The sequence below is a fragment of the Niveispirillum sp. GW835-FHT14G11 genome, from assembly GCF_058793615.1.
Window position 1 is genome coordinate 227787 of sequence record NZ_JBXAFZ010000011.1, and the last position, 57450, is coordinate 285236.

At 65.9% G+C, this 57450-nt stretch carries 50 protein-coding genes and 2 riboswitches (2 of these 52 running past the window's edge); of the genes, 25 read left to right on the forward strand and 25 right to left on the reverse strand.

From position 1 onward, the window contains the following. From AC1Q7F_RS20805 to fucP, 4 genes are all read left to right on the forward strand, one after another. Positions 1–257: the end of a glycosyl hydrolase gene (locus AC1Q7F_RS20805; protein WP_492510420.1), read on the forward strand. Its footprint begins 3133 nt before the window's first position; 257 of the gene's 3390 nt are visible here — the last part of the coding sequence; its start codon lies off the left edge, out of view; the stop codon is at positions 255–257. Between the two features lie 36 nt (positions 258–293). Next, positions 294–1214 carry a LysR family transcriptional regulator gene (locus AC1Q7F_RS20810; protein ID WP_492510422.1) on the forward strand — a complete coding sequence of 307 codons (921 nt, stop codon included), beginning with the start codon at positions 294–296 and terminating at the stop codon, positions 1212–1214. A 326-nt stretch (positions 1215–1540) separates the two neighbouring features. Then, entirely contained in the window at positions 1541–3832 is a 2292-nt protein-coding gene (locus AC1Q7F_RS20815; RefSeq protein ID WP_492510424.1) for a TonB-dependent receptor, read from the forward strand. 405 nt (positions 3833–4237) lie between these two features. Then, positions 4238–5518 (forward strand): L-fucose:H+ symporter permease, encoded by a 1281-nt coding sequence (fucP, locus tag AC1Q7F_RS20820; RefSeq protein WP_492510426.1) that lies wholly within the window; start codon positions 4238–4240, stop codon positions 5516–5518. Between the two features lie 8 nt (positions 5519–5526). Here fucP and AC1Q7F_RS20825 read toward each other — a convergent pair whose 3' ends face one another. The 9 genes from AC1Q7F_RS20825 to AC1Q7F_RS20865 all read right to left on the reverse strand — a co-directional run bounded on the left by AC1Q7F_RS20825 (position 5527) and on the right by AC1Q7F_RS20865 (position 15197). Continuing rightward, entirely contained in the window at positions 5527–6264 is a 738-nt protein-coding gene (locus tag AC1Q7F_RS20825; protein WP_492510428.1) for an SDR family oxidoreductase, read from the reverse strand. A gap of 16 nt (positions 6265–6280) precedes the next feature. Beyond that, on the reverse strand, positions 6281–7477 hold the full coding sequence (locus tag AC1Q7F_RS20830; RefSeq protein ID WP_492510430.1) for a UxaA family hydrolase: 1197 nt from the start codon (positions 7475–7477) through the stop codon (positions 6281–6283). Positions 7478–7483: 6 nt separating this feature from the next. Next, the gene (locus tag AC1Q7F_RS20835; RefSeq protein WP_492510432.1) at positions 7484–7780 is read right to left on the reverse strand and encodes a UxaA family hydrolase; all 297 of its coding nucleotides are present in this window, start codon (positions 7778–7780) and stop codon (positions 7484–7486) included. After that, positions 7777–8613, reverse strand: coding sequence for an amidohydrolase family protein (locus tag AC1Q7F_RS20840; protein ID WP_492510434.1), 837 nt, complete (start codon positions 8611–8613; stop codon positions 7777–7779). Before AC1Q7F_RS20840 ends, AC1Q7F_RS20835 begins: the two co-directional genes overlap by 4 nt. Beyond that, complete coding sequence (locus AC1Q7F_RS20845) at positions 8613–9647, reverse strand: aldo/keto reductase (protein ID WP_492510436.1); 1035 nt, start codon at positions 9645–9647, stop codon at positions 8613–8615. Before AC1Q7F_RS20845 ends, AC1Q7F_RS20840 begins: the two co-directional genes overlap by 1 nt. Further along, the gene (locus tag AC1Q7F_RS20850) at positions 9644–9997 is read right to left on the reverse strand and encodes an L-rhamnose mutarotase (RefSeq protein WP_492510438.1); all 354 of its coding nucleotides are present in this window, start codon (positions 9995–9997) and stop codon (positions 9644–9646) included. The genes AC1Q7F_RS20845 and AC1Q7F_RS20850 overlap by 4 nt, the downstream gene beginning before the upstream one ends. Before the next feature lie 185 nt (positions 9998–10182). After that, the gene (locus AC1Q7F_RS20855) at positions 10183–10962 is read right to left on the reverse strand and encodes an IclR family transcriptional regulator (RefSeq protein ID WP_492510440.1); all 780 of its coding nucleotides are present in this window, start codon (positions 10960–10962) and stop codon (positions 10183–10185) included. Positions 10963–11133: 171 nt separating this feature from the next. Next, positions 11134–12759: a family 43 glycosylhydrolase gene (locus AC1Q7F_RS20860; RefSeq protein ID WP_492510442.1), complete on the reverse strand. Its 1626-nt coding sequence runs from the start codon at positions 12757–12759 to the stop codon at positions 11134–11136. Positions 12760–12833: 74 nt separating this feature from the next. After that, entirely contained in the window at positions 12834–15197 is a 2364-nt protein-coding gene (locus AC1Q7F_RS20865; protein ID WP_492510444.1) for a glycoside hydrolase family 95 protein, read from the reverse strand. Between the two features lie 62 nt (positions 15198–15259). On the opposite strand from AC1Q7F_RS20865, the gene AC1Q7F_RS20870 reads away from it, so the two are divergent. From AC1Q7F_RS20870 to AC1Q7F_RS20900, 7 genes are all read left to right on the forward strand, one after another. Next, positions 15260–15721: a hypothetical protein gene (locus tag AC1Q7F_RS20870; protein WP_492510445.1), complete on the forward strand. Its 462-nt coding sequence runs from the start codon at positions 15260–15262 to the stop codon at positions 15719–15721. Then, positions 15718–16695, forward strand: coding sequence for a fumarylacetoacetate hydrolase family protein (locus AC1Q7F_RS20875; RefSeq protein ID WP_492510447.1), 978 nt, complete (start codon positions 15718–15720; stop codon positions 16693–16695). The genes AC1Q7F_RS20870 and AC1Q7F_RS20875 overlap by 4 nt, the downstream gene beginning before the upstream one ends. Before the next feature lie 195 nt (positions 16696–16890). Then, positions 16891–18012: an FAD-dependent oxidoreductase gene (locus AC1Q7F_RS20880; protein WP_492510449.1), complete on the forward strand. Its 1122-nt coding sequence runs from the start codon at positions 16891–16893 to the stop codon at positions 18010–18012. A gap of 10 nt (positions 18013–18022) precedes the next feature. Continuing rightward, positions 18023–18925 carry a VOC family protein gene (locus AC1Q7F_RS20885; protein WP_492510451.1) on the forward strand — a complete coding sequence of 301 codons (903 nt, stop codon included), beginning with the start codon at positions 18023–18025 and terminating at the stop codon, positions 18923–18925. Positions 18926–18928: 3 nt separating this feature from the next. Further along, entirely contained in the window at positions 18929–20092 is a 1164-nt protein-coding gene (locus tag AC1Q7F_RS20890) for an alpha/beta hydrolase family protein (protein WP_492510453.1), read from the forward strand. 5 nt (positions 20093–20097) lie between these two features. Beyond that, complete coding sequence (locus AC1Q7F_RS20895) at positions 20098–20382, forward strand: 2Fe-2S iron-sulfur cluster-binding protein (protein ID WP_492510522.1); 285 nt, start codon at positions 20098–20100, stop codon at positions 20380–20382. 4 nt (positions 20383–20386) lie between these two features. Next, on the forward strand, positions 20387–21160 hold the full coding sequence (locus tag AC1Q7F_RS20900) for a cyclase family protein (RefSeq protein WP_492510455.1): 774 nt from the start codon (positions 20387–20389) through the stop codon (positions 21158–21160). On the opposite strand, the gene AC1Q7F_RS20905 is transcribed toward AC1Q7F_RS20900, so the two are convergent. After that, a complete protein-coding gene (locus tag AC1Q7F_RS20905) occupies positions 21157–22071 on the reverse strand; it encodes an NAD-dependent epimerase/dehydratase family protein (protein ID WP_492510457.1) in 915 nt (304 codons plus the stop codon). The two genes, AC1Q7F_RS20900 and AC1Q7F_RS20905, sit on opposite strands and share 4 nt — an antisense overlap. 116 nt (positions 22072–22187) lie before the next feature. On the opposite strand from AC1Q7F_RS20905, the gene AC1Q7F_RS20910 reads away from it, so the two are divergent. The 4 genes from AC1Q7F_RS20910 to AC1Q7F_RS20925 all read left to right on the forward strand — a co-directional run bounded on the left by AC1Q7F_RS20910 (position 22188) and on the right by AC1Q7F_RS20925 (position 27249). Beyond that, positions 22188–23102, forward strand: coding sequence for a LysR family transcriptional regulator (locus AC1Q7F_RS20910; RefSeq protein ID WP_492510459.1), 915 nt, complete (start codon positions 22188–22190; stop codon positions 23100–23102). Positions 23103–23357: 255 nt separating this feature from the next. Then, positions 23358–25592: a TonB-dependent receptor gene (locus AC1Q7F_RS20915; RefSeq protein WP_492510461.1), complete on the forward strand. Its 2235-nt coding sequence runs from the start codon at positions 23358–23360 to the stop codon at positions 25590–25592. Further along, positions 25592–26770, forward strand: a complete 1179-nt coding sequence (locus AC1Q7F_RS20920) for an MFS transporter (RefSeq protein WP_492510463.1) — start codon at positions 25592–25594, stop codon at positions 26768–26770. The genes AC1Q7F_RS20915 and AC1Q7F_RS20920 overlap by 1 nt, the downstream gene beginning before the upstream one ends. Next, positions 26767–27249, forward strand: a complete 483-nt coding sequence (locus AC1Q7F_RS20925) for a cupin domain-containing protein (protein WP_492510465.1) — start codon at positions 26767–26769, stop codon at positions 27247–27249. Before AC1Q7F_RS20920 ends, AC1Q7F_RS20925 begins: the two co-directional genes overlap by 4 nt. A gap of 12 nt (positions 27250–27261) precedes the next feature. On the opposite strand, the gene AC1Q7F_RS20930 is transcribed toward AC1Q7F_RS20925, so the two are convergent. Beyond that, entirely contained in the window at positions 27262–27705 is a 444-nt protein-coding gene (locus AC1Q7F_RS20930; protein ID WP_492510467.1) for a DUF4166 domain-containing protein, read from the reverse strand. A gap of 110 nt (positions 27706–27815) precedes the next feature. Here AC1Q7F_RS20930 and AC1Q7F_RS20935 point away from each other — a divergent pair, with 110 nt between their 5' ends. The 5 genes from AC1Q7F_RS20935 to cobN all read left to right on the forward strand — a co-directional run bounded on the left by AC1Q7F_RS20935 (position 27816) and on the right by cobN (position 35729). After that, positions 27816–28883 carry a sensor histidine kinase gene (locus tag AC1Q7F_RS20935; RefSeq protein ID WP_492510469.1) on the forward strand — a complete coding sequence of 356 codons (1068 nt, stop codon included), beginning with the start codon at positions 27816–27818 and terminating at the stop codon, positions 28881–28883. Next, entirely contained in the window at positions 28880–30247 is a 1368-nt protein-coding gene (locus AC1Q7F_RS20940) for a sigma-54-dependent transcriptional regulator (protein ID WP_492510471.1), read from the forward strand. Before AC1Q7F_RS20935 ends, AC1Q7F_RS20940 begins: the two co-directional genes overlap by 4 nt. Then, on the forward strand, positions 30244–30687 hold the full coding sequence (locus AC1Q7F_RS20945; protein ID WP_492510473.1) for a thiol-disulfide oxidoreductase DCC family protein: 444 nt from the start codon (positions 30244–30246) through the stop codon (positions 30685–30687). The genes AC1Q7F_RS20940 and AC1Q7F_RS20945 overlap by 4 nt, the downstream gene beginning before the upstream one ends. A gap of 76 nt (positions 30688–30763) precedes the next feature. After that, positions 30764–30981, forward strand: a riboswitch (cobalamin riboswitch). Positions 30982–31019: 38 nt separating this feature from the next. Continuing rightward, the gene (gene cobW / locus AC1Q7F_RS20950) at positions 31020–32060 is read left to right on the forward strand and encodes a cobalamin biosynthesis protein CobW (RefSeq protein WP_492510475.1); all 1041 of its coding nucleotides are present in this window, start codon (positions 31020–31022) and stop codon (positions 32058–32060) included. 3 nt (positions 32061–32063) lie between these two features. Further along, the gene (gene cobN / locus AC1Q7F_RS20955; RefSeq protein WP_492510477.1) at positions 32064–35729 is read left to right on the forward strand and encodes a cobaltochelatase subunit CobN; all 3666 of its coding nucleotides are present in this window, start codon (positions 32064–32066) and stop codon (positions 35727–35729) included. On the opposite strand, the gene AC1Q7F_RS20960 is transcribed toward cobN, so the two are convergent. Next, positions 35717–36094 (reverse strand): DUF1636 family protein, encoded by a 378-nt coding sequence (locus AC1Q7F_RS20960; RefSeq protein WP_492510478.1) that lies wholly within the window; start codon positions 36092–36094, stop codon positions 35717–35719. The genes cobN and AC1Q7F_RS20960 overlap by 13 nt on opposite strands. A 57-nt stretch (positions 36095–36151) precedes the next feature. Further along, positions 36152–36371: riboswitch (cobalamin riboswitch) on the forward strand. A gap of 35 nt (positions 36372–36406) precedes the next feature. On the opposite strand from AC1Q7F_RS20960, the gene AC1Q7F_RS20965 reads away from it, so the two are divergent. Further along, positions 36407–37012: a HupE/UreJ family protein gene (locus tag AC1Q7F_RS20965; protein WP_492510480.1), complete on the forward strand. Its 606-nt coding sequence runs from the start codon at positions 36407–36409 to the stop codon at positions 37010–37012. 172 nt (positions 37013–37184) lie between these two features. Then, complete coding sequence (locus AC1Q7F_RS20970) at positions 37185–40361, forward strand: glycoside hydrolase family 2 TIM barrel-domain containing protein (RefSeq protein ID WP_492510482.1); 3177 nt, start codon at positions 37185–37187, stop codon at positions 40359–40361. A 4-nt stretch (positions 40362–40365) separates the two neighbouring features. Here AC1Q7F_RS20970 and AC1Q7F_RS20975 read toward each other — a convergent pair whose 3' ends face one another. Genes AC1Q7F_RS20975 through AC1Q7F_RS20985 form a run of 3 tightly spaced genes read right to left on the reverse strand, consistent with a single transcriptional unit; the run spans position 40366 to position 43706 of the window. Continuing rightward, complete coding sequence (locus AC1Q7F_RS20975; protein ID WP_492510483.1) at positions 40366–41445, reverse strand: tartrate dehydrogenase; 1080 nt, start codon at positions 41443–41445, stop codon at positions 40366–40368. Beyond that, positions 41442–42695: a glycerate kinase type-2 family protein gene (locus AC1Q7F_RS20980; protein ID WP_492510484.1), complete on the reverse strand. Its 1254-nt coding sequence runs from the start codon at positions 42693–42695 to the stop codon at positions 41442–41444. The genes AC1Q7F_RS20975 and AC1Q7F_RS20980 overlap by 4 nt, the downstream gene beginning before the upstream one ends. A gap of 6 nt (positions 42696–42701) precedes the next feature. Further along, entirely contained in the window at positions 42702–43706 is a 1005-nt protein-coding gene (locus tag AC1Q7F_RS20985; RefSeq protein ID WP_492510485.1) for a phosphoglycerate dehydrogenase, read from the reverse strand. A gap of 133 nt (positions 43707–43839) precedes the next feature. Between AC1Q7F_RS20985 and AC1Q7F_RS20990 the strand changes: the two genes are divergently transcribed. Continuing rightward, positions 43840–44721 carry a LysR family transcriptional regulator gene (locus tag AC1Q7F_RS20990; protein ID WP_492510487.1) on the forward strand — a complete coding sequence of 294 codons (882 nt, stop codon included), beginning with the start codon at positions 43840–43842 and terminating at the stop codon, positions 44719–44721. Positions 44722–44739: 18 nt separating this feature from the next. Here the strand turns inward: AC1Q7F_RS20990 and AC1Q7F_RS20995 are convergent, their stop codons facing one another. From AC1Q7F_RS20995 to AC1Q7F_RS21035, 9 genes are all read right to left on the reverse strand, one after another. Beyond that, a complete protein-coding gene (locus AC1Q7F_RS20995) occupies positions 44740–45108 on the reverse strand; it encodes a response regulator (RefSeq protein WP_492510488.1) in 369 nt (122 codons plus the stop codon). Positions 45109–45141: 33 nt separating this feature from the next. Beyond that, positions 45142–45537, reverse strand: a complete 396-nt coding sequence (locus tag AC1Q7F_RS21000; protein WP_492510490.1) for a hypothetical protein — start codon at positions 45535–45537, stop codon at positions 45142–45144. 8 nt (positions 45538–45545) lie between these two features. Then, positions 45546–46391: a TIGR02587 family membrane protein gene (locus tag AC1Q7F_RS21005; RefSeq protein WP_492510492.1), complete on the reverse strand. Its 846-nt coding sequence runs from the start codon at positions 46389–46391 to the stop codon at positions 45546–45548. Between the two features lie 156 nt (positions 46392–46547). After that, a complete protein-coding gene (locus tag AC1Q7F_RS21010) occupies positions 46548–47453 on the reverse strand; it encodes a LysR family transcriptional regulator (protein ID WP_492510494.1) in 906 nt (301 codons plus the stop codon). 65 nt (positions 47454–47518) lie between these two features. Continuing rightward, the gene (locus tag AC1Q7F_RS21015; protein WP_492510495.1) at positions 47519–48529 is read right to left on the reverse strand and encodes a LacI family DNA-binding transcriptional regulator; all 1011 of its coding nucleotides are present in this window, start codon (positions 48527–48529) and stop codon (positions 47519–47521) included. A gap of 417 nt (positions 48530–48946) precedes the next feature. Continuing rightward, positions 48947–49417 (reverse strand): MarR family winged helix-turn-helix transcriptional regulator, encoded by a 471-nt coding sequence (locus AC1Q7F_RS21020; RefSeq protein ID WP_492510496.1) that lies wholly within the window; start codon positions 49415–49417, stop codon positions 48947–48949. 51 nt (positions 49418–49468) lie between these two features. Next, positions 49469–51019 carry an AMP-binding protein gene (locus AC1Q7F_RS21025; protein WP_492510497.1) on the reverse strand — a complete coding sequence of 517 codons (1551 nt, stop codon included), beginning with the start codon at positions 51017–51019 and terminating at the stop codon, positions 49469–49471. A gap of 23 nt (positions 51020–51042) precedes the next feature. After that, positions 51043–51855 (reverse strand): p-hydroxycinnamoyl CoA hydratase/lyase, encoded by an 813-nt coding sequence (locus tag AC1Q7F_RS21030; RefSeq protein ID WP_492510498.1) that lies wholly within the window; start codon positions 51853–51855, stop codon positions 51043–51045. A gap of 27 nt (positions 51856–51882) precedes the next feature. Next, positions 51883–53343 carry an aldehyde dehydrogenase gene (locus AC1Q7F_RS21035; protein ID WP_492510499.1) on the reverse strand — a complete coding sequence of 487 codons (1461 nt, stop codon included), beginning with the start codon at positions 53341–53343 and terminating at the stop codon, positions 51883–51885. Between the two features lie 309 nt (positions 53344–53652). Here AC1Q7F_RS21035 and AC1Q7F_RS21040 point away from each other — a divergent pair, with 309 nt between their 5' ends. Then, complete coding sequence (locus tag AC1Q7F_RS21040) at positions 53653–54852, forward strand: MFS transporter (RefSeq protein ID WP_492510500.1); 1200 nt, start codon at positions 53653–53655, stop codon at positions 54850–54852. A 135-nt stretch (positions 54853–54987) separates the two neighbouring features. Here the strand turns inward: AC1Q7F_RS21040 and AC1Q7F_RS21045 are convergent, their stop codons facing one another. Then, positions 54988–55956: a GIN domain-containing protein gene (locus AC1Q7F_RS21045; protein ID WP_492510501.1), complete on the reverse strand. Its 969-nt coding sequence runs from the start codon at positions 55954–55956 to the stop codon at positions 54988–54990. 206 nt (positions 55957–56162) lie between these two features. Here AC1Q7F_RS21045 and AC1Q7F_RS21050 point away from each other — a divergent pair, with 206 nt between their 5' ends. Further along, positions 56163–57450: the 5' portion of a heavy metal translocating P-type ATPase gene (locus AC1Q7F_RS21050; protein ID WP_492510502.1), read on the forward strand. Its footprint extends 1094 nt past the window's final position; 1288 of the gene's 2382 nt are visible here — the first part of the coding sequence; its start codon is at positions 56163–56165; the stop codon falls past the right edge of the window.

The following is a 57450-nucleotide window of genomic DNA, read 5'->3' on the forward strand; positions in this document are numbered from 1 at the left end:
CGGGCATCGCCTGGAAGCCGCCTTATCGCGTGGATGTCGGGCCACTGCTGAAGGCCGGTACCAACATGCTGGAGGTGGCGGTCAGCAATCTCTGGCCCAACCGCATCGTGGGCGATGTGGGTGGCGCGGGGGTGCCCAGTGTCACCACCAACACCCATCCTTTGCTGCATCCTGATCCCAAGGCCCCCTTGCTGCCGTCCGGCCTGGCTGGTCCTGTCCGGTTGGTCCGCATGGCATTGCCGGGCGGGAACGGCTAGGCTGGCGGGAATGACAAGAATGCCCCAGGGTGGAAGATGCGTTTCAACCGGCTTGACCTGAACCTGCTGGTCATCCTCGACAAGCTGCTGGCGGAGGAGAGCGTCAGCAAGGTCGCGCAGCAACTGAACATGACGCAATCTGCCGTCAGCAACGCGCTGCGCCGTCTTCGCGAATATTTTGAAGATGAACTGTTCGTGCAGGTGGGCCGCCGCATGGTGCCCACGCCCTTCGCGGAGATGCTGGGCGCCCAGGTGCGCGATACGTTGGTGGAGCTGGAGCGGATTTCCACCAGCCGTGCCGGCTTCAACCCTGCGACGGAGGAGCGCAACTTTACCGTTATCACCTCGGATTATGCCTTCCTGGTCTTCGTGGCGGAGGTGGTGCGCCGCCTGCGGGAACGCGCACCCGGCATCCGGCTGCGCACCGTGCTGACCACGGAGAACGCGGCGGAGCATCTGCGCCAGGGTGTTGCCGATTTCCTGATCGTGCCGGAGAAGCGCACGGTTGAGGAATATCCGCGCGAGCCACTGTTCCGCGATGATTTCGTCTGTGTCTGCTGGCAGGACAATCCCAAGATCGGCGATACCATCGCGCTGGAGCAATATCTCAATCTGGAACATGTCGGCACCAGCATGGGGCCGACCAAGGTGCCGCATATCGATGATGAGTTGCTGGCCGGCCGCGGCTTCCGGCGCAACATCACCGTCTATGCGCCCAATTTCACCCTGGTGGCCGATGCGGTGGTCGGCACCGACCGCATCGCCACCATGCACCGCCGCTCCGCCAATATCTGGGCCAAACGCTTGGCCCTGCGCCTGCTGGAACTGCCCATCCAGTTGGGCGGCTTCACCCAGATGCTGCAATGGCACAAGCACCGCTCGTCCGATCCCGGCATGGCCTGGATGCGCACCTTCATGCGCGACGTGGCGGCGGGAATGGATCAATCCGGGAAATAGATCCCCCCACCCCATCCATCATTTTGCGAAATACACATGATGTTGAATGAAAATGAACGGTTGGGATGGCCCTCTGCTATTGATGGGATGTGAAAGATTTGGTGGCGGCGACATTTATCGGCTGACCGTCACCGGCAGAAACCCGAAGCAATCGGGCCGTGCAGGGAGAAGAACATGATCCGGTCGTTGGCACCGATCAGGCACGCCTGACGGCTCTCGTCCATCATCTGAAAATCCGGCAAGCCACTCCCCGATCCGCCCGCCCCGCCGGCCGGAAACGGCACAGGCTTGGCCGGCAATCAAAATCAAAAGGGAGGTCTTTGACCATGCGCACGCTTGTCCATTCGCCGCTGCATGCCGGCGCCACCTTCATCGCCCTGCTGGCCGGCCCGGCCCCCCTGGCCGCCGCCCAGGAGGCTATCACACTGGATGAGATCGTCGTCACCGCGTCCCGCCGGCAGGAACGGCTGCAGGAGGTGCCCCTGGCCGTCACCGCCATCGGCGCCGAACAGCTGCTGGAGACCGGCATCAAGGACTTGACCGACATCCAGTACACCACGCCCGGCGTGCAGTTCGGCTCTACCCCCAATGACGCGGGTTTTCGCCTGCGTGGCGTCGGCAATGCCGGCGGCTTCGCCAGCGCGTCGGAAAGTCCCGTCGGCACTGTGGTGGACGGCGTCGTCGTCGGCTTTGGCAATCCGGTGGAAAGTCTGGGCGATATCGAGCGGATTGAGGTGCTGAAGGGCCCGCAGGGCACGCAGTTCGGCAAGAACGCGTCCTCGGGCGTCATCTCCATCACCACCCGCCGGCCCGATGCGACGGCTGTGTCGGGCGACCTGTTCGCCTCCTACGCCTCGTTGGATGAGACGGATATCCATGGCAATCTGAACCTGCCGCTGGCCGACAATCTGGCCATGGCCGTCTATGCTTTCGACCGCAGCCATGACGGCTTCGTCGAGAATGTCGTCCGCAACGAGATGTGGGGGGCCAATAAGCGCACCGGCGGCCGCGCCAAGTTGCTATGGGATGTGAATGACAATTTCAGCGCCTACCTGATCGGCGATTATTCCCGCCGCAGTCAGAAGGGGCCGGGCCAGCTCTGGACCTTGAACAAGGTGCCGGCGGGCGATCCCAAGTTCAATCCGCCGGGCGTCAATCTGGCCAATCTGGGCGTCACCCCGTCCTTCGATAATGAATCGTCGGTGGAAAATGGCGGCGGGTTCGAGAAGGTGGAGAATTTCGGCTCCTCGCTGGAACTGGTCTGGGCGCTGGGCGATTACAGCCTGACCGCCCTGTCCGCCTGGCGCCGCCAGGATGAGAAGCCGGGCATCTATTCCATCGATGCCGGTCCGCTGCCGGTGTTCGAGGCGCGGCGCGTGGGCAATAACCGCTCCCTGATCTCACAGGAGGTGCGGCTGACCTCACCCTCGGGCGAAAGCCTGGAATATGTGACCGGTCTGTACATCTTCCGCCAGAAGGTGACGAATACCGGTGAGAGCGCCCTGCTGCGCCCGGCCCAGCCCTTCGCCCCCGTCACCATCTCCATCACCGCCGGCCTGTCCCAGGGGGAGACGACCACTGAAGGCGCGGCCGCGTTTGCCGACGGCAAGCTGCGTCTTTCGGATGAATTCCGCCTGCTGGGTGGCCTGCGTGTGTCCAAGGATTGGGTGGAGGCCAGCAGTTTCTCTCAGGTCGATACGACCCTGCCGGCCGGTGTCGTACCATACGCCCCGCGTGCCCTGTCGGAGGGCAAGGTGACGGATGCCAGCATGTCCGGCCGGTTTGGCGGCGAATATACGCCGATGCAGGATGTGCTGCTGTTTGCAACCTACGCCCGTGGCTATCTGGGCCCCACCGTCACCTTCTCCGGCCTCAGTGGTACACGGACGGAGGTGAACCCGCAGACGGTGGATGACTTCACCCTGGGTGCCAAGGCCACGCTGTTGGATGGCCGTCTGACCCTGAACGGCAACCTGTTCCACGACAAATACAAGAATTTGCAGACTGCCGTCCTGCGCAACAACGAGTTCGTGACGGAGAATGCCGGCGGTCTGCGCACCAAGGGCTTCGAGATCGAAAGCAATTTGCAGGTAACGCGCGAACTGCGCCTGAATGCGGCGCTGGCCTATGCCGACGCGGTCTTCACGGACTATCTCACCACCTGCCCCAATTATATCCAGCAACAGGGGGCGGTGGCGATTGCCGCACAGTGCAACGCGCCCGGCTCCACCGCCGCTAACCCGCTGTATCAGGCCAAGGGCGACCCGTTGGCCAACGCACCCAAGGTGACCTACAATCTGGGCTTCGCCTATGAACAGGATGTCCTTGCCGATCTGGTGATGGACCTGTCGGCCAACTATGCCTGGCGGTCGAAGACCTTCAATGCCGTGGGCAATCCCGATACCAAACACCCCGCCTATGGCGTCTTCAATGCGACGCTGGGCGTGTCCGACCGTGATGGCGCGTGGCGCGTCAGCCTGTTTGCCCGCAACCTGTTCGATGAGAACTTCAAGGCCGCGATCCTGGCCACGCCGTTCGCCAATGTCGGCAACTACGTAAACTGGAACGTGCGGGAGGGGCGGCGGACGCTGGGCGTTTCCCTGGAAACCCGGTTCTGATGCGGGCAATCATGGCGGCGGCATGAATGTCCAGTGTTCCAGCGATGACCACGGCCCGCCTGGGTCCATGTCGCAATGACCGCACGCCACAGGCTGTCAAACTGAAGATGTTGAAGCGCCGTGTCCTGATGGGCACGCGTTTCTTCATTGCACGTATGATAATTTGATCGCATATATGAGATTAAGCATGTGATGGTTAGGGCATGCGTCGTCTAGGAGCGGCATGTGAAGGCATTCGTCTGTGAGCGGGCCTTGGAACTGACGCTGGTCTCTCGTCCCGACCCGGTGCGACGGCCCGATTGCTGCACCCATATTTAGGCGCAGCAGACCATTGTGCGGTTTTGAACCGGAGGAAACGGTACCAACATTCTTGCCAATCCAGAAAAGAGCCAGGAGACGGCCGATATGTCAGGAGAGGAAACGTCAGGGACGCGCGCACAGAACCCGCCGCCCTTCATCGCTACCGGGTTCCGCTGGGGTTTCGCGCTGATCGCCAGTCTGTTCTTCCTGTGGGCGATTGCCAATAATTTCAACGACATCCTGATCCGCCACTTTCAGAAAGCCCTGGGCCTGGACCGGATGCAGGCGGGTTTCATCCAGTTCGTGTTCTATATCGGCTATTTTGTGATGGCATTGCCGGCGGGGCTGGTCATGCGCCGGCATGGCTACAAGGCGGCGATCATCACCGGGCTGGTGCTCTATGCCACGGGCGCCCTGCTGTTCCTGCCGGCTTCATATGAGCGCACCTATGGGCTGTTCCTGTCGGCGCTGTTCGTCATCGCGGCCGGTGCGGCGTTTCTGGAGACGGCGGCCAATCCCTATATCGCCGCCTTCGGTGATCCGCAGCGCGCGCCGCAGCGCCTGAACCTGGCGCAATCCTTCAACGGTTTCGGGGCCTTCATCGCGCCCATCGTCGGTGGGGTGCTGATCTTCTCCGGCGTCGAACATTCGCCGGACGCGCTGGCCGCCATGTCGGTGACCGACCTGGAAGCCTATCGCACGATGGAGGCGTCGACCGTACGCCTGCCCTATCTGCTGCTGGCCGGGGTCGCCGGGCTGATCGCGCTGGCCGTGATCTGCACCAGACTGCCCAAGGGTGATATCGGGCGGCAGGAAGGGGGCTTGAGCAGCCAGTTCCGGCAGTTGCTGGGCCACCGCACCCTGGTGGCGGCCGTGGTGGCGCAGTTCTTCTATATCGGCGCCCAGGTGGGGATCTGGAGCTTCTTTGTCGATTTCGTGAAGGATGCCACGCCGGAAATGTCGGAACGCCAGGCGGCGTTCCTGCTGTCGGCCAGCCTGGTGCTGTTCATGACCGGCCGCTTCGTGGGCACGGCCCTGATGACCAGGGTGGCGCCCGCCCGATTGTTGGGTATCTATGCCATGATCAACGCCGCCCTGTGCGCGGTGGCCATGGGGGCATCGGGACAGGTGGCGGTGGGGGCGCTGGTCCTGACCAGCTTCTTCATGTCGGTGATGTTCCCCACCATCTTCGCCATGGGCATCGACCGGCTGGGCCCGCTGGCGCCGCTGGGGTCCAGTTGCATCATCATGGCCATCATCGGCGGCGCGCTGTGCCCGCCGCTGATGGGGATGATCGCGGTAGCGACGGGGACCATGCAGTTGGGTTTCGCCTTGCCGCTGGTATGCTTCCTGGTGGTGGGGTTGTACGCGTACCGGAATCGGTAAGGCGGGGTTCAGTTCGTCCAGCCGCCATCGATGACGTGGGCCTGGCCCGTGGTGAAGCTGCTCTCATCTGACGCCAGATACAGTGCCAGGGCGGCGATCTCTTGGGGGGCGCCTACACGGCCCATCGGCTGGCGGGCGGTGAAGGCGGCCCAGGCGCCGTCGTAATCGCCGGTGGCGCGCAGCCTTTCATGCAGGGACGGGGTGTCCACCGTGCCGGGGCAGATGGCGTTGCAGCGGATGCCCTTGGTGACGAAATCGGCGGCTACCGCCTTGGTCAGGCCCAGCACCGCCGCCTTGGACGCGCCATAGACGAAGCGGTTGGGCACACCCTTGATCGAACTGGCCACCGACGACATGTTGATGATCGACCCGCCGCCCGCGTCGATCATGCCGGGCAGGAAGGCGCGGATCATCCGGTACATGGCCGTGACATTGATGTCGAAGGCCAGGGCCCATTCATCCTCCCCGCATTCCAGAATATTGCCGCCAGACACGATGCCGGCGCAATTGAACAGCACGTTGATATGTCCGATCTCCGCCCGTGCCGCTGCGATGTCGGCCGGGTCACGCACATCCAGCCGGCGCGTGCGGCAGCCCGCCATACTTTCCAGAGCCGCTGCGTTGATATCGGTGGCCCAGACGGTCGCCCCTTCGGCGGCGAACAGTTCGGCGGTGGCGCGGCCGATGCCCTGGCCGGCGGCGGTGATCAGGGCGGTCTTTCCCGCCAGTCTTCCCTTATGGCTCATGTGCGCGATGTCCGTTTCAGCGGGGAAAGCAGCCGGGGCCCGACGGCTCGAAGCTTTTATAGGTCAGGATGAATTCGCGGTGGCCCATGGCTTCGGACTTGGTCTCCGCCCCGGCCGCCACTGCCCCCACTAGTGCCAATATCTCTGCCCCCACGCTGTCCAGCGTGGCGGAACCGTCGAAGATGGCACCGGCATTGATGTCCATATCCTCCCCCATGCGGCGCCAGGTCTCCGGATTGCCGGTGACCTTGATGACCGGCGCGATGGCCGACCCGACGACGGACCCGCGCCCTGTGGTGAACAGGGTCAGGTGGGCACCACAGGCCATCATCTCCACAATCTCCGCATTGTCGGAAATGTTGGGAAAGCCGAAGCGCGGTTCCCCGTCGGGCACCACGTCCAGCAGGTAGAGGCCGGGGGCGGTCGGCAGTTCGGCCGGTTTGATAACACCGACGATGGGGCGGCTGCCCGACTTCACATAGGCGCCGGCCGATTTCTCTTCCTGTGAGGACAGGCCGCCTTCGGCATTGCCAGGTGCGAAGCTGCCATAGCCCATGGTGCGGTAATAGGTTTCGGCCTTGGCGATGGCGTCCACGATGGCATCGGCCACCGGCGGGCTGGCCGCCCGCACCGCCATCGGTCCTTCACAGCCGATCATCTCCCCCGTCTCCTCGAAGATGCAGGTCGTACCCGCATCGACCAGCAGGTCGAAGGCGCGGCCCACGGCGGGGTTGGCGGTGATACCACTGGTTCCGTCCGACCCACCGCATATGGTGCCTACCACCAGGTCGCTCAGAGCCATCGGCACCCGCACCGCCTTTGCCGCCATTTCCGCCCGGATGCGCCGTACCGCGGCCAGCCCCTGGCCGATGGCGGCGCGCGTGCCGCCCGCCTGCTGGATCACCACCGTCTCCACCGGTCGGCCATTGGCCAGCGCATGCGCCGCCAGCCCTTCCCGGTCGAAACTTTCACAGCCCAGCGACAACAGCACGACCCCGCCGACATTGGGATGGACGACCAGCGCCTTCATCATCCGCTTGGCGTAATCGTTGGGATAGCAGCCGGGAAAGCCCACCAGATGCACCTGTGCGTCATCGGCCAGATCGACGATGCGCCGCGCCGCATGGTGGGCGCATTCCACCAGATAGACGACGATCAGCACGTCACGGATGCCCTTGCGCCCGTCGGGCCGCAGATAGCCTTGCGCCTTCATGATGCCCTATCCTTTGGCCGCATCGCGCAGATGCGCACTGATATAGTCGCTTTTCATATTGTGCATATGGACCCAGCCGCCTGCCGCCACCGCTGCCGTCATCGACCCGATCGGGGCGCCGTACTTGACCACTTTGGTCCCCGCCGGCAGGTCATGGCGTGCCAGCTTGTGACCCAGCGCCACGGGTTCAGCCGCCACGATATCCACCCCGTCCTGGCTGATATGCTCCCCCGCCGCCACCGTCCGGCAGCAGACAACGACATTGTCATCCCCATGCAGCAGGATCACCGCCGGTGCCATCATGTCCCCTCCAGCCTGTAGATGCGCCGGGCGTTGTCGCCAAGGATGGCTGCCGCATCATCATGCAGTCGCGCCAGGAACCGGCTGGTCAGCCCGTGCCAGCCCCCATAACTGCTGGCCAGTTCCAGCACGGGCCAGTCGCTGCCCCAGATCAGCCGGTGCGGCCCGAACAGGTCCAGCAACTCGCCCATCCGTTCCAGTATCGCCGCGTCATCGCTGCCGGGTGCCGTTTCGGTTACCAGTCCAGACAGTTTGCAGCAGATATTGGGGAACCGCGCCACCGCACGCATATCCGCGCGCCAATCCTCGACAGGGCCGGCACCGATGGGCCCTTTTGCCCCATGATCGATGATGATCCGCAGGTCCGGGTACCTCCGCGCTAACTCGGCCACGCAATGAAGCTGCGGGGGCTTCACCAGCGCATCAAAGGCCAGCCCGGACGCCGCCAACGCTGCCAGCCCGGCGGCGCATGACGGTGACAATATCCAGTTCGGATCGTTCAAATCCTGCAACATGGGTCGGAGTCCGACAAATTTTGCCTGTGCCTGCCGTCTTTTGATCCGGTTGGCGACGTCCGGTGCGTCCAGGTCGATCCAGCCGACGACACCCCTGATCCACGGGTTGGCGTCGGCCAGCGTCAGCAGAAAATCCGTCTCCGCCTCCGTCGCTGCCGCCTGTACCAGAATGGTGCCGGCAATCCCGGCCATGTCCAGCAGCGGGCGCAGATCCCGGGGCAGGAAGGGACGGTGGAGCGTCGGCAGGGCCGGGGTCAGCCAGCCATAGTCGCCCCGCGCGGGGTCCCAGAAATGCTGGTGCGCGTCGATGGCGGTGCTCATCACCATCTCCCCGCCGGCGTGGGGGCATCGACACGCACCAGATCCAGATACCGTAATTCATCCCAGAAATCGGACAGAATCGGCGCTTGGTGGAGCTGTCCTGTCGCCTCGACGCGTTCAGGACTGTCCAGGCCGGGAATAACACTTGCCACCAGTGGATGAGCCAGCGCGAATTGAAGGGCGGCAGCGGGCAGGGACACCCCATGCCGGTCGCATACGTCCTCGATCCGGCGTACATGATCGATCACCGCTGCCGGGGCCGGGCGGTAATCGTAGGGACCGATGCCGGGTCCGCGCGTGCCGGTGGCCAGGATGCCGGAATTGAAGATGCCGCCCAGGGTCAGGCTGATGCCCCGCCGCGCACATGCCGGCATCAGCCCATCCAAGGCTCCCTGTTCCAGCAGCGTATAACGCCCGGCCAGCAGAATGACGTCCAGGTCGGCCCTATCCAGGCAATCCAGGCAGGCCTGCACCTCGTTCACGCCGATGCCGAAGGCGGTGATCGATCCTTCCCTGCGCAGGTTTTCCAGGGCCCGGAAGCCGCCGCCGCGTGTCAACTGCTCGAACATGGTTGCATGGGCATCGCCATGGGTCAGGCGGCCGATATCATGGACATACAGGATATCGATGCGCGCCAGCCCCAGGCGCTGCAACGACGCCTCCCAGGACCGCATCACCCCATCATGGCTATAGTCATAAACCGGCCGGAACGGCTGGGATGACCGGAAGCCATGGCGTTCCCGGTCATCCTGCACCCCGGCATCGGGCACCAGCAGCCGGCCGACCTTGCTGGACAGCACCACATCCCGCCGCCCGCGCACGCCATCGCCCACCCGTCGTTCGGACAGGCCAAACCCGTAATAAGGCGCGGTGTCGATATGGGTCAGCCCGGCATCCAGGGCTGCCGCCAGGGTCCGGGTGGCCCGTTCATCGGACAGGGGGCGATAGAGGTTGCCCAGCGGTGCTGCGCCGAAACCGATTTCCGGCACGCGCAACGCCGTGCGTCCGATCGGGCGGGTCGCCGGCGCGATCACGACGCGTCGTCCGTATGCTGTGACAGGTCGAAGATCGGGTGCATGGGCCGCCATTTCTCCCCCGCCGCTGCCTGCGGCAAGGGCTTCTGGAACCGCCACATCCGTTCTTCCCAGCGGGAGACGGCGGCGTTCAGGGCCGGTGGGGCAGGGCGGGGATAGTCATCCGCCACCTCCGCCACCATCACCATGCGGTCATCCACCCGCCAGATCTGCATCTCCAGAACACCCGTGGCCCTTATATGGGCCAGCACCTCAGGCCAGACGCCACCGGGGGCATGCAGCGCTTCATATTCGGCCATCAGGGCGGCATCGGCCGCCAGGTCAAGGGCCAGGACCCGCCGGTGGCTCATTGCGCGCCCCCGTCCCGCCACCCATCCACAGGCATCGGCTTCTCCCTGGTTGCCCGGTCTATGCCACGGCTTCATGTGGATCAATTATCGCAAATGAAATTAGATTTTCAAATAAGAAAATATAGATGAAGGTGCAGTCACCCCGGCCAGGCGTCCTTCCTGGTGCAGACCGGTTTTGCCTATGGTCAGGGGGCGTGGCCCAGGGCGTTGGAAATCGCCAGGGCCGTCTCACGCAGCTGTTGGCGTGCCTCGTCCGCATCTACCTTCTGCGATCCGTCGACCATTTCCATGAAGGGGATGGTCAGGGCCGCCATGACGTCGCCGTTGAAGCCGAAGATCGGCTGGCTGATGTCGGTGACGCCAAAGGTGACCGGGCTTTTGCGGCTGTCGAAACCCTGAGCCCGCACCTTGTCCAGGGCCTGCATCAGCGCGAGGCGATCAAGCGTCGCGCCATGCACGGCTTCGGCCAGTTCGATCAGGCGCGACGTGCGGGCAGGGGGGGAGAAGGCCAGCAGCACATGGCCCGAACAGCTGTGCAGCAAATCCACGGCGGCCCCCACCTTCAGGGCGAAGCCGCGTGTTCCTGGATTTTCCTGTCGGGCGATCACCAGCCCTTGGCCGCCATTGACCACGACCAGGTGACAGGACTGGCCCACGCGTTCGGCCAGCCGTTCCATGGGGGCCACGGCCATGGTGATGAGGTTCTGCGATGGGGTGGCCCGCAGCGCCACGTCCAGCAGCTTGTAGGCTACCGTATAGCGGTCATTGGCCTGGGATTTCTGCAAATAGCCACGCTGTTCCATCACGATGACGATGCGGAACAGCTCCCCCACCGATCGGCCCAGAATGGCCGACATCTCACTGATCTGCATGCCGGCGGGCTTCTCTGCCAGCAACTCAAGGATCTCGAAGGCCTTTTCCAGCGCCGGGGCGGCATAGGTGCCCTTCAATCCAGGACGGCTCATCAACTCCCCCATTCAGCATGGCGTGGCCAGGGCAGCGATAGCATTGGTAGACAGGGAAAAGAAGCCCCATCCCCTGAGAGATCACGTACCTGGCGGTGGTGTGGGAGCACTGCTAGGGACGTGATCTGGCCGCTTGCGAGGGGGGGCTTGAATGCGGCCCCTCCACCCTGTTCACAGCGCCTTGAACGTGAAGTTGGTGAACCGGGCGGTGCCGGCGCCGGCCGAATAAAGCCCTGGCCGCAGCATCAGGAACCCGCCCCGGACATTATGGTGATAGCCCGATACCTCCATACCGCGGTCGAACCGCGCCCAGGTCTTGCCGCCATCGTTGCTGGTGTCATAGGTGACGATGTGGCGGTTGTTGGTGACGCGCATGCGCAATTTTCGCTCATGCGGATTGGCCGGCCGCCCGCGCTCGATCCCGTACTGGTGGGTCACGAACCGTTTCTCATCGAAGCCTAGCCCGCAATAGAGCTGCTGATCGTAGAACAGGACGAGGCCGGCCACGCCGCCGGCCTCGATCTCGATATCGCATTCGAACTGGTACGCTGTGTCACCCGCCACCAGCAGCAGGGGCGAACTGTCCTTAGGCGCAACTCCACTGGCGGTCAGATGCAAGACCCCGCCGGACACGCTGGCGCGCTTGCCCTCATCCGGGCCGGGCTTAAAGAAATTCCACTTGGTGCCGATGGCCAGGCTCTTGAAATCGTCCGACAGGGCAAGGCCGTGGGGGCCGGGCTTGCCGCCCTTGGGCGCCGGCAGCGGCTGTGACAGGTCCCCGCCCAGCATGCGGAACCAGCCATCTTCGGTCCATTCCACCGGGTCCAGCAGCGTCTGCCGGCCAAGCGTCCAGAACCCGTTCTCATACCCGTGATAAACGGTCCACCAGTCGCCGGCCGGCCCCTCCACCAGGGTGGCATGGCCCCGGCACCACCAATATTCGTCATTGTCAACGGTGCGGACGATGGGATTGTGGGGGCAATCCTCCCACGGGCCATGGATGGATTTGGACCGGGCAGCGATCACCATATGGCCGGTCGGCGGGCCGGCCGTGCCGCCCACGGCGGTGATCATGTAATAATATTCTCCATGCTGCATGACCTTCGGCCCTTCGGGGGAGAAGCCCTCCACCACCCAGTCGGACGGGTAGCGCCACGGATTATAGACCTTCTCCGGTTCCCCAATGGTGGAGAGGCCATCATCGCTCAACCGGATGCGGCTGCCGCCTGACAGGAACAGCCAGCGCGACCCATCCTCTCCCACCGCATGGCCGGGATCGATGAAGCCGGACAGACCGAGATATTTCGGCTCGCTCCACGGCCCTTCGATCTTGTCGGCCCAGATGACATAGGTGCCGGTGGGATTGCCCTTCACGGGGATGTACAGGAAATAGCGGCCATTATGCTTAGTCAGCTCTGGTGCCCAGACGGAACCCAGGTTCCTGGTCAGCGCCGCCGTAACGGGCGTCCAGTTCAACAGGTCGCTTGAATGCCAGATGACAAGGCCGGGATAGCTGTCGAAGGTGGAGAAGGTGATGTAATAATCCCTCCCGTCCTTCAGGATGGTCGGATCGGGATGGTCGCCCGAAAACAGCGGGTTCAAGAACCGCCCGTCGCCCAGATCGGGCTTGCGCTGATTGTCCAGCCCGCGCGCCCATTGTGGACCGCCCCGCTTGCCGGGGGGAAGGCAGGCGGGGGAGGGGGTGGTTGCCGGCGCAGCGGCGACGGGGCCGGCGGCCAAGCCGGCACTGCCCATCAGGGCCAGGCTCAGGGCGTTGCGGCGGGAGATGTCAGTCATTTGGGTATCTCTCTCGTCGATTTTCGTGGCTGGGCTTCACGGGATCAGATTGCATGGTGGCCGGATGGGCCGCATCACAGCGGGGCCACCGACAGCCTGCCCCCGACCCGCGTGACACGCACGGGCTTGCGGGCCTCCAGGTCGATCTCGATCACCTGTCTACCCAGGCGCAGGCGGTGGCGGCCGGGCACGCGCGCCTCCAGCACCGCCTGATCCAGCGTGCCGCCGGACCAGGACAGGTCGACACGCACCGTGCCGCGGGCGCGCAGGCCGGTGACGCTGCCCCGGGGCCAGGCGCCGGGCAGGGCCGGTAACAGGTGTATCTCGTTCTGGCGCGAGCGCAGCACCATCTCCGTGATGCCGGCGGTGCCGCCGAAATTGCCGTCGATCTGGAAGGGCGGGTGGCTGTCGAACAGGTTGGGGTAGGTGCGTGCGGGGCGCAGCAGCATGCGCAGCACCAGATGCGCCCGTTCCGCATCACCCAGCCGCGCCCACAGGTTCAGGCGCCAGCCAATACCCCAACCCGTTGCCTCATCCCCCCGGATTTCCATGGATTTGCGGGCGGCGGCGGCCAGTTCCGGCGTGTCGAACACGTCGATCTGCCCGCTGGGATAGACGGCATAGAGGTGGGAGACATGGCGATGGTGGATTTCCGGGACCTGCATGTCCCAATCCTCCACCCATTCCTGCAACTGCCCGACGCGGCCGATCCTGTCGGGCGCCAGCCGGGCGCGCGTCTTGGCGGCCTGGGCACGGAACTCGGGGTCCAGCCCCAGAATTTCCGCCGCCTTCGCGCAATTATCGAACAGGTCGCGCAGGATCTGCTGATCCATGGCGGGTCCTGCCACTAAGGAGGCGCCATGGGGATGCGGGTTCTCCGGCGATAGCGACGGGCTTGTCATCAGATAGCCGCTCCTGGCGTCTTCCACCAATGTATCCAGGAAGAATTCCACCGCCCCCTTCATCAAAGGATATACAGAGGCCAGGAAATCCCGGTCGCGGCCATAGTCATAATGGTCCCAGAGATGCAGGCACAGCCACGCCCCGCCCACCGGCCACATGCCGTACTTGGCCCCATCGATGGGGGCGGTGGCGCGCCACAGGTCAGTATTGTGATGGGCCATCCAGCCGCGTGCGCCATACATGGTTCTGGCGGTGCGCGCCCCGGTTTCGGCGATGTCGCGGATCAGAGACACCAGCGGTTCGACCAGCTCCGGCAGCGCGGTGGGTTCCGCCGGCCAGTAATTCATCTGCGTATTGATATTGATGGTGTATTTGCTGCCCCAACTGGGCTTCAGACTGTCGTTCCAGATGCCCTGCAGATTGGCGGGCTGCATGCCGGGGCGCGACGAACAGATCAGCAGGTAGCGGCCAAACTGATGATAAAGGGCGGCCAGCGCCGGGTCGTTCAGCGGCTCGCTGTCGCGCATCCGTTCATCGGTGGGCAGGCTGGCGGCGGACGTTGTACCCAGATCGATGGCGACGCGGCGGAACAGAGCGCGGTGAGACGCCAGATGCGCATCCAGCAGGCGGGGGAAAGGCTTGTCCGCCGCCGCCAGCACTTGGCCCCCCGCGATGGCGTCAGGATCGCCCGACACATCGTCATAGCGGCGGAAGGAGGTGGCGGCCGCCAGCAGCAGAACCACACTTTCCGCCCCGCGCACCTTCAGATGGTCGCCCGCCGCCTCCACCGTGCCGCCGACCGGCAGGGCGCGGACCAGACAGGTGAAGCGCAGCGCGCCTTCCACCCCGTGCTGGGCACCGTTGCGTCCGCGCATGGAAAGCAGGTCACCGGCATCGGCCTTCACCTCCGCCTTCTGCGGGGTGGAAAGCCTGACATCCACATCCACGCGGCCCGGTCCTTCGGCCGACAGGCGGACCACCAGCACCTGATCGACCGGTGAGGCGAAGACCTCCCGCGTGTGCACGGTGTCGCCGACGCGGAAACGCGTGGTGGCGACGGCACGGTCCAGGTCCAACTCGCGGTGGTAGTCAGCAACCTCTCCCAGACCGGGAAAATCCAATCCCAGGTTGCCCAGTGTCTGGTACGACATCTGGTGTACGGGCTTGCCCATCACCCGGGCATTCACCAGCGCCTCCGCCTCGGCATATTTGCCCTGGGCGATCAGGGTGCGCACGTCGGATAATGCCGCCAGCGCCTCGGGATTGGCGGGATCATAAGGGCCGCCGGACCAGAGCGTATCCTCGTTCAGCTGCAGCTGTTCCTTCACCACACCGCCGAACACCATGGCGCCCAGCCGGCCATTGCCGATGGCCAGTGCCTCTGTCCAGACCTTGGCCGGCTGGCGGTACCAAAGCGTCAGCGGGCCGGGGACATCCCCCGACGGGGCCATCGCCTGCGCGCGGGCCAGGGCGGGGGCGGCCAGTGTGGCGACGCCAATCCCTTTCAGGGCCTGCCTACGCGAGCACAATGTCATTTGACACTCTCTCTCCTGTTGCACGGACCCAACAAGCGGACCGGACGTGAAGCGGGCTGATCATGCAGGTATTATCGGTGGAGGTTCCCGATGGCGCATCCCAAAATGCTACCGGTGTCATGTCGCTGCTACATTCGCGGCCTTTCAAGGGGCCGCAAGAGCACTCTCCCGGCCCGGCCCGATCGGGGGCCGCCGGACACGATCGACTGAATATGGATCAGAGTGCCGTTGGCACTCGCCGCGGCTTCTTCATCGTCATCTCCCCGATTTGTCATACATTTATTATTGATAACGGTACCATATGTGCGGTTCTGAAGATCGTCAACCCGTCGCGTGGCGACGATGGGCAGAAATTTATGAAAGCGGATAGGCGGGTTTGGAATGACCATCGCGGCATGCGCCCACCGTCACGCGCCGACCTATCACCGCTGCCGATACAAGGCTTCGGCAATACCGACTTAAAGACGGCTCCCATCCTGCGTATGCCAGTGATCTATTTTCCAATTTTCAGGGAACCCCGATGAAACTGGCAAGCCTTGACGATGGCACGCGCGACGGGCGTCTGGTCGTCGTCTCCAGCGACCTGTCGCGCGCCGTTCCCGCCACAGGCATCGCGCAGACGATGCAACAGGCGTTGGATGATTGGAAAGCCGTTGCCCCCCGCCTGCAGGCACTGTCGGACAGGCTGAACCAGGGTACTGCTGCCGGGGCCATTCTGTTCGATCCCGCCCAAGCACTGGCGCCGCTGCCGCGCGCCTGGCAATGGCTGGACGGATCGGCCTTCCATTCCCATGGGGAACTGATGGCCAAGGTGTTCGGCATCGCCAACCCGCAATCCGACCGGCCTTTGATGTATCAGGGCATGTCCCATCACTTCATTGCGGCCATGGCCCCCGTGCCCCTGCCGTCGGAGGAGGATGGCATCGATTTCGAGGGCGAGTTCGCCATTATCACCGATGATGTGCCTATGGGCACGCCCCCTGCCACGGCGCGGGACCATGTGAAACTGGTGCTGCTGGTCAATGATTGGTCCCTGCGCGCCACGGGCCGGGTGGAGATGGCGACGGGCTTCGGCTGGGTCCAGGCCAAGCCCGCCTGTTCGGCAGCCCCGGTTGCCGTGACGCCGGACGAGTTGGGGACCAGCTGGAAGGACGGGCGGGCGCATCTGGATCTGCTGGTCGATTGGAACGGAAGGCGATTCGGGGCCGCCAATGGCGGGGCCATGGGCTTCTGCTTTGGCGAACTGATCGCCCATGCCGCCCGCACCCGCGATCTGTGCGCCGGCACCATCATCGGGTCGGGCACCGTGTCGAACGTTCATTACCGGGAGATCGGCTCCAGCTGCATTGCCGAGCGCCGCGGCATCGAATTGCTGGACGATGGCATTGCCCGCACCGGCTTCATGCATTTCGGCGATCGCGTCCGCATGGAGGTGGTGAAGGACGGGCAGAGCCTGTTCGGGGCCATCGATCAGCAAGTGGTGAAGGCGGGTAGCTGAAGGAATATATCAGTTTGGCCGATGCATGGTATCGCTACAAACGCCTTTGGTGATTTGTTCGCACGCCGTATCGTTGCTGTCATGGCGTTCCGCGACGGCGGCACCCACCACCCATCCCCAGAATAACGATCCGCCGCCCTGTCGGCGGGCGAGGCGGGCTGCCGTTTGATTGCGGCGGTCCGGGAGGAAATCATTGTGCCCCTGATCCGCAATGCGCTTGTCGTCGGCGGCGGTATCGCCGGCATGTCGGCGGCTATTACCCTGTCCCGTCTGGATATCGAGGTCGATCTGGTGGACCAGGACCCGGATTGGCGGGTCTATGGTGCTGGCATCTCCATCACCGGTCCCACCCTGCGCGCCTTTCAGCGGCTGGGCATCCTGGAGGATTTCCGCCACCACGGCTATTGCGCGTCAGACACCCGCCTGTTCACGCCCCACGGCCACCCGATCGGGGAGATCGCGACCCCACCCTTGGCGGCCGACCTGCCGGCCGGTGGCGGCATCATGCGGCCCATCTTGCATGAGATGCTGGCCAGCCGTACCCGCGCCGCCGCATCCGATATCCGCCTGGGCGTCACGGTGGAAAGTCTGGCGGAGGATGCCGATGGCGCCGACGTGCAGTTCAGCGACGGGCGGCATGGCCGGTACGATCTCGTGATCGGGGCCGACGGCATCCATTCCCGCATGCGCACCCTGTTGTTCCCCCACGCCCCCCGACCGCGTTTCACGGGCCAGGCCTGCTGGCGCATCACCGTGCCCCGTCCGCCGAACGTGACGGGGGTGGAGATGTATCTGGGTGCGCCAATCAAGGCCGGTGTGAACCCGTGCGCCGCCGACAAGATGTATCTGTTCGCGCTGGAGAGCATTGCGCCCAACACCCGGCACGCGGAAGCCGAGTTGCCCGACCTGCTGCGCCAGCGGCTGGCCGGGTTCGGTGGCGCCATCGCCTTCGTGCGTGACCAGATCACGGAACAGAGCATCATCAATTTCCGGCCGCTGGAGGCGCTGCTGCTGCCCGGCCCCTGGCATACGGGCCGCACCGTTCTGATCGGCGACGCCGCACACGCCACCACCCCGCATCTGGCCAGCGGCGCCGGCATGGCCATGGAGGATGCAGTGGTGTTGGGCGAGGAGCTGGCCACGGCCACTGACCTGTCGGCCGCCCTTGAGGGCTTCATGGCGCGCCGGTTCGACCGGGCAGCCTTGGTCGTCAACAATTCCGTCCGCCTGGGCGAGATCGAACAGAGCGGCGTCCATAGCGAGGAACATCCCCACCTGATGAACGCCACCATGGCCGCCCTGGCTCAACCGCTTTAAGGAGAAGACCATGACCCGCGTTACCGATATCCGCTATGTCGGCTATGCCGTGCCCGACCTGGAGGCCGAACGCGCCTTCTACCGCAACAAATGGGGCCTGCGCGAGGTCGCTTCCAAGGATGGCCTGATCTATCTGGCGGCGGAGGGCTCGCCGGAACTGTACGTCGTCCGCCTGCGTGCGTCCGATACCAAGCGCATTGACGTGATCGCCCTGGCGGCAGAGACGAACGCCGATGTGGATGAGCTGCATGACAAGGTAGTGGCCGCCGGCTGCCGCGTGATCTTTGCACCAAGGGACCTGACCGGGTTCGGCGGCGGCTATGGCTTCCGCTTCTTCGGCAAGGACGGCTTGAGCTTCGAAATCTCCGCCGGCGTCGAACGCGGCCCCTCGCGCGCGGTGGCCGCGAAGGAGGCGCTGCCGGAAAAGATCAGCCATGTCGTCCTGCATTCGCCCGATCACAAGGGCACTGTGGACTTCTTCGTGAATGTCCTGGGCTTCCGGGTGTCGGACTGGCTGGGCGATTTCATGTGTTTCCTGCGCTGCAACGAATGGCACCACCGGATCGCCATCCTGCCGGGCCCGCCCTGCCTGAACCATGTCGCCTATGACATGGCCGACATGGACGCGATGATGCGCGGTGTGGGCAAGCTGAAGCGTGCGGAGGTGGAACTGCGCTGGGGCCCTGGCCGCCACACGGCCGGCAACAATACCTTCAGCTATTTCACCACGCCGGCCGGCTTCGCCGTGGAATATACCGCTGAACTGGAGCGGGTGGACGAGGCGACCTGGGTGGCCGGCGTGCATGTGCCCAGCCCCGAAATCATGGATCAGTGGGGGGCCGGCAGCGGCGGCCCGCAGACCATGCCGCATCCCGCCCCCGATGCCGGCCTGTTCCAGGCGGCGGAGGTTTGACCCATGGCGTTGTTCCAATATTTCCCCAACAATTACATCTGGAACCTGTCGGTCAACATCGCCATCGAAAGCGGTGCGCGGGTCGGCGAGATCGAGGATATGTGCCGCCCGCTGCTGGATGCGGCGGCGCGGGGGGAGGATGCCGGTACCGGCGCCTTCCTGGCGCAATGGGTTGCCATGGGCGACAAGCTGGTGGGGCTGGCGGCGGAGGATGAGGCGCGTGGCCGCGCCCTGTCCGCCGGGGCCAAGCTGCAGCGCGCCTCGCTCTATTACATCACGGCCGAGCGCATGCAGGGCCATGGCCATCCGGGGCGGGAGGAGACATTCACCAAGGGTCAGGTCGCCTTCCGCAAGGGCGTCGCGCTGGCGCGCGAGAACTGCACACGCGTGGAAATCCCCTTCGGCGACAGTTTTATCCCCGGCCTGTTCACCAAGGCCGAGGGGGGGGAGGGGCCGGCGCCCTGCGTCCTGTATGTGAACGGGTTGGACAGTTGCAAGGAACTGCTGTTCTGGTCCTGGCTGCCGCACGCCCTGGCCAGGCGCGGTATTTCCACGCTCTGCATCGACCAGCCGGGCACGGGCGAGGCACTGCGCGCCAACCATCTCTATGCCACGCATGAGACGGAGCGCTGGGCCACGCCGGTGTTCGATGATCTGGCGACCCGTCCGGACGTGATCGCCGACCGTATCGGCATGGTCGGCATTTCGCTGGGTGGTTACTTCACGCCGCGCGCGGTGGCGTTCGAACCGCGCTTTGCGTCGGGAGCCGTCTGGGGCGCCAACCATGATTGGCGTGAAGTGCAGCAAAAGCGTCTGAAGCGGGAAGGGGAGAACCCGGTGCCCCATTACTGGGGCCATGTCCGCTGGGTGTTCGGCGCCAAGGATATGGATGACTTCTTCGCCAAGGCCGACGGCATGCATCTGAACGGTGTGCTGGATAGGATCAAGGTGCCCTTCCTGGTCACCCATGGTGCCAAGGACCGGCAGATCTCCGTCGATTATGCCCACCAGACCTATGAGCAACTGGTCAATTCGCCCAAGCGTGAGCTGAAGATCTTCACCGACCGTGAGGGTGGGGTGGAACATGTCGGGGCCGACAACATGTCGTTCGGCCGCGACTATATCGCCGACTGGTTCGCCGACACGCTGGGCGGGCGGGCGGCGTGAGTGTCATGCTGCAGCTGGTCGGGGAGGCGCGGGACATCCCCGTCGCTCCCGGCCAGTCCCTGATGCAGGCCATCGCCGCACAGGGCCGTGACGCGATCACGGCCCTGTGCGGCGGTTGCTGTATCTGCGGCACTTGCCGCGTGGCTGTGCTGGATGGTGATCCCGGCCCGATGGGGCCAGCGGAGGCTGCCTTGCGCCGCCAGCTCGACATTGCCGATCCCGCCATCCGCCTGTCCTGCCAGATGCGCCCCGGTTCCTGCCTGCGCGTCGCCATTATCCAACCGAGGTGATCCAATGCCCCGCATCATCGACCTGTCCGTCCATCTGGAAAATGACGTCCCGGCCGATCCGCCCTTCATGCGTCCCAAGATCCGCTATGCCAGCCATCAGGAAGGGGCGGAGGAATATTGCCGGATGTTCCCCGGCCTGAAGGCCGAACAGCTTCCCGATGGCGAAGGACCGGCGGCGGAGTGGGTGGAAATTTCCACCCATAACGGCACCCACATGGACGCGCCCTGGCATTACCATTCCACGATGGATGGCGGCAAACGCGCCATTACCATTGATGAGGTGCCGCTGGACTGGTGCTTCCGCCCCGGCGTGAAGCTGGATTTCCGCCACTTGCCCGATGGGCATGTGGTGACGGCGGCCGAGGTTGAGGCCGAACTGGCCCGCATCGGCCATGTGCTTCAGCCCCTGGATATCGTGCTGGTCAACACCGCCGCCGGTGCCGCCTATGGCACGCCCCAGTTTCTCTCCAAGGGCTGTGGCATGGGGCGTGAAGCGACCTTGTATCTGGTCGAACGGGGGGTGCGCGTCACCGGCATCGATGGCTGGAGCTGGGATGCGCCATTCCCCTTCACCGCCGCCAAGTTCAAGGAGACGGGCGACGCCTCCCTGATCTGGGAAGGACATTATGTCGGCAGGCAAGTGGGCTATTGCCACATGGAAAAGCTGGCCAATCTGGAGACGCTGCCGCCCGCGGGCTTCACCGTCGCCTGTTTCCCGGTGAAGGTCCGTGCCGCATCGGCGGGGTGGACGCGGGCCGTGGCGATCTTGGCGGATTAAAGCCCCAGAGACGCCGTGATCAGCCGGCCGATATCGCCATCATGGCGGAAGCCGGCCGCCAGCGCGCGGTCAGCCCGCACGGGCGGCTGCCGGCCAAACCGTGCCTCCACCATGGCATCGGGTTCATAGGCGATGTCCACGGCGCCGAAGCGGCGTTCCAGCGCTGCCACCAGTTCGCCCATGGTCAGGCGCAACACGGGTGGCAGCCAGACCCGCCTGTCGGCCTTCAAACCGGCCGCGTGCAGCAGATTGTCCACACAGCACGCTGCCGACATCCACCAGCAGACGGCATTGACGGACACCGGCACCCGCACCGGCTGCCCTTCTGCCGCTGCCCACATCACATCGCTCATGAAGGCGGATATCAGTCCCGACGGTGCCGGCGGGCGGGCGACGATGCCGGGCAGGCGCAGGCTGTGCCCATCGATGAAGCCGCGCCGGCTGTAATCCGTCACCAGCACTTCCGCCGCCAGTTTCTGTGCGCCATAGGACAGGGTGGGGGCGGTGGACGTGTCGTCATCCACAAGATCGGGCAACGGATCGCCATAGACGGCGACGCTGCTGGCGAAGACCAGCCGGGCGGGAGTGGCCTGAAGCCGCAGTGCCTCAAGCAGGCCGATCGTGCCCAGCAGGTTGACCGACAGGCCCAGATGGAACTCCCGCTCCGCCAGCCCGCCGGGAATGCTGGCCAGATGGAAGACAAAATCCGCACCGCCATCCAATAACCCGGCCCAGAGGCCGGCATCGGCGATACTGCCCGCCACCTGCCGCACGCGCGGATCGCTGGTGGGTTCGGTGAAGCGTTGATCGACCAGGGTCAGCCGGTCAAAGGCCAGGACACCGCCGGCCAGCAGACGGCGAACAAGGTGACGGCCGACAAACCCGTCGGCACCGGTGATCAGGATATGCATGTGGCCCTCAGACCGGTCCATTTCGATGCCGGCACGTTAAGGGCTCGACACCAATCGTCGAAGTCGTATTTATGGAGACTAACTATCGGCCTGACCGATAGATGGGGAGGAAGATGATGCGGTTCCAGAAACTGGACCTGAACCTGCTGGTGGTGCTGGATGTGCTGCTGGAGGAACGCAGCGTGTCGCGCGCCGCCCACCGGCTGAACCTCAGCCAGTCGGCCGTCAGCGGCAATCTGGCGCGGCTGCGCGAGTTTTTCGATGACGACATCCTTGCCCAGATCGGCCGGTCGATGGTGCCCACGCCGCTGGCGGAAAGCCTGGCCGCCCCCGTGCGCGACATCCTGATGCAGATTCAGTCGACGATCGAGACCAAGCCCAGCTTCGACCCCGCCACCGCCACCCGTACCATCCGCATGCACGCGTCCGATTATGTGACGGAGGTGCTGCTGGCCCGCGTCATCCGCGAGGCGAGGCGGCTGGCGCCCGGCATCAAGGTGGAGATCGACGGCATGGACGATCTGGTGCTGGAGCGGCTGTCGCGCGGGCAGGTGGATTTCCTGGTCACGCCCGACAATTTCACCCATCCCGACCATCCCAAGGAGATGCTGTTCACCGACACCCATGTCGTCGTTACCTGGAAGGACAATAGCAGGCTGGGCGATACGATCAGCTTCGACCAGTATATGCAGATGGGCCATGTGCTGGTGCGGTTCGGCATGAAGCGCGCACCCAGCTTCGATCAATGGTTCCTGGACCGGTTTGGTTACAGCCGCAATGCCGAGCTGTTCGTGGCCGATTTCACCACTGTGCCCGCCATGCTGGTCGGCACCGACCTGCTGGCCACCATGCATGAGCGTCTGGCCAGGCTGTATGTGGACAGGCTGCCCTTGCGCATTCTGCCGCTGCCGATCGAATTCCCCATCCTGACCGAAATGGTGCAATGGCATCGGCATTTCCAGCGTGACCCGGCCTTGGTCTGGTTCCGCGGCCTGATGCGCCGCATGGCCGTCGAACAGGATGCCGCCTGAACTATTGGCCAGGGCGATAGGTCAGATCGTGAAATACGATTTCGCCGATGCATTCGCGACTGTTATGGTTTTATCAGCAAAGAAAATTTGACCGGTCCAGAGGCCGGCGATCGGGGAGGGTGTCGGCCATGGCCGGCAGGGAGCCGCTTGCGCTTCCATATCCATCAAAATGACAGGCTGCCTTGGCAAGGGCGGCGCTGAACCCGTCCGCCTGCCTTCCGGGACTCTTAAAAAACCCCAGGGAGGAAAATGAAAATGCGCGCCACCTTGCTGTTGACCACGGCCCTGCTGTCGGCCGTCGCGGCCAGTGCCCAGAGTGCCGATCCGGGCGTGCTGGAGGAGATCGTCGTCACTGCCCAGCGCCGGTCGGAGAATTTGCAGAAGGTGGCGGTCGCGGTGTCGGCGATATCCGCCGACGATCTGGTCACCGCCGGTGTCACCGACACGGCAGGCCTGACCAAGCTGGTGCCGGCGCTGGTGGTACAGCCGGGCGGCGGGTCCAATACCGGTTTCTACCTGCGCGGTGTGGGTACGCTGGGCCCCAACTCCTTCTCCGAAAATGCCATCGCCTTCAATTATGGCGGCGTCTATATCGGCCGGCCGACGGCACCGGTCGGCACCTTCTTCGATCTGGCGCGGGTGGAGGTGGTGAAGGGACCGCAGGGCACGCTGTATGGCCGCAACGCCACCGGCGGTGCGGTGAATGTCATCCCTAATCGCCCCGACAATGCCAGCACGGGCGGCGAGGCCGGGCTGGAGATCAGCAATTACAATCTGCGCAAGGCTACGGGCATGATCAACGCCCCGATCAGCGACACGCTCAGCCTGCGTGTGGCCGGCCAGGTGGTGGACCGTGATGGTTACCTGTCCGACGGCTATGACGATGAAGAGGGGCAGGCGGCCCGCGCCTCGCTGCTGTGGGAGCCGGATGACCGGCTCAGCCTGCTTCTGTCGGGCGATTATTTCCACCAGGGCGGCAAGGGTGTGGGCGGCGTGCTGGTGCCCGGCAGCCTGACCCCGACGGCGCCGGCCGTGGGCGACCGGATCGGCGGGTCGGAGGCCACAAGCATCAGCGAACTGCGTCTGCGGTTCCCCGGCCTGATCAATTCCGGGCTGGTGGTGCCGCCCAAGGATGACGGCTTCAATGACAGCACTTTCTGGGGGGTGACGGCGACGCTGGATTACCAGTTCGATGCCGGCACGCTGACCGTGCTGCCCGCCTATCGTGACAGCCGGCCGGACTTCGTTTTCTACAGCGTCGGCTTCCAGGGAACGGTGCAGGAAGTGTCGAAGCAAAGCTCGGTCGAGGTACGCTTCGCCTCGGCGGAGGACAATGCCTTCCGATATGTCGTGGGCGGCTTCTGGTTCCGGGACAAGGTGGATGCGCTGAACAGCTTCTTCCAGGGCGGGCTGTCCACCACCACCTTCATGCCGCACCAGGAAACGGTCAGCAAGGCGGTGTTCGGCCAGGGAACCTATGATGTGGCCGACGGACTGCGTCTTGTGGCCGGTGTCCGTTACACGCATGAAAACAAGCAGCAGACCACGCCCGTTCGCCAAAGCAGCGTCAGCAACCCCAATCCGCCCTTCGTCACCGCCACGGGCGACGAGAATTTCAACAGCGTCACCTGGAAGGGCGGGATCGAGTTCGATGCCGGGCCGCAATCGCTGCTCTATGCCAATGTCGCCACCGGGTTCAAGGCGGGCGGTTTCTATCCGGCCGTCGGCAAGAACAGCTTCGATCCGGAAAAACTGACCGCCTATACGGTTGGATCCAAGAACCGTTTCCTGGATAACCGCCTGCAACTGAATGCCGAAGCCTTCTGGTGGGACTATCAGGACCAGCAGATCGGCTATATCGGCCCCATCGAGGTGGGACCCGGTGTCTATGGCCAGGCGGCGGTGACCGCCAATGTCGGCCAGGCCCGGATGTATGGCATGGAGGTGGAGGCGCAGTTCCTGGCCACGCGGAACGACGAGATCGGTATCAACCTGCAATATATGGACAGCAAATATAACAGCTTCGTCTATACCGCCATTTCGGCCGGCGGCACGCCCCTGCCCAGCGGCTGTGCCGTCACGCCCAACAGTTCCCTGCCGGTGGCCGCACCGGCCCGGCTGTTCACCATCGATTGTTCGGGCAAGGCGGCGGTGAACGCCCCGAAATGGTCGTTGAACCTCAGCTACAGCCACACGTTCGAACTGTCGGCCGATCTCGACCTGATCCTGGGTGCGCGCAGCCGCATCGAAAGCGGCCGGTTCCTGTCCATCGATTATCGCCCCGAACAGCATCAGGACGGCTACATGACCTCGGACGCCTGGCTGACGCTGGAAGCACCGGGACAGGGCTGGTCCTTGACGGGCTATGTCAACAACATCACGGACAAGGACATCTACTCCACCTCCTTCACCCGTCCCATCCTGAACGTCGTCTATAACGGCCTGCGCCCGCCCCGCACCTATGGGCTGCGCGGTTCGGTGAGCTTCTGATGGGGATGACGGTGAACGGGCAAGCCAAGGCGGGAATTGCGCAGGGGTTGGCACTGCTGTTGCCCTGCACCTCGGCCGTGATGGGCATATTGCTGCTGGTGCCGGTGGCACCGCAGTTGATGACGGCCTTTGCCCATGTGCCGGGTGTGGAATTCCTGGTGCCGGTGCTGTTGACCCTGCCGGGCCTCTGCATCGCCCTGTTTTCTCCCGTGGCCGGCATGCTGGGTGACCGGTTTGGGCGGCGCCGGCTGCTGATCATTGCCATGCTGGCCTATGGGCTGGCCGGCATGGCGCCCATGGTGCTGGAGGACCTGCACCAGATCCTGGTCAGCCGCGTGCTGGTCGGGATCTGCGAGGCACTGATCATGACGCTCAGCACCACGCTGATCGGCGATCTGTTCGAGGGCAGGACACGCGAACGCTGGCTGTCGTCGCAAACGGCGGTGGCCTCGGTCTCCGCCCTACTGTTCCTGGCGCTGGGCGGGTTGCTGGGGCGGCAGGGTTGGCAGACACCGTTCCTGATCTATGGGCTGTCCTGGCCCATGGCTTTGGCGGTGCTGCTGCTGGTGCGCGAACCGGTGCTGACGCAACGCCAGATGCCGGCCTGGTCGCTGCTGCCGGGGCGGCACATGGCGCTGACCTGCGGGGCGACGGTTCTGGCGGCCATCCTGTTCTATACGATCCAGATCAATGTCGGCACGGTGCTGCCCGGTTTCGGCGTCACCGATCCCGGCCGCATCGGCCTGCTGTCGGCATTGGCCAGCATCGGCACGCCGCTGGGCAGCCTGATCTTCTGGGGCCTGGCCAAACGGGATGTGCGCCTGCTGCTGGCTGGTGAGTTCGCCCTGATGGCCGCATCCTTCATCGCCATGGGTCAGGCGCCCGATGAAGGCTGGTTCATTGCGGCGGCCTTCATGGGCCAGATTGCCGCCGGCCTGCTGCTGCCCACGCTTTTGACCTGGACCATGTCGGCCCTGGCGTTCGAAGTACGGGGCAGGGGGACGGGCCTTTGGCAGTCCAGCTTCGCCATCGGCCAATTCCTGTCGGCCCTGGTGGTGCCCGCCCTGGCCCTGCGCATGGGCGCGGTAATCGACACGCTGCCTCTGATCGGTGCCGCCGCCCTGCTGGTGGCCGGCATTGCCCTTATCCTGTTCCTGCGTCCCCGGAGCACTGCATGACCCAGCCCTTCCGCCGCATTGTCACCGGTCACAATGATGATGGAATGTCGGTCATCCGTGCCGTCGATACGCTGATCCCCACCCTGATCGATAGCGGCGATGCGGCCTTCCAACTGGTCTGGGCCACGCCGACCGTGCCGGTCGATCTGAACGATGGCAGCGACGGCATGCTGCCGGCCGGCAAGACGCTGCCGGGCGGGTCGGTGATCCGTATTGTGGACATGCTGCCGGGCAAGGCATCACCCCTTCACCGTTCCTATTCCATAGATTACGGCATCGTGCTGTCGGGTGAGCTGGAGCTGGAACTGGATGACGGATCGGTGACGCCACTGGCGACCGGCGACATTGTGGTGCAGCGGGCCACCAACCATCTGTGGCGCAACCCGTCGCCAACCCAGGTCTGCCGCATCGCCTTTATCCTGATCGAGGCGAAGCCGGTGATGGCCGGCGGCCGGGCGCTGCCGGAAATCCATCCGTGAAGACGCAGTGCACTATTCCACCCGTCCACGGTAATGGATCAGCCGGCCCAGCCAGGGCAGGTCGATGGGGATGTCGAACATGAAGGCGCCATCCACCTGCCGTTCCACCGCCGGGCAGCGCGGGGCCAGCCAGCCGGGCATAGGCACACCCAGGGAACGGCAGCGCACCAGGGTCAGGTACAGCGCGTCCTGGGCGGCAGTCACCTGGAAGATGTTGGCGATCATGCCCATGCGTTCCACCAGCAGGCCGGCGTCGCGGCCCTTGCCCGCGGTCAGCGTGCTGGCATAGCGCCGGCCGGCGAAGCGGCGTTCCCAGCGCTCCCCCTCTGCCGTGGCTTCAAAGATGATGGTGACGGGCACATCGCGGCCCGGTGCCGGCAGGCCTAGCACGGCACACAGCAGCCAGGCCAGTGGTCCCGGCCGCGTGTCGATCTGGGCCAGACCCGACAGTTCCATTCGGTCGGTACGGTCATGGGCCGCGGCGGACGCTGGTCTGGCTGCTGCTGATGGGGCTGCTGGCGGCGAGCGGGACGTTGGTGGGCATTCTACCGGCCATGGCAGGTGGTATGCGGGGCATCCTGGCGGTGGGTTTTGTGGAGATTTGGCTGCTGATGCTGCTGATGACGGTGGCCGGGGTGGCCGCCATGACGCCGTTGCGCCGGCTGGCCGACCGGCTGGTCTTTCCCGGTGGGGAGGTGCGGGCCGGCGATCTGGACCAATGGCGGCAAGCGCTGACCAAGCCCCCGGATTGGCCGGGACTGCTGGACCGTGCCGCCGCCCTGATCGGCGGGCGGCTGGGGCTGCCGGTCGATGTTCGGCAGGACGCGGCGGGGCCGGTCCCGGCTCTGGTGCTGTCGCGCGATGAAGCCGGCTGGCGCTGTGATCTGGCCGGATGGGACGACGCCCCGCCCGGCCCCCGCCATGCCGCCGGCCTGTTCGCGGGCTGCCTGGCGGAGGCGGCCGGCCGGCTGGATCATGCCGAAGCCCTGGCCAGGGCGGAACGGCAGCGCCAGCAGGAGGCGCGGCTGGTGGAACTGGGCCAACTGGCGGCCACCGTGGCCCATGACCTGCGCAACCCGCTGAACATCATCACCATGGCCGCGGCCGGCACCGCACCCGATGTGCGGGCGGAGATCGCGGAGCAGGTGGGGCGCATGGAGATGCTGGTGCGCGACATGCTGGATTATGCCGGCACGGCACGGCTGGATCTGTGCGACACGCCGCTGGCCGACGCCGTGGAGCTGGCCCTGTCGGGGCTGCCCGGTTTGAACGTGGAGCGGGCGATCGACCCGGCCCTGACCATCCGCGCCGATCCGCGCCGGCTGCGCCAGGCGCTGGTCAATCTGATCGAGAATGCCGCCGCCCATGGTACACGCCTGGCGGTGATCGCGGAACGGGCGGCGGGGGGAGTGCAGGTCATGGTCTGCGATGATGGTCCGGGCGTGCCGGCGGAGATCAGTGACCGGCTGTTCCAGCCCTTCGTGTCGCGCCGGCCGGGCGGGACGGGTCTGGGCCTGGCCATCGTGGCCCGCATCATGGAAGCGCATGATGGGACGGCAGCGCTGGTACCGCGGCCGGGCTGGTCCACCTGCCTGTGCCTGACATTTCCAGACGTGGTGGAGGACCGGACATGACACAGGCGCGCATCCTGCTGGTGGATGATGAACCGGCCTTCCAGCGCCTGGGTGCGGCCTGGCTGTGCGGTTTCGGGCACGCGGTGGCGGTGGCCGGCGACGGGGCGACGGCGCAAGCGGCGTTCCGCACGCAGCCGGCCGACCTTGTCCTGCTGGACCTGTCCATGCCGCCCCATCACGATCCGGTGGCGGGACTGGAACTGATCTCCAGTTTTGCGCCGGCCCCGGTGGTGGTGATCACCGGCCATGCCGACCACGCGCTGGCCCTGAAGGCCGTGGAGCGGGGTGCCTGGGACTTTCTGGGCAAGCCACTGGACCCCGACCTGCTGCGCGTGGTGGTGGAACGCGGGCTGGAGCGCGGACGGCTGGCGGCGGAGCTGCGGCGCCTGCGCGATGCGGCGGGCAGTGCGGATGATCTGGGCATCGTGGGCAGCAGCGCGTCGCTGGCCAGGTTGCGCGACCTGGTGCGCCGCATCGCGCCGACGCAGGTGCCGGTGCTGGTGCTGGGGCCCAGCGGTACCGGCAAGGAACTGGTGGCCCGCGCCCTGCACCAGGGCGGGCCGCGCCGCGACCATCCCTTCGTCCCCGTCCATTGCGGCGCCATCCCCGCCGAACTGCTGGAAACCGAGCTGTTCGGCCATCTGAAAGGCAGCTTCACCGGTGCCCATGCCGACCGGCCCGGCCTGGTGGAGACGGCCCATCGCGGCACCCTGTTCCTGGACGAGGTGGGGGAGATGCCGGCCCCCATGCAGGTGAAGCTGCTGCGTTTCCTTCAGGAAGGCACCTATCAGCCCGTGGGCGGGCGGGAGGTGCGCAAGGCCGATACCCGCGTCGTCGCCGCCACCCACCGCGACCTGGAGGCGATGGTGAGGGAGGGGTGGTTCCATGAGGATCTGTATTACCGGTTGCGCGGCATGGTGCTGCGGACCCCGCCACTGGCGGAACGGCCGGAGGATGTACCGGTGCTGGCTACCCTGTTCCTGCGCCGCGCATCGGGCGGTCCGGCCCGCTTTACCCCCGACGCGCTGGATTGGCTGTCGGGCCGGGAATGGCGCGGCAATGTGCGCGAACTCCGCGCCCTGGTGGAATGTGCCGCGACCCTGGCCGGGCCGGGGGATGGCGGCGATAGGCTGCTTGATGCGGTCGATCTGGCCTTTGCGGCGGGGGAGGAGGGGACGCTTCCGGCCACCGACGCACCGCCCGCCGGCCGGCGCACACTGGACCAGGAGGTGGCTGCCCTGGAACGCCGTATGATCATTCAGGCGCTGGCGGAGACGGGCCATAACCATACCCATGCCGCCCGCCTGCTGGGCCTGTCGCGCGTGGGGTTGCTGAAGAAGCTGGACAGGATGGGGTTGCGATGAGCACGGGGAATATCGGGACCGATCCAGTCGTCCTGGAACGGCTATTGCGGGGGCCGACCTGCCTGTTCGACGGGGTGTGCAACCTGTGCAACGGGTCGGTACGCTTCATCCTGGCGACGGAAGCCGACCATGAAATCCAGTTCGCCGCCGTGCAGTCGGTGGCAGGCAGGGCCGTGCTGGCCGCCATCGGCATGCCGCACCTGACCAACAGCTTCGTCTATATCGAGGCAGGGGAGGCATTGTTGCGGTCGCGTGCGGCCTTCCGGCTGGCGCGGCGGCTGCGGGCCCCCTGGTCCTGGACACGGGCCTTCGAGCTGCTGCCCGTGGTGTTGACCGACTGGCTGTATGATCGTCTGGCCGACAACCGTTACCGCCTGTTCGGCAAGCGGGAGCTGTGCCTGGTGCCCTCGCCCCAACAGGCGAAGCGCTTCTTCGCCTGAACCTGGATGCGTCCCCGATCAGGCGTCACGGCCTGCCCCTATCGCTTTCCCTGTTGCTTCCCAGGATCAGGCCGGGCACGATCCGGCCCGCGACGGTGCCCCGGTCGCCAAAGCCGGGGAGAATAGGGAATGCGGTTCAAGGTGTTACAGCCTGATGCCGCAGCTGACCCCGCAACTGTAGGCGGCGATGCGCTTCGTCCACCCATGCCACTGGCCCCGTCATTGGGACCGGGAAGGCCGGGCGGGGCGCCATGACCCGCGAGCCAGGAGACCTGCCGACGCCTGTGATGCAATCCAACCCGCCGGGGTGGCGGGCCTGAGGAGATATTCGCATGTCGCATACCCAACCGGCCGGCAAGGTGCCGGCCACCATCGTCACCGGCTTCCTGGGCGCCGGCAAGACCACGCTGATCCGCCATCTGCTGGAGAATGCCGAGGGGCGCCGACTGGCCCTGATCATCAATGAATTCGGCGATGTCGGCGTGGATGGCGCCGTCCTGCGTGGTTGCGGGGTGGCGGCCTGCGCGGAGGATGACATCATCGAGCTGGCCAATGGCTGCCTGTGCTGCACCGTGGCCGATGATTTCGTGCCGGCCATCGAGAAGCTGCTGGCCCGCCCGCTTCCGCCCGATCATATCATCATCGAAACTAGCGGCTTGGCCCTGCCCAAGCCGCTGGTCCGGGCCTTCAACTGGCCCGATTTGCGCACCCGCGTGACGGTGGATGGCGTCGTCGCCGTGGTGGATGCCGATGCTGTGGCCGCCGGCCGCTTCGCGCCCGATCCCGCCACCCTGGACGCGCAGCGCGATGCCGCCGGCATCGTCGATCACGACACGCCGGTGATGGAGGTATTCGAGGGCCAGTTGCTGTGCGCCGACCTGATCGTGGTGTCGAAGACCGATCTGGTGGCCCCGGAAACCCTGCCGGCAATCGACGCCCTGGTCCGGGCGGAGGCGCCGCGCGGCCGCATCCTACACGCAACAGAAGGCCGCATCGACCCGCGCGTGCTGCTGGGCGTGGGTGCGGCGGCGGAGGACGATCTGGCCAACCGTCCCAGCCATCATGATGGCGAGGATGACCATGATCATGAGGATTTCACCAGCTTCAGCGTCGATCTGGGGCCGCAGTCCGATCCGGTGGTGCTGGCGGAGCGGCTGAGCGCTGTGGCCGATCGCTTTGGTATCCTGCGCCTAAAGGGTTTTGTCGAGGTGCCCGGCAAGCCCATGCGCCTGCTGGTCCAGGGCGTGGGCGGCCGGGTGCAGGCCGGCTTCGACCGGCTGTGGCGTCCGGGGGAGGAGAAGCGGTCGCGGCTGGTGGTGATCGCCGAGCATGGCATCGACCAGGGGGCGGTGGCAGCGGCCCTGGCCGGCTGAGCCATGCACCTGCTGCCGACCCGTGAGGTCGATCTGGCGGCACCGCCGGCGGCCGAGGATCTGGAACAGAGCCCGGCCACCCTGGTGCTGCTGTCCTTTTCCAGCAGCGATCTGGCCCTGGCCGCCGCCGCGTGGCGGCGGGAGCGCCACCGGCTGCCCGACCTGCGGCTGGCCAGCCTGTCGCGGCTGGGCCATCCACTGTCGGTCGATCTCTATCTGGAAAAGGTAGTGACCGGGTCGAAGCTTGTGATCCTGCGGCTGAATGGCGGGGCGGGATACTGGCGCTATGGCCTGGAACGGCTGGCCCAGACCTGCCGCCGGCAAGGGGTCATGCTGGCGGCCCTGCCGGGGGAGGATGCGGCCGATGCAGCGCTGGACGCGGCCGGTACCGTGGCGCTGTCGGCCGCGCGTCAGCTCTGGTCTTATTTCCGCGAGGGCGGCATCGACAATGCCGCCCATATGCTGGCCTTTGCCGCCAGCCTGACGGGGCATGACGCCGAGTGGCGGCCGGCGGCGCCACTGCCCCGCTTCGGCCGCTACATGGGATGGTCGGGGGCGGTGGCAGCGGAGGCGCCGCCCGTGGCGCTGGTCTTCTACCGCTCCCACCTGCAGGCCGGCGATGTGGAGCCCATGCATGCCATGGCCGATGCGCTGGCCGCGCGCGGTTTGGCGCCGCACCTGTTCCATGCGACCAGCCTGAAGGATGCGGCGGCGGGCTCTTGGCTGGCCGGCGAACTGGCGCGGTTGCGGCCGGTCGTCGTGTTGAACGCCACCGGATTTTCCGCCATCGCAACCGGCGCCGATGCCTCCCCCCTGGATGCAGCCGATGTGCCCGTTCTGCAGATGGTCCTGTCCATCGGGACCCAGGCCGCATGGCGGGCGGGGGTGGCCGGGTTGGGGCCGGCGGACATGGCGATGAATATCGTGCTGCCGGAGATGGACGGGCGTTGCCCTGGCCCGGCCGTCGCCTTCAAGGCCGAGGCATTGTACGATCCCGATCTTCAATATGCACCGGTGGTCAGCCGGCCGCTGCCCGACCGGATCGATGCTCTGGCCGACCGGGCAGCGGCGTGGGCCCGGTTGGCCCGCACGCCGCGGGCGGCACGGCGGCTGGCGCTTGTCTTGTCCAACTATCCGGGACGGGGTGGTGTGGGCTATGCGGTGGGGCTGGATACGCCAGCCAGCGTGCACGCCATCCTGGCGGCGCTGGGGGAAGCGGGATACGACGCAACACAAGCGCCGGACGGGATGATGGCGATGCTGGCCGGCCCGCTGCCAGACGGGGCCGCGCTGTCGCTGGATGATTATCGCGCCTTGGCGGGCAATGGTGCGCGCGACCGGATCAGCGGTGAACGGGGCGGGGAGGATCGGGACCCGTTATTCGTTGGGGACGAATTCCGGTTCCCTGTCATCCGCTGCGGCAAGGTGCTGGTGGCGGTACAGCCCTCGCGTGGGCATGGGCCCCTGTCCAGCAGCCAGCATCACGCACCCGATACCCCGCCCAGCCATGGCTATCTGGCGTTTCATCTGTGGCTGCGTCACCGCATCGGCATCCATGCCATGGTGCAGGTGGGGGCGCATGGCACGCTGGAATGGCTGCCGGGCAAGGCGGTGGCGCTGTCGGCCGATTGCTGGCCGGAGGTGGCACTGGGGCCGGTGCCCTGTCTCTACCCGTTCGTGCTGAATAATCCGGGTGAGGGCGTGCAGGCCCGCCGCCGCCTGGGTGCGGTGCTGGTCGGTCATCTGCCGCCACCGCCGATGCCGGCCGGGCTGCATGGCGATCTGGCGGCCCTGGAACAGGCGCTGGACGAGTTCGCCCAGGCCGCCAGCCTGGCCCCGCGCCGCCTGCCGCCCTTGCGCGACCGCATCCTGGAACTGGCCTGGGCAACAGGTCTGGCGGCCGATCTGGGCTTCACACCCGATGCCGATCCCGATGCCATGCTGACCCGCCTGGATGCACATCTCTGCGATATCAAGGATATGCAGATCGGTGACGGGCTGCATGTGTTCGGCCGGCGGCAGGAGGCCAAGGGCGAGGCGCGGTTGCTGGCGGCAATTGCCCGATTTACGCGCGGGCGGGGGGAGGGGGCCGATGCCGCCCTGCCACCGGCTCTGGCGTTGGACATCCACTTGACCGACGATGTCGGGGCATTGATGTCGGTCCCGCCGGAGACAGTTTGGACTGGGTCGATCCCAGCAGCGTTGGGCGCCTGGGTGGAGGGTGTGCCCCCGACCTGCGGCCGGGTACGGGCGGCATTGGACAGGCTGGCGGCAGCATTGCTGGACGGCACTGTCCCACCATATCCCGGCTGGAGCCGTGTGCCTGGCATCCTGGCCGGGCTGCGCGAACGGATCGCACCGCGCATCGCCGCCAGTGCCGGGGCGGAGATCGCGGCGCTGCTGGCGGGATTGGATGGGCGCTTCGTGCGGCCGGGGCCGGGCGGGTCGCCGTCGCGCGGCCGGGCCGACACACTGCCCAGCGGGCGCAACCTGTTCGCGTTGGACCCGCGCGCCGTGCCCACGCCGACGGCCTGGGCCCTGGGCTGGAAGGCGGCGGATGCGGTCCTGACCCGGCATCTGCAGGATCAGGGCGACTGGCCGACGCGGCTGGTTGTGGATTGCTGGGGCAGTCCGACGCTGCGCACGGGCGGGGAGGAACTGGCGCTGGCCCTGGCATTGCTCGGCGTGCGGCCCTGCTGGGAGGGGGCGTCGGGCCGGGTGACGGGGATGGAGGTGCTGCCGGCGGGCGTGCTGGGCCGCCCGCGGGTGGATGTCACCCTGCGCATTTCCGGCCTGTTTCGGGACATGTTCCCTCAGCAATTGGCCCTGTTCGACCGCGCGGTGGCGGCCGTGGCGGCGCTGGCGGAGGGTCCGGACGTCAATCCGCTGGCCCTGCATGTGCGGCGGGAGGCGTTCGACCTAATGGCGTCCGGCCTGCCCGGCCCGATCGCGGAGCGTCATGCGGCGGCCCGCATCTTCGGGGCTGCCCCTGGCGCCTATGACGGGGCCGTCGGCGCGCTGATCGCCAGCGGCGACTGGCTTGACCGGTCGCAACTGGGCGCGGCCTATCTCGACGGTTCCTGTCATGCGTATGCACAGGGGCTGGACGGCGTGCCGCTGCCCCTGCAATGGCGACGGCGGGTCCAGGACAGCGACGCCCTGGTCCATGCCCAGGATCATCGCGATACCGATATCCTGAACAATGACGGCATGGTCGGGTTCGAGGGCGGGTTCGCGGCGGCGGCGGCCAGCCTGGGCGTCGAGCCTGCGCTCTATCACCTTGATAGTTCGGACTCCGAAATTATAACGGTGCGCACCCTGGCGGAGGAGACGGCGCGAACTTTGCGCGGGCGGGTGGTCAATCCGCGCTGGATCGCCGCCATGATGCGCCATGGCTATGCCGGGGCGGCGGAGATGGCAGTGGCCGTGGACAGTGCCTTCGCGCTGGCGGCTTTGGCTGGGGCCGCGCGGTCCCACCAGTTCGATCTGTTGTTCGACGCCTATGTGGCCGATGGGGCCGTGGCGGATTTCCTGCGGGCAGAGAACCCGGCGGCGGCCGGACACATTGCCATGCGGCTGGAGGAGGCGATGCGTCGTGGCTTCTGGCACTCGCGCCGCAACAGCACCGGTGCGGAGTTGGCGAGGCTGATGGTGGGTTACGACGGCTGAAGCGGTGGCAGGCGGGCAATCAGCCCCTTCTTCAGCGCCGGTGGTCTTGTGGCCCAGGGCAGCAGCCCGTCCCCCGATGCGGCCAGCAGGCGGGCAGCGGCCAACAGGTCGGCCGGCCCGGTGACGGGATCGACCTCCCCGAACAGGTACTGCCACCGACCAGGACATTGCAGGGCAGCCGAGGGGCCGTGATTGCAGTTGCCCAGGCAATCCACCACCTGCACCGCCACATCGGCGGGCTCTATCGCGCCCATGCCAACGGCAAGAACGGCGCCCGGGCGCGGGTCGGTTGCCAGATCGGGGTTGGTCCCCCGGCAGGACCGGCAGACGGAAACCGTGGGACGGGGGATGTTCGGGTCTGTCATAGGGCGGCAATAGACCGATGGCAGTCCTGCTTGTCAACCATGCGGGGGCGGGTCCATAGTGCCGCCGCTTCCAACGGTTGCCGGTTTCAACACCGGCATGAAAAGGGAACGCGGAACGGGACGGACCCCATCCAACCCTCTAGCCGCGGCTGCCCCCGCAACTGTGAGCGGCGAGCGTTCGATCCATCATGCCACTGGTCCCGTTCGGGATCGGGAAGGCGGATTGGGCGCGTGGTCAGCCGCAAGCCAGGAGACCTGCCGGTGGAACCATAGCCATGACCGTCCTCGGAGGGAGGACGCAAAGGAGGAAGTATGTCGCTTCTGTTCCGCCGCGCCACGGCCTGCGGCGCCGCATTGCTCACCACCAGTCCGGCCTTCGGGCACCATATGATGGATGGCGAACTGCCCGCCACCTTCACCCAAGGGCTGCTGTCCGGCCTTGGCCACCCGGTCATCGGGCCGGACCATCTGGCCTTCATCCTGGCGGCCGGGTTGGCGGTTGCCGTTGCCCGTCTGCCACTGATGCTGCCGGTGCTATTCGTGGCGCTGTCCTGCCTGGGCGTGGGCGTGCATGTTGCCGGCATGAACCTGCCGGCGGCAGAGATCGTCGTGGCTTTGTCTGTGCTGGTTGCCGGTGGCGCGATCGCCAGCGGCCGGACTCTGCCGGTGGCGGCCTGGGCCGGGCTGTTCGCCCTTGCCGGCCTGTTCCACGGTTATGCCTATGGTGAATCGATCTTCGGGGCCGAAGCGACGCCGGTCGCCGCCTATTTGCTGGGGCTGGCGGTGATCCAGTCGGTTATCGCCGTTGGGACAGCGTTGCTGCTGCGCCACCGCGCCTGGATCGCCGGCGCGCTGCCACGCTTGCTGGGCGGGGTTGTGGCGTTGGTTGGGTTGGCGGCACTGGCCGGTCAGGTCTGACCGGCGGGTCTGTGCCGCGCGGCTGCCGGACCCGAGCGGCACAGACCCTTCACAACCGCGACCACCGCGCCGGCCCTCACCACCTGCGGTTCGCCAATCATTTTTGTTGCCAAAAATTATCATACTAATCATACCCAGGTAACGATCTCAGATAATAAATTGGGGGGAGACGATGTCGCGTTCCGCTGTCCTGTCTGGTCTGGCCCTGGCCGTCGGTTTCGCCAGCAGCACCTTTGCGGCGCCGGAGCCCAAAGTGGCGACCGTGCAGGTCGATCCCTCCCGCCCCGATTGGGAGAACCCGGCCGTCAATGAACGCGGCCGCCTGCCGGCCAGCGCCACGATGTTCCCGTTCGAAACGCGCGAAGCCGCTTTGGCGGGCGACCGGGCGGCATCGACGCGGCATTTGTCGCTGGACGGGCTGTGGAAGTTCCATTTCTCCCCTTCCGCCCTGGCGCTGCCCACCGGGTTCGAGAAGCCGGATTATGATGTTTCCACCTGGAAGGACATCAAGGTGCCGGCCATGTGGCAGGCAGAGGGATACGACCATGCCCGCTATAACAACGTCATCTACCCGTTTCCACCCAACCGGCCGCTGATCCCGCATGAGATGAATACGGTCGGCTCCTACCGCCGAGATTTCGATCTGCCGGCCGGCTGGGACGGGCAGGATGTCATCCTGCATATCGGTGCCGCCGGTGCTGCCTATGATGTCTGGGTCAACGGGCAGAAGGTGGGCTATGCGGAGGACAGTAAGCTTCCCAGCGAATTCGACATCACCCGCTTCCTGAAGCCCGGCCGCAACATGGTGGCGATGCAGGTCTTTCGCTGGTCCGACGGCTCCTATCTGGAGGATCAGGATTTCTGGCGCGTGTCGGGGATCGAGCGCTCGGTCCGGCTGGTCGCGGTACCCAAGACCCGCATCCGTGACCTGTTCGTGCGCGCCGGTCTGGACAAGGACTATCGCGACGGAACCCTGTCCGTCGATGTCGCCGTCACCCCGTCGCAGCAGGCGGCCACCGCTCGCCTGACCCTGCTGGGCGACGGCCGGGAAGTGCTGGTGAAACAGGTGAAGATCGGGGCCGGCAACAAGGAAAGATTGGTCACCCTGACCGCTACCGTGCCGGGGGTGAAACCATGGACGGCGGAAACGCCGAACCTCTACACCGCCCTGGTCGAGTTGCTGGATGCGCAGGGCCGCGTGCTGCAGGCCACACCGCAGCGCATCGGCTTCCGCACGGTGGAGATCCGCAATAGCCAGGTGATGGTCAATGGCAAGCCCATCACCATTCGCGGGGTGAACCGGCATGAGCATGACCCGGAGACGTTCCACGTCATTTCCGAGGAAAGCATGCGGCGCGACATCGAACTGATGAAGCAGAACAATTTCAACGCCGTCCGCACCTCCCACTATCCCAACGATCCGCGCTGGTACGAACTGGCCGACGAATATGGTCTGTATGTCATGGGCGAGGCGAATATCGAGAGCCACGCCTATATGGACTATGCCAACAAGAACCCCGAATTGCGGGAGAAGCTGCAAATCGGCTTCGATCCCGCCTGGGACCAGGCCCATATCGACCGTGTCGTGAACATGGTGGAGCGGGACAAGAATCACCCCTCCATCATCTTCTGGTCGCTGGGCAACGAGGCCGGGATCGGCCCGGCCTTCGAGAAAGCCGCCGCCGCTGTGCGCAAGCGCGATCCGGGCCGCCTCATCTCCTATCTCGGCTGGGGCACGCTGGACTGGGACCACCGGCCCAACGCCTATGTCGATATCTACGCGCCCATGTATGACGATATCGAGAAGATGGTGGACTGGGCCACCAACCCGGCCAATACCCAGCCGATGATCCAGTGCGAATATACCCATATGCAGGGCAATTCCGGCGGCAATTTCAAGGATTACTGGGATGTGATCTACCGCTATCCGGACAAGCTGCAGGGCGGCTTCATATGGGATTGGGTGGATCAGTCCATGTATCGCTATACCAAGGATGGAAAGCGCTATTGGGGTGACGGTGGCGAATATGGCCCCAATCCAGGCGGCGATATCGAATTCGGCGATGGCCTGATCCAGCCCGACCGCACGCTCAATCCCCACCTGTATGAGGTGACCAAGGTCCAGTCACCCATCGGGTTCGAAGGTTTTGAGCCCGCCACCGGCCGCGTCACGGTGCTGAATCGCCATGATTTCCGCGACCTGTCGGGCTTCAGCTTCGACTGGGTGGTGGAGGCCGATGGTTCGCCGCTGGCCAAGGGGGAGATGGAAATGCCCGCCGTTCCCGCCCGCGGCCAAGCGGTGATCACGTTGCCGCTGCCCAAGGTGAAGCCGGCGCCGGGGGTGGAATATCTGGTCACCGTCCGGGTTCGCACGCGGGATGGTGCCGTTCCCCTGGTGCCCGCCGGTCATGTGGTCGGGTGGGAGCAGTTCACCCTCACCACCTCTCCGGCGAATGTCACCGCACGGTCGGGCAAGGTCGCCCTGGACCAGCGTGATGGGGAGGTACGCCTGTCCGCCGCCGGTGCGGAACTGGTGATCGACCGGGCCACCGGTCTGGTGAAACGCTATGGCAAGGATGGGCGCACGCTGCTGACCGGCGGGTCGCCCAACTTCTTTCGTGCCGAAACCGACAATGACACCGCCACCGGCACCGTGGCGCAGCAGCGCGGCTGGAAACGGATGACGGAAGCCCGCGACGTGCGCACCATCGCCGCCACCCGGCAGGGCGACGCTGCCATGGTCCGCGTCGATCATGGGTTGGGGGCGGGGGCGGTACGCTTTGCCACCACCTATATGATGGAAGGCGATGGGTCGGTGCTGGTGACGGGCGAACTGACGCCGCTGAAGGACGATCTGCCGCCGCCGGTGCGCGTCGGCCTCTGGTACAGCACCGCTGACAGTCTGAAGGATGTGCGCTGGTACGGGCGCGGGCCGCATGAAAGTTATGTCGACCGCAAGACATCCGCCGCCATTGGCCTGTGGCAGGGGGCTTTGGCCGACCAGAACCATGATTACATGCGGCCCCAGGATACGGGCAACAAGGTGGATGTGCGCTGGCTGGAACTGTCGGGCGGCGGGGCTGGCCTGCGCGTCACCGGTGACAAGCCTTTGATGATGAATGCGCTGGCCTTTCCCTATACCGACCTCTACCGCCGGCCGCCCGGCACCTGGAAATCCAGTGACATCGTTCCCCATGGCGACGGCACGCTGCTGGTCGATGCGGTGCAGTGGGGCGTGGGCGGGGATACGACCTGGAACCATGTCGGCCAGCCGCATGGCCCGTACCGCACGAAGCTGGAGCCGACGCGCGTGTCCTTCCGCATCGAACCGGTCGTGAAGACGCCCTGACCCGTCAATTCCCCAGCGCGTCCACGATCGCCTTACCGCATCCGCGCGTATCGGCGGGACCGCCCAGGTCGCGGGTGCGGTATTGCGGCTGGGCCAGCACATCCTCGATGGCCTTCAGCACCATGGTGGCCGCCTTCGTCTCCCCCAGATGGTCCAGCATCAGGGACGCCGACCAGATCTGCCCCACCGGATTGGCGATCCATTGGCCGGCAATGTCGGGGGCCGAGCCGTGGACCGGCTCGAACAGTGACGGAAAGCGCCGTTCGGGGTTGATGTTGGCGGCGGGTGCGATGCCGATGGTGCCGGTGCAGGCCGGGCCCAGGTCCGACAGGATATCGCCGAACAGATTGGAGGCGACGACCACGTCGAACCAGTCCGGATGCTGCACGAAATGCGCGGTCAGGATGTCGATATGGTACTTGTCCCAGCGGATGTCGGGATAATGCCTGGCTATGGCCTCCACCCGTTCATCCCAATAGGGCATGGTGATGGAGATGCCGTTGGATTTGGTGGCGGACGTCAGGTGCTTCTTGGGACGGCGCTGGGACAGGTCGAAGGCGTATTTCAGGATGCGATCCACGCCCACGCGGGTCATCACCGTTTCCTGCACTACCACTTCCCGCTCTGAATCCGGGAAGATGCGGCCGCCGATGGAGGAATATTCACCCTCGGTGTTCTCCCGCACAACATAGAAATCGATGTCGCCGGGTTGGCGCCCGGCCAGCGGGCTGGGCACGCCGGGCATCAGCTTCACCGGCCGAAGGTTCACATACTGGTCGAATTCGCGGCGGAACTGGATCAGCGACCCCCACAGCGAGACATGGTCGGGCACCGTTTCCGGCCAGCCGACGGCGCCGAAGAAGATAGCGTCATGCAAGCCGATCCGCTGCTTCCAGTCGTCGGGCATCATCTTGCCGTGCCGCAGGTAATAATCGCAGCTGGCGAAATCGAAATGGTCGAATTCAAAGCCGATGCCGCATTTGGCGGCCACCGCCTCCAGCACGCGCAGGCCTTCGGGCACGACTTCCTTGCCGATGCCGTCGCCGGGGATCACGGCGATGCGGTGAGTATTGGATTTGCTCATCGGGGTTCTGGCTCCTCTATCAGGATGGCGCGGAAATCATTGACGTTGGTCAGGGTGGGGCCGGTCACCAGCAGGTCGCCGGTGGCCTGGAAGAAGCCGTAGGCGTCGTTGGCGTGCAGATAGGCGTCGGGCCGCTGCGACCCGGCGCGGGCCAGGGTGTCGGCATCGATGATGGCACCGGCATTATCCTCGGTCCCGTCGATGCCGTCGGTATCGGCGGCGATGGCCGTGATGCCGGTCATGTCCGCCAGCCCGTTCAGCAGGCCCAGCAGGAACTCCCCGTTGCGGCCGCCGCGCCCGTTGCCCTTCACGGTGACGGTGGTCTCCCCACCCGACAGCAGGACGCAGGGCGGCCTGACCGGCTGGCCATGGGCCAGGACCTGCCGGACGATGCCGGCATGCACCAGCCCGACGGTGCCTGCCTCCCCCTCGATGGCGTTGCCCAGGATCAGGGGCGTATAGCCGGCCTTGGCCGCAACCTTGGCCGCCGCCGCCAGCGCCGTCTGCGCCGAAGCGACAATGGTGAAGCGGCTGTTCGGCAGGGCCATGAGGGCCCTGCGTCCGGGACCTTCCAGCCAGGATCGGATGCTGGCCGGAATATCCAGCCCGTATTTGGCGATGATCGCCAGCGCATCCTGCGGTGTGGACCCATCCGTCACCGTCGGGCCCGACGCGACAATGGCTGCATCGTCGCCGGGCACGTCGGAGATGATCAGGGTCTCCACCCGCGCCGGGCTTGCCGCGGCGGCCAGTCTTCCGCCCTTGATCAGGGACACGTGGCGGCGCACGCGGTTCATCTCCGCGATGCTGGCGCCGGAGCGCAGCAGGGCGCGGGCCAGGGCCTGTTCATCGGCCAGCGACACGCCGTCCGGCAGGGCCGGCAGCAGGGCCGACCCGCCGCCGGAGATCAGGCAGAGGACGAGGTCATCCGCCGTCAGGCCGGACACCGCCGACAGGAGGGCGCGTGCCGCCGCCACCCCTGCCTGGTCGGGAACGGGGTGGGCCGCCTCCAGCGCCTTGATGCGGTCGCAGGGTACGGCATGGCCGTAGCGGGTCACGACGACGCCTTCGATCTTCCCCGGCCAGTGCCGCTCCACCGCCTGGGCCATGGCAGCCGCCGCCTTGCCAGCGCCGACAACGATCGTCCGCCCCCTGGGCGGGGGTGGCAGGTGGAGCGGGACGCAGCGATGGGGCAAAGCGCTTCCCACCGCGGCATCGAACATGGCGCGCAGCACATCCCGTTGTTGCATGATCGGTTATTTCCGGCGCCCGTCCGCGACGATACATTCGGCGGCGGGATCTCCGCCATCCAGCACCGCGACCACCGACCGCGCCGCCACCATGTTGGTACGGTCCAGCCCCTCGCGCGAGGACGCGGCGGAATGGGGCGTGGCGATGACGTTGGGCAGGTCGATCAGCGCCTGGGTCACCGGCTTGCATGCCGGATCGGCCTCGCTCAGATACACATCCAGGCCGGCCCCGGCGATCCCGCCCGATTGCAGCGCCTTCAACAAAGCCTCATCATCCACCAGCCCGCCACGGGCGGCGTTGATCAGGAAGGCAGTGGGCTTCATCTTTGCCAGGGCGTCGGCACCGATGATGAAACGTGTGTCCGGGGTCAGCGGCGCATGCAGGCTGACATAGTCGCTGCGGGTCAGCAATTCGGCCAGATCGACGCGCTTGATGCCGGCCTCAGCCTCATAGGCACTGTCGGGGGTGCCGCCACAGGTCAGGATTTCCGCCTCGAACCCGGTGAGGCGCTTCACCAGGCTTTTGCCGATGCGGCCCAGGCCGATGATACCCACCGTCTTGCGATAGAGGTCGCTGCCCAGCAGGATCGACCAATTGCCCTTGATCATCTGTTCCTGGGTCTGGCGGAACCGGTGGCCCACAGCCAGCATCAGGGCGATCGTATGGTCGGCGACCGATTCATGGTTGCCGCCCACGGCGATGCAGACCACCTTGCCCAGATCGCGCGCCGCCGCCAGATCGACCCGGTCATAGCCGACGCCACGACGGGAGATCACCTTCAAGTCCGGCAGGTCCGCCATCAGTTCGCGCGTCACCCGTGCATGGCCGACGATCCAGCCCGCCGCCCCCGCCAGAATGTCCCGCAACTCCACATGGGTCAGGTTGCCATCGGCCTGACCGGGGGGCAGGTCCGCCTGGATCACCGCGCACCCGGCGCCTTCCAGATAATCGATGGTGGCCTGATCGAAAAAACGTTGGGTGACGACGACGCGCCGGTTTCCTGTTGCCATTTCCGCTTCCCCATCGCCGAACTTCTCAACCTTACCTACCGGCCATCGCCGCTTACAGCCAATTCGCAGTTCGCATGAATCCATGCGTCCGATATAGTCGCCCGCACGGAAGGTTCCCGTTATCGAGTGGGTCATGGATAGCGACTGGCTTGTGGATTTCCTCGCCCTTGTCGATTGCGGCGGCTTCTCGCGTGCCGCCGAACAGCGGGCGGTCAGCCAGCCCAGCTTCAGCCGGCGCATCCGGTCGCTGGAGGATTGGGTGGGTGCCACCCTGGTCGACCGCAGCACCCACACCATGCGCCTGACGCCGGCCGGGGAGCGGTTCAAGGCGGTGGCGGAGGAAACGCTGCGCCGCCTGCATCTGGGGCGGGAGGAGGTGCGGGCCCTGTCGCGGGCGTCGGTGGAAACCCTGCGCTTCGCCGCCACCCATGTCCTGTCGCTGACCTTCTTTCCGGCCTGGCTGGGCCGGCTGGAGGCCGAGGCACCCACCCATGCCAGCGTCGAACTGACCGCCGATAACATGGTGGCGTGCGAGCGCATCATGGTCGAAGGCCGGGCGCAGTTCCTGCTGTGCCACCATCATGAGGCGGCGGCCACCAGGCTGGGGTCGGATTTCCGGTCGGTGCGGCTGGGCGGGGACATGCTGCTGCCCGTCATGTCGCCCAAACTGGCCGAGATCGCGGATATCGCCAGCGCCCCGCATCTCTGCTTCACGGCGGAATCCGGTATGGGACGCATCCTGGCCGCCGACCGGGCGGCCAAGGGGCGGCCGCCGTCCCCACAGCCGGTCTTCACCTCCCATCTGGCCAGCGTCCTGACGGCGATGGCCAGGGATGGCAGGGGTGTGGCCTGGACGGCGCTCAGCCTGGTGGCCGACGATCTGGCCGCCGGTACCCTGGTCCGTGCTGCCCCGCCGGGCGACGACGTCCCCATGGAGATCCGGCTCTGGCGCCCCAAGGCGCGGCAGGCGCCGGTGGCAGAGGCGCTGTGGCGCCGCATCGTGATGTCCGGATAGGTTCCACTGTCGGGCAGGTCACCTGTTGCCGGCCAACGCCGCCACTGCGGCCAGCAGTTCGGCTTGCGCGACGGGTTTGGCCAGCCAGATCCGATCCCGGTGCCGGTCAGGCAGGGCGTCGCGACCATGGCCAGTGGTGAACAGGAAAGCGATGCCACGGGCGGCGAGGGCGTCGGCGGCCGCGTCGCTACGGTTTCCGCGCAGGTTGACATCCAGGATGGCCAGATCAATGCCGCCTTCATCGGCCAGCGCCACAGCGGCCTCAACGGTAGCGGCCGGACCCAGCACCTCGGCCCCTTGCTCCCGCAGCATATCCTCTGTGTCCATGGCCAGCATTGGCTCGTCCTCCACCAGCAAAACACGCAGGCCCTTCAGGTTCTTCGTCATGCGTGAACCGCTCCCGTTTTCCGTGCTGTCGCCTTACGGTTCCGTATAGCCGCCGATCTGGATATTGACGGAACCGGGCTGAACCGCCTGTGGGAAATGGAACATGCCTCGCCGCACGGCATGGGCGGCGACATAGTCCAGCACGAACTGCTTGTCGACCTTATCACTTGCGGGTGACATCAGGTTGGCGTTCACGGTCACCCCGGCTGCCGCCTCGTCACCACGATTGACGACGGTAACCGTCACCAGGGTGCCATTGTCCAGTTGTTCTATCCGCTCGATGGAAACCGCCAGGTCAACCTGGCCAGCTTCAGCGAAAAGGGCCTGATAGCCCAGGAAACACACGAGGCATAGTACAGCCAGGGCTGAAGCCAGCCCGAAGCACCATTCGATTGCCGGTCTGTCAAGATGATCGGCCGGTTTGTCCATTCCACACCTCACAGGATCAGTCGGGCCGCCGCGGCACCGATGGCAGACGGGAAGCCCAGAACGACCATGGCCATGACCATCGCTTCCGCCCCCATTCCATCGGTGCTGCCGAAGACCCAGAGCAGGAAAAGGCTGATGGCCAGCGCGATGACGTAGCCGGGCAAGGTGAAACGGACAAAGGCGCTCCAGCGCGGTTCGCCCGGCGTGATTTTCGATCCGCCGGCAAAACCGACCGCGAACACGAAGCCATGCATCAGCATCAGGGACAGGACCACCAGGGCCAGCGCATGCAATTCCGACATCTGGTAGGAGATCAGCAGCATCTCCTCCGTCGGGGCAAGATTGAACCCCAGGAACAATGCGCCGATCCCCATCAGGAATAGTTCACCCCCATAGGTTTCCTTGCGGTCCGCTATATCGTCTGCATCATCTGCGGCGGCGCCGAATTCGCTTTTCGCCAGCAGCGCGCCGATGGCGGCCGGTACCATCTGCACCATGATCTTTCCGGCGATCTCCTCCGACGGCGTTTCGGCCTCGATGGTGCCGAACAGCAGCAGCAGGATGGCGCAGATGATGGCGGCCACACCCAGGGCGATCAGGCTGTCGATGATGTCGTCACGCAGGCAGGTGGTCTGCGCAAAGCCGATATGGCGCGCCAGCAGCACCAGCACCGGGAATATGGCGACGAACAGCAGCAGCAACCGCGTCCGGTCCATGGCCACCCCCAGCCACCACATCTCCATGGTCATCAGCATGGGCAGCGAGAACACCAGCGCACCACCCGCAGCCCGCCCGACATCCCGCATCGCCTGGCTGATTGCGTCTTTCTGATGCTTGTGGAGGCGGTCTGGCACGATGGCGTTTTCTCTCTTGCATCACGGAAACTGGGGTTCGCCGGTATAGAATGTCTGGACCTCCCCCTTGGGCGAGGTACTCCATGACGGCGCTTACCCCCTAAAATGCCGTCGGAGGACCGATGTTCCATTGGTCGCCAGAAAAACGCTTCCGGTTCAGCCGTTTGAAAGCTCCTGCGCCACCTCGGCGACCAGTGCCCGCAGCCAGCGGTGGGCCGGGTCATGGCGATAGCGGACATGCCAAGCCATCTCCACCGGAAACGTGCCCAGATCGACGGGCGCCGGCACCACCTTCAGCCGCTGATCACGCGCCAGATGGCGACAGATCAGCCGGGGCAGCGTGGTGCAATAATCCGTGACCGCGATCAATTCCGGGATGGCCAGGAAATGCGTGACGGAAACCACCACCTCCCGGTGCAGCGCCTGGCGTTCCAATGCCTTGAACAGGCCATAGCGCAGCCGGCCCGGCGGCAGCATGTTCACATGCTTCATCCGCTCATATTGTTCGCGCGTCAGCACGTCGCCAACCTCCGGATGGTCGGCCCGCACGACGCAGGCCAAACCGTCATCCATGATGTGCTGCACGACCAGATTGTCGGGCGGATCGACGATGCGGCCCAGCACCATGGAAGTGCTGCCGGAAATGACGCCGGTATCGGCCAGATCGGTACCAAACGGGGTCAATCGCAGCTTGATGCCGGGCGCCCGTTCGCGCAGCCGCGCCACAACCACCGGCATCAGTACGAATTCCACATAGGAATTGGGGGCGATGGTGACCAGCAGGTCGGCCTTTGCCGGATCGAAATCCTGCTGGCCCAGGATGACATCATCGATGGTGGCCAGGGCCGCCGCGATCACCGGCGCCAGTTCCAGTGCCTTTTGCGTCGGCTGCATGCCATAGCGTTCACGGATGAACAGCGGATCGCGCAGCATGGTGCGCAGGCGGGTCAATGAATTCGACAGGGCCGGCTGCGTGATGCCCAGCCTTTCCGCCGCACGGGTCACGTTGCGTTCCTCCATCAAGGCGATGAAGGTCGGCAGAAGGTTCAGGTCATAGCGCATGCACCCATGATTTCATGCGAATACCTGAAATCAAGAGAAATAAATCTGCCAAATATATGGAACGGTCAGCGCGGTGCGGGGCCGCTGGATTCCCCCACGACAAGCGTCAGCGGCTGGTGCAGTTCCCGCGTTACCGGCGGGTCAAGATCCTCGATCATGTTGATCAGCCAGGTGGTGGCTAGTTGAGCCATGTCGCCCAGGGGGCGGTGCACGGTGGTCAGCGCCGGTGTCAGCATCTCCGCCAGCACGCTGCCGTCAAATCCCACGACGGACAGGTCTTGGGGAACGGAAATGCCACGGGCTGCGGCAGCCTTCAGCACACCGGCCGCCATCACATCGTTGGCGGCGAAAATGGCGGTGGGGGCGGGGTCCATCGTCAGCAACCTGTGGGCAGCCACGACACCGGAATTGAAACCGTAATCCCCCTCAACCTCTCCGGTCAGCCCCTGGCCGGCTTCCAGCAGGGCTGAAACGAAGCCGGAGCGGCGTTCGCGGGCCGAATGGGCGGCGGCCGGGCCTGAAACCAGGGCAATGCGCGTATGTCCCAGTCCGATCAGGTGGCGCGCCACATCCGCCGCCGCCGCCCGCTCGTCAGGGACCAGGATGCCGGCGAAACCCTTCAACTTGGTGGGAGACAGCGCCATTGTCGGAACCTTTGCCGCGGATAGCGCCTCAGGCAGCCCGGCCACTGTTGAAACCGGCGACAACACAACCAATCCATCCACCCGCGACCGGTTCACGAAATCAAGTACGTCGTGGATGGAGCTTTCATTGGCTGTGGGGGTGGGATGGATGACAATTTCATACCCGCGACGGGTGGCCTCCCGCACCATGCCCCGTTGCACGCTGTCCAGGACCAGGGCGTTATGGTCGTTATGCACCATGCCGATCAGGAAGGACCGGCCCGTTGCCAGCCCCCGTGCCCGCGCACTGGGCCGGAAACCCAGCGCCTCGATCGCGGCTTCAACCCGTTCCTGGGTCAGGGCATTGACCTTTGTAGAACGGTTCAGCACCCGCGAAACGGTGCGGATCGAAACACCTGCCCGTTCGGCAACATCGTTAATGGTTATATCCACAGTATTTTCTCAGTCCCGCAGACTTATATAACATTGCGAATACTGCCTACCCGAAGACGAGCAAGTCAGCATTTGATAGGCCGATCCCGATGCCATGGCAAGCAGCCCGTGATGGGGCCTTCGCCATCTCCATAACGAGGCTGAATGTATTTCCCGCGTCGCAATTGCCATGTCCCAATATATGGATAAAGGACAACCTTCCGCAGTCCAACTGGCGGGACATTGTCGTCATGTCCGCCTTCGTCGGGGAGGGAGGTGGGCAAACAGTGGTAAAAAGGTGGAAGGTCCCCCTGCGCACCGGCCAGTTGCCGGTGGTTGGCGCACCGATGCCAAGAGTACTGGATACCGGCCCCCTGATGGGGCCTGGCTTGTCACCGGGATGACGAAGCGCGTGCTTCCATTCACACCGGCTGCGCTTCAACCCTCAGCGTCGCCGTCGCCGCCCGCCAGCTTGAACCCGTCCAGCAGGGCCAGCATGGCACCGCGCCCGGCGGGGCCCAGCGGGGCGGTCAGTTCCTGTTCATAGGCGTCGTGGCGGGCCTGGATTTCCCGCATGCGGTCCTGGCCATGGTCGGTCAGGTGCAGGCAATAGGACCGGCGGTCGGCGGAGGAGGGGGAGCGGACCAGCAATCCACGCCCCTCCAGCCCGTCCAGCAAGGGGACAAGGTTGGCGCGCTTAAGCCCCAGCGCGTCGCTGATCTGCGACTGGCTGAGGCCGGGATTGTCGCGGATCACCGTCAGGATGGCGAACTGGGTGGGACGGATGTCGAATTCGGCCATGAACTGCGTGAACAGGGTGAAGGCGGCGATCTGCGCCCGGCGCAGCCGGTAGCCCACCGATCCCTGCAGCGCCGAAAGATCGATGCCGTTGCGTTCCCGTTCATCCATGCCGCCTACTCCACCCCAGTGATCCGTCTGCCGGTGCAACCTATCGCCATGTCATCCGGATTTCGAGGGATTCGTGTCGTCCAGGGCCTGTTGGCGCAGCAGATGCTTCTGCACCTTGCCCGACCCGGTGCGCGGCAGGCTGGCGGTGATGATCACACGTTGCGGCCGCTTGTAGCGGGCGCAACGCCGGTCCAGATGCGCCAGCACCTGCTCCGGCGTCACGACATGGCCGGCGCGCGGCACGATATAGGCCCAGCCGACCTCGCCCCAGCGCTCGTCCGGCATGCCGATCACCGCCACTTCCGCCACGCTGTCCAGTTCCAGCACGGCTGCTTCCACTTCCGCCGGATAGACGTTCTCCCCGCCGGAGATGAACATGTCCTTCTTGCGGTCCACCAGATAGTAGAAGCCGTCGCCATCGCGCCGGGCGGCATCGCCCGTGCGCAGCCAGCCATCCTGCTGCGCCAGCGTGGGCAGTTCGGGCCGGTTCCAGTATCCGGGCGACAGGTTGGGGCCGTTGATCCAGATTTCACCCACGGCGCCGTCCGGCACGTCGCGGCCGTCATCATCCACCAGTCGCAGGCGCAGGGTGGGACCGGGAATGCCGGCGGACCCGGCCTTGGACAGGATGCGGGCGCGGTCGGTGATGGGCATGCCCAGGACGGTTCCCGCCTCGCTCATCCCATAACCGTCGGCGATGGTGATGCCGTCATCGCTGTAGCGCTGGATCAAGGCGGCGGGCATGGGCGCGCCACCGGTACACAAGGCCACCAGCCGGCGCAGGCGGGCGGGATCATAGTCCGGATGCTGGCGCAGGGTCTGCGCCATCTGCGGCACGCACATATAATGGGTGACACCCAGGTCCGGGTCCGACAGGCGGGCCAGCGTCACCGCCGGATCGAACCCGCGCGACAGCAGCAGCGTCGCCCCCTGGGTCAGCGGCGTGCGCACCATGGTGACCAGCCCCACCACATGGAACAGCGGCATGTCGCAGAGCACGACGCTGTCGGCCGTCACCCGGTTCATCAGGCTGAAATTGACAGTGGTGGCGAACAGATTGCCTTCCGTCAGCAGGGCCCCCTTGGGCCGGCCCGATGTGCCGGAGGTGTAGAGCAGGGTGGAGGGCCCGTAGGCGGGTTGCGGCGCGGCCGGTGCCGCCGGTTCGCGTGCGGTCCACGCCGCCTCCGCACCTGTCAGGTCCAGCACCTGCGTATCCGTCCCGTCCGCTGCCTGCCGTGCGGTTTCCAGGAATTCCGCGTCGGCCAGCAGCAGGGTGGGGGTGGCGTCCGTCACCTGGAAAGCCAGTTCCGCCACCGTCAGGCGCCAGTTCAGCGGCACATAGACGGCACCCGTCCGCGCGGCGGCCAGATGCAGCACCGGCATGGCGGCATCGTTGCGACCCAGGACGGCGATGCGTTGGCCGGCCGGATCGCCCAGCCGCTCCACCAGCCAGGCACCACACCGGTTCACCGCCGCATCCAGGGCGGCGTAGGTGAAGCACCGGCCGCTGGCCAGGTCCACCATGGCTGGCTTGTCCGGCTGTGCCGCGGCCTGGAAGGCCAGCGGATCGGGTGCGGGCAGGAAAGGGAAGGGCGCGTTCATAGCGGATGGCTTTCCTGCTGCTTCTACCGCTTATAAGCGCCCAGGCCGGGCTTGTAGCTCTTCTCGTCGATGAACTGGCGGATGCCTTCCTTGCGGCCGTCATTGTCGTAGGAATTGGCCGCCTCCTGCGCGCGGACCAGGAAGTCCTCGGCATTGTCATAGGTCATTTCCTTGACCCGGCGCACGGCATCCTTGGTAGCCTTCAGCGCCACCGGGTTCTTTTCCAGCAGCACCTTGGCGATTTCCGTCACCCGGTCCTTTAGCTGAGCCAGCGGCACCGCCTCGTTCACCAGACGCCATTCGGCGGCCTTCTTGCCGTCGATGGCCTCGCCTGTCATCGCATGGTACATGGCGTCGCGTAGGGGCATCAGATCGACCACCACCTTGGTGGCGCCGCCGCCCGGCAGGATGCCCCAGTTGATCTCCGACAGGCCGAACTTGGCCTCTTCCGCCGCGATGGCCAGATCGCAGGAATAGAGCGGGCCGTAACCGCCGCCAAAGCACCAGCCATTGACCATGGCGATGGTCGGCTTCTGGTACCAGCGCAGGCGCCGCCACCAGCCATAACTCTCCCGCTGGGCCTGACGCGTGGCGCCCAGGCCCTTTTCCTCCGTCTCGCGGAAATATTCCTTCAGGTCCATGCCGGCCGACCAGGCCGTGCCCTCACCCGACAGGACCAGGACGCCGACATCGTCCCGGAATTCCAGTTCGTCCAGAACCTCCATCATGCGGCGGTTCAGGGTCGGGCTCATGCAATTGCGCTTTTCCGGGCGGTTGAAGCGGACCCAGGCGATGCCATCAACGACATCGAACGCGACAGTGTCTTCGGTGCTCATGCTGTTCTTCCTGAAAGGGGAATATCATCAGATGGGGAAATGGCCCGGCAGCGTTTCCAGCGTGATCCAGCGCAGTTCGGTGAATGCATCGATACCGGCCTTGCCGCCGAACCGGCCATAGCCGCTGTCCTTGACGCCGCCGAACGGCATCTGCGCCTCGTCATGGACGGTGGCACCGTTGACATGGCAAATGCCGGATTGGATGCGCCGGGCCAGACGCAGGCCGCGTGCCGCGTCCCGGGTGAAGATGGCGGCCGACAGGCCGTACTCGGTATCGTTGGCGGTGCGGATCGCCGCATCCTCCCCGTCCACCCGCACGATGGTGGTGACGGGGCCGAAGCTTTCCTCGGCATAGATGCGCATGGCGGGCGTGACATGGTCCAGGATGGCGGCCGACATCAGCGTGCCGCTGGTCGGCGTCGGCTGATACAGCTTGGCCCCCTTGGCAACGGCATCGTCGATCAGGGCCTGGATGGTCGTCACCGCATGCGGATCGACGACGGAACCCAGCGGCGTCTTGCCCTCGCGCGGGTCACCGGCCACCAGGGTGGCGGCCTTGGCGGCGAATTTTTCGACAAATGCGTCGGCGACCTTGCTGTCCACCACGATGCGTTCGGTGGACATGCAGATCTGGCCGGAATTGAAGAAGGCGCCGAAGGCGGCGGCCTTCACCGCCTCGTCCAGGTCGGCATCGTCCAGCACCACGAACGGCGCCTTGCCGCCCAGTTCCAGCAGGACCGGCTTCAGGTTACGGCCGGCCCGCTCGGCGATGATGCGGCCAACGCGGGTGGAACCGGTGAAGTTGATGCGGCGGACGGCGGGATGGTCGATCAGGGCGCCGACGATCGCGCCGGCATCTTCCGGGGCGTTGGTGATGACATTGACCACACCTGCCGGAAAGCCGGCATCGGCCAGCGCCGCGCCAATCAAGGCATGGGTGCGGGGGCACAGTTCCGACGCTTTCAAGATCACGGCGTTGCCGCAGGCCAGCGCCGTGGCGACGGCGCGCACGCCCAGGATGACCGGGGCGTTCCAGGGTGCGATGCCCAGGATCACGCCCACCGGTTGGCGCATAGCCATGGCGATGCAGCCGGGCTTGTCGGACGGTATGACCTCCCCGTTGATCTGGGTGGTCAGCGACGCCGCCTCGCGCAGCATGGAGGCGGCAAGGGTGACGTTGAACCCGGCCCAGCCGGCGGTGGCCCCGGTTTCCTGCGCCATGGCGGCGATGAAGTCGGGCATGCGGGCGACCAGCGCATCGGCCGCCTTCACCAGCAGGGCGCGGCGCGCGTTGGGGCCGGTTTCCGACCAGGCGGGGAAGGCGGCAGCCGCCGCGTCGGCCGCGGCCTGCGCATCGGCGACGCTGGCGGATGCGGCCGTGCTGGCCACCCCGCCGGTCAGCGGGTTGCGGCGGGTGAAGCTGCGCCCGTCGGCGGCCGGACGCGTTGTGCCGCCGATCAGCAGGGCGGCATCAAGATGGGTGCTCATGCGCAATTCCTCCCGGATGGGGCCGTTCCGGCCGCTATTAGTTATGTTATATAACATATCTGTTGCCGCTGCAAGGGTAGATCGACGGCGGCCGGATCATCTCTCTCAGCCTTCAGCGGAAGCAGCAAGCTGCCGGTTCCGCCTTCCGCCTGGGACGGTAAGCCCGTGGTGGACGGGTGAGACAGATTTTAACCGTCAATTCCAACCCTTGTCCAATTTAATGATTATGATCGATAACAAGAATCTGTATGATGCCATCCGACATCATGCAAGCCCCCGCGACGAGGGGCGTGAAACGGGAGGTTACCCATGGGCGCATCGGCCCAGACTGTGCCACGCGGCCGCGTCACGCTGTTGCTTTGCTTCTTCATCGCGCTGTTGGAAGGGTTCGACATCCAGGCCATCGGCGTCGCCGCCCCCTATCTGATTCCGCAGTTGGGCCTGTCGCCCGGCCAGGCGGGATTGGTGTTCGGGGCCGGCATGGCGGGCCTGGTTTGTGGCGCCGTCACCGGCGGCTGGCTGGCCGACCGGATGGGGCGCAAGGGCCTGCTGATGGTCTGCGTGGCCATTTTCGGCCTGTTCACCCTGGCCACGCTGGTCGCGACGGGTCCCGTATCCCTGGGCGTTTACCGGTTCCTGGCCGGGGCCGGCATGGGAGCCGCCATGCCCAGCCTGGTGGCCGTGGCGCTGGAGATCGCACCACCGGAACGGCGCACCCGCACCATCACCCTGATGTTCGCCGGCATGCCGGCGGGCGGGGCGCTGGCCGCCCTGTTCGCGGCCGGGTTCCTGGAGCGGTTCGGCTGGCATTCCATCTTCCTGGCGGGGGGCGTGCTGCCCATCCTGCTGCTGCCGGCCATGCTGCGGCTGATGCCTGACATCCGTTCGGCCAACGCCGCGGGTGCCGAGCGGCCAGGTGCGGTACAGGCGCTGTTCGGGGAAGGTCGGCTGCTGATCACGCTGCTGGCTTGGTTCACCTTCGGCATGACCCTGCTGGTGCTGTATCTGATGCTGAACTGGTTGCCGTCGCTGGTGGCGGCCAAGGGGCTGGGCGGGGTTGGCGGAGCTGGTGCCGCCTTCGCTTTCAATGCCGGCAGCGTCGTGGGCGCCTGGGGCATCGGCATCCTGGTCGATCGGCTGGGGCCCCGCATCCCCATCATGGCGGCATATCCATGCCTGGCGCTGGCCATGTTCGGTCTGGCGGGGGCGGAAAGCCTGGTGCCCGTGCTGATAATGGCAGGGCTGGCCGGGTTCTTCCTGCTGGGGGCGCAATATTCGCTTTATGGGGTGATCCCGCTCTATTATCCGGGTGCGGTGCGCGGGTTGGCCACCGGTGCCGCCATCGCTGTGGGGCGTGTGGGGTCCATCGCCGGGCCGCTGGTGGCGGGCCATCTGCTGGGCCAAGGCTGGGGGCCGGCCGGGGTTGCCATGGCCATGGTGCCCGTCGTCCTGGCCGCCGGCCTGTCGGCGGGGATCATGACCGTCCGGGGACGCTATCTGGATAGCTGAGGGAAGATCAAAGACGAAAATGAATGAAGGCGGGAATCGCCTTGGCATAGAAGAACCCGGTGGTTTGGTGATGCCTGGCTCCCCGTTCAAAACGGGGAGCCAGGCGCTCCGACGCTCCCTGGATGGTGTCCGGCGTCAGGAACCCTGGATGCGGATGGTGCCGCTCCCCGTTTGCTTTTGCGACACCGTGCCGGATACCTGACGCACATCGATGGTGCCGCTGCCGCTGGTCGACAGTTCGGCCCTGTCCGCAGTAGCGTCGATGCGGGCATCGGCGCTGCCGTGGGAGGTGACCTGCAGGCTGCCGATGCGGCCATTGCCGATGGAGACGCCGCCATCGCCCGACGTGCGGATCTTGACGCTGGGCGCCTGGATCGACCCGACCTTCAGCCCGCCCGATCCTGATGCGTCGAAAGACAGTGCGCCGTCCAGGTTCTCGACACGGATGGCGCCCGACCCTCTGGTCTCCAGGTTTGCGGCACCGGCCGCGGCCACCGCGACCCCGCCGGACCCGGACAGGTCGATCTCCAGGGACCCGATCGTGCCGCCGATCAAAACGTCGGCACTGCCCGACGCGCGGATCGTGGCCGGCTTTCCGGCCATCTCTCCTATTGCTGCCCCGCCGGAGCCGGACAGGGAGACGTCAAGCGGCCCGGCCACACGCTCGGCCTTCAGACCGCCGGAACCGGACAGGCTCAGGTCCAGCCGGTCCACCGGCACCGTGACCCGATAATCGCCGCTGCCACCATCGCGCACCGACAGGTCGCTGCCGGCCGGCATTGTGATGGTCAGGCGCAGGGTTTCCTGCTTGCGGCTGCGGGAGAAGGGGCAGCGCTCCCCCTGCTTCGTCACCTTGACCCTGTTGCCGCTGCTGGCGACGGACAGGGCGTCGATCTCCTCCTGATGGTCGGCGGTGGCGCTGACGCTGATCTCGCGGACGGAGGAAGCGGGGACGATATCAACCTGCCGGGCGCAAGGGGTTGACACTTCCAGCGAGCCGCCGGCCAGGGTCCAGGATTTCTCCGCCGCCGCCACGGGCAGGGCGACCAGCGCCGACAGCAGCACCAGGGAACCCCGGGTGACAGCGCGTGATTTCTTCTCCATGGGACGGACTCCTGAATATGCCGATGATATAGGCTTGGATAGTGCTCCATGGGTCAGTGCAATGGACAGGTCCATTTCCGGCCGGGAAGCCGGCGCCTGACGGGAAACGACCATGAAAATATCCCCTTGACCTTGCCATGATGGGAAGGTTCAGAAAGGGGGGACGTTATCCGGAGACCGGCCTTTGGGGCCGGAAGGGGTTTGGGATGTCGTCCGCGATCCTGTCATTGCCTGTGAAGGGCATGCATTGCGCCTCTTGTGTGGGGCGGGTTGAGAAGGCTTTGGGGAAATTGCCCGGCGTGGCGGCGGTGACCGTCAATCTGCCGGGTGAGCGCGTGCTGGTGACGCCGGCCGCCGATGCCGATGCGAAGATGCCGGCCGCCGTGGTGGCGGCCATTGCCGAGGCAGGGTTCACGCCGGTGGTGGAGCCCAAGCGGCTGCGGCTGACCGGCCTGCGCTGTGCGGGTTGCGTCGGCAAGGTGGAGAAGGCCCTGCGCGCCGTGCCCGGCGTGATCGAGGTGAAGATTTCCCAGGCGACATCGACGGCCCTGATCGACGCCGCCGATGTCAGTGATGCCGACCTGGCCGCCGCCGTCACGGCCGCCGGCTATGGCGTGGTGCCGGAAGGGCAAGTGCCGGACAAACCGCATCATCATGACCATGCCGCCGTGACGGCCCCCACCGATGCCGGATTGGGGCAGGGGGCGCGGGCGGCGCTGGCCATCGGCCTGTCACTACCGCTACTGCTGCCCATGCTGGGTGGGCCGGCGCTGCCGGCCTGGGCGCAGTTCGGGCTGGGCAGCCTGGTGCAGTTCGGTTTGGGCTGGCCCTTCTATGCCGGGGCCTGGAACGCCTTGAAGCACGGGGCGGCCAGCATGGATGTGCTGGTGGTGCTGGGTACGCTGGCGGCCTGGGGCCTGTCGGGCTGGATGTGGGCAGATGCCCATCCCGGCCATAACCCGCATCTCTATTACGAGGCGGCGTCGGTGATCATCGCCATGCTGCTGCTGGGCCGCTGGCTGGAGGCACGGGCCAAGCGCCGGACGGGGGCGGCCATCGAGGCGTTGATGGCGCTGCGCCCCCAGGTGGCGCGGGTGCGCCGCGACGGGGTGGAGGTCACCCTGCCCATCGCACAATTGCAGCGCGGCGACGTGGCGCTGGTCCGGCCGGGGGAGCAGGTGCCGGTGGATGGCACCATCCTGGAGGGGGCCACCCATCTGGATGAAAGCATGCTGACGGGGGAGAGCCTGCCCGTGTCCAAGGGGGTGGGAGCGCGCGTCACCGGTGGGGCGATGAACCTGGACGGGTTCGTCGCCGTGACGGCCGGCGCCCTGGGGGCCAACAGCACGCTATCGCGCATCATCCGTATGGTGGAAGAGGCCGGCGCCGCCAAGGCGCCCGTGCAGCGGCTGGTGGACAAGGTGTCGGCGGTATTCGTGCCCGTCATCCTGGTCTTGGCGCTGCTGACCCTGGCCGTCTGGCTGCTGGCGGGCG

Coding starts and splice junctions, on each gene's coding strand:
- AC1Q7F_RS20830 (WP_492510430.1), bottom strand. CDS start 7,477: ATGAAGGCGCAAGGCTATCTGCGGCCCGACGGGCGCAAGGGCATCCGT.
- AC1Q7F_RS21000 (WP_492510490.1), bottom strand. CDS start 45,537: ATGGACAAACCGGCCGATCATCTTGACAGACCGGCAATCGAATGGTGC.
- fucP (WP_492510426.1), top strand. CDS start 4,238: ATGTCAGGAGAGGAAACGTCAGGGACGCGCGCACAGAACCCGCCGCCC.
- cobN (WP_492510477.1), top strand. CDS start 32,064: ATGCACCTGCTGCCGACCCGTGAGGTCGATCTGGCGGCACCGCCGGCG.
- AC1Q7F_RS20995 (WP_492510488.1), bottom strand. CDS start 45,108: ATGACGAAGAACCTGAAGGGCCTGCGTGTTTTGCTGGTGGAGGACGAG.
- AC1Q7F_RS20970 (WP_492510482.1), top strand. CDS start 37,185: ATGTCGCGTTCCGCTGTCCTGTCTGGTCTGGCCCTGGCCGTCGGTTTC.
- AC1Q7F_RS20900 (WP_492510455.1), top strand. CDS start 20,387: ATGCCCCGCATCATCGACCTGTCCGTCCATCTGGAAAATGACGTCCCG.
- AC1Q7F_RS20945 (WP_492510473.1), top strand. CDS start 30,244: ATGAGCACGGGGAATATCGGGACCGATCCAGTCGTCCTGGAACGGCTA.
- AC1Q7F_RS20875 (WP_492510447.1), top strand. CDS start 15,718: ATGAAACTGGCAAGCCTTGACGATGGCACGCGCGACGGGCGTCTGGTC.
- AC1Q7F_RS20865 (WP_492510444.1), bottom strand. CDS start 15,197: ATGACATTGTGCTCGCGTAGGCAGGCCCTGAAAGGGATTGGCGTCGCC.
- AC1Q7F_RS20835 (WP_492510432.1), bottom strand. CDS start 7,780: ATGATGGCACCGGCGGTGATCCTGCTGCATGGGGATGACAATGTCGTT.
- AC1Q7F_RS20980 (WP_492510484.1), bottom strand. CDS start 42,695: ATGCAACAACGGGATGTGCTGCGCGCCATGTTCGATGCCGCGGTGGGA.
- AC1Q7F_RS20975 (WP_492510483.1), bottom strand. CDS start 41,445: ATGAGCAAATCCAATACTCACCGCATCGCCGTGATCCCCGGCGACGGC.
- AC1Q7F_RS20985 (WP_492510485.1), bottom strand. CDS start 43,706: ATGGCAACAGGAAACCGGCGCGTCGTCGTCACCCAACGTTTTTTCGAT.
- AC1Q7F_RS20870 (WP_492510445.1), top strand. CDS start 15,260: ATGCAGGTATTATCGGTGGAGGTTCCCGATGGCGCATCCCAAAATGCT.
- AC1Q7F_RS20990 (WP_492510487.1), top strand. CDS start 43,840: ATGGATAGCGACTGGCTTGTGGATTTCCTCGCCCTTGTCGATTGCGGC.
- AC1Q7F_RS20910 (WP_492510459.1), top strand. CDS start 22,188: ATGCGGTTCCAGAAACTGGACCTGAACCTGCTGGTGGTGCTGGATGTG.
- AC1Q7F_RS20930 (WP_492510467.1), bottom strand. CDS start 27,705: ATGGAACTGTCGGGTCTGGCCCAGATCGACACGCGGCCGGGACCACTG.
- AC1Q7F_RS20850 (WP_492510438.1), bottom strand. CDS start 9,997: ATGAGCCACCGGCGGGTCCTGGCCCTTGACCTGGCGGCCGATGCCGCC.
- AC1Q7F_RS20885 (WP_492510451.1), top strand. CDS start 18,023: ATGACCCGCGTTACCGATATCCGCTATGTCGGCTATGCCGTGCCCGAC.
- AC1Q7F_RS21010 (WP_492510494.1), bottom strand. CDS start 47,453: ATGCGCTATGACCTGAACCTTCTGCCGACCTTCATCGCCTTGATGGAG.
- AC1Q7F_RS21025 (WP_492510497.1), bottom strand. CDS start 51,019: ATGAACGCGCCCTTCCCTTTCCTGCCCGCACCCGATCCGCTGGCCTTC.
- AC1Q7F_RS21030 (WP_492510498.1), bottom strand. CDS start 51,855: ATGAGCACCGAAGACACTGTCGCGTTCGATGTCGTTGATGGCATCGCC.
- AC1Q7F_RS21020 (WP_492510496.1), bottom strand. CDS start 49,417: ATGGATGAACGGGAACGCAACGGCATCGATCTTTCGGCGCTGCAGGGA.
- AC1Q7F_RS20925 (WP_492510465.1), top strand. CDS start 26,767: ATGACCCAGCCCTTCCGCCGCATTGTCACCGGTCACAATGATGATGGA.
- AC1Q7F_RS20860 (WP_492510442.1), bottom strand. CDS start 12,759: ATGACTGACATCTCCCGCCGCAACGCCCTGAGCCTGGCCCTGATGGGC.
- AC1Q7F_RS20905 (WP_492510457.1), bottom strand. CDS start 22,071: ATGCATATCCTGATCACCGGTGCCGACGGGTTTGTCGGCCGTCACCTT.
- AC1Q7F_RS21040 (WP_492510500.1), top strand. CDS start 53,653: ATGGGCGCATCGGCCCAGACTGTGCCACGCGGCCGCGTCACGCTGTTG.
- AC1Q7F_RS20915 (WP_492510461.1), top strand. CDS start 23,358: ATGCGCGCCACCTTGCTGTTGACCACGGCCCTGCTGTCGGCCGTCGCG.
- AC1Q7F_RS20810 (WP_492510422.1), top strand. CDS start 294: ATGCGTTTCAACCGGCTTGACCTGAACCTGCTGGTCATCCTCGACAAG.
- AC1Q7F_RS20840 (WP_492510434.1), bottom strand. CDS start 8,613: ATGAGCACCGCCATCGACGCGCACCAGCATTTCTGGGACCCCGCGCGG.
- AC1Q7F_RS21045 (WP_492510501.1), bottom strand. CDS start 55,956: ATGGAGAAGAAATCACGCGCTGTCACCCGGGGTTCCCTGGTGCTGCTG.
- AC1Q7F_RS20895 (WP_492510522.1), top strand. CDS start 20,098: ATGCTGCAGCTGGTCGGGGAGGCGCGGGACATCCCCGTCGCTCCCGGC.
- AC1Q7F_RS20960 (WP_492510478.1), bottom strand. CDS start 36,094: ATGACAGACCCGAACATCCCCCGTCCCACGGTTTCCGTCTGCCGGTCC.
- AC1Q7F_RS20890 (WP_492510453.1), top strand. CDS start 18,929: ATGGCGTTGTTCCAATATTTCCCCAACAATTACATCTGGAACCTGTCG.
- AC1Q7F_RS20815 (WP_492510424.1), top strand. CDS start 1,541: ATGCGCACGCTTGTCCATTCGCCGCTGCATGCCGGCGCCACCTTCATC.
- AC1Q7F_RS20965 (WP_492510480.1), top strand. CDS start 36,407: ATGTCGCTTCTGTTCCGCCGCGCCACGGCCTGCGGCGCCGCATTGCTC.
- AC1Q7F_RS20825 (WP_492510428.1), bottom strand. CDS start 6,264: ATGAGCCATAAGGGAAGACTGGCGGGAAAGACCGCCCTGATCACCGCC.
- AC1Q7F_RS21035 (WP_492510499.1), bottom strand. CDS start 53,343: ATGAGCACCCATCTTGATGCCGCCCTGCTGATCGGCGGCACAACGCGT.
- cobW (WP_492510475.1), top strand. CDS start 31,020: ATGTCGCATACCCAACCGGCCGGCAAGGTGCCGGCCACCATCGTCACC.
- AC1Q7F_RS20940 (WP_492510471.1), top strand. CDS start 28,880: ATGACACAGGCGCGCATCCTGCTGGTGGATGATGAACCGGCCTTCCAG.
- AC1Q7F_RS20920 (WP_492510463.1), top strand. CDS start 25,592: ATGGGGATGACGGTGAACGGGCAAGCCAAGGCGGGAATTGCGCAGGGG.
- AC1Q7F_RS20855 (WP_492510440.1), bottom strand. CDS start 10,962: ATGAGCCGTCCTGGATTGAAGGGCACCTATGCCGCCCCGGCGCTGGAA.
- AC1Q7F_RS20935 (WP_492510469.1), top strand. CDS start 27,816: ATGCGGGGCATCCTGGCGGTGGGTTTTGTGGAGATTTGGCTGCTGATG.